Genomic DNA, 57,671 nt, shown 5'->3' with positions numbered 1-57,671 from the left:
GTCGCAGCAACTGATGCTGTAAAAAGGAATCTGAACCGAAATGCGCAACACTCGGTACAGGCCACGCTTGCAAGCGTGACGGCCATGGCCAAAGGTAAGAGCGGCATAAGGGAAGCCTTGACATATTGGGTAACATTGAGCCCAGCCGAGTATTTCATGAAGGGCAGCCGTGATAACGAAACTGCGAGTTCCATAAACACGTAGATGGCCATCATAAGATGAAGTCCTCCATCGGCCTTGAAGGTTGCCCACGCTATGGGCACAAGCATCATCTTTGGCGTGTACGTAAGGAGCGAGTAATATTTCAGTTTTCCCGTAGCTTGGTTGGCGGCATGGAGCCCCAGTGTCATTTGGTCTACGACAAAGGCCAGCATGAGCGTACGGCAAAAGGTTGTGGTATAGGGTGGCACCACCTTGAGCCAAAAGGCAAGGATGTCAGGCAACTCTATCATGACGGGTATGGAAATGATCATCATCAGCGCTGTCGAGAACTTGCTTTCCTTTCCTGCGAGACTCAACATCTTCTCGCGATCGTGACTTCCCTCTGCTTTCATGATCTGCGGATTCATAGCGTTAAGGATGGATGTGGACACAAATCGTACCGCTCCATTGACCTGCGTTCCTATACCAAATGCAGCGTTGATGGTTGTTCCGAAAAACTTATTGAACACCACCGTGAGACCTTGCGATTGGCAAATGCCAGCCACCATGCCATAAGTAGTCCATCCTGCGAATCCCAAGAGCTGTCGGATAATGGCCTTGTCGTAGTTCTTCTTTCCCAAACGATAATGACTCTCCTCATATTTGAAGTAGTCGTAGACGATGTATGCCAACAAGTTGAAGGTGATGACGCTTGTCATTCCGATGGCGTAGAACACCAGTTTGTCGAGCCCAATGAAGGCAAGGCTTAGTGCCAGCACGAGTTTCAGCACACCATCGATCACCTCAATTACAGATATATACACAATGTTCTCGTGTGCGATGAGTAAGGCTTTGAACGGCGAAGTCATCACAGTGGCAAAGAGCATGAACACCATAGTGACGTACACCGCGCCAGCCGCTTGCATGCGCAGAGGGTCAATGTTGAGGAAATGGTTGATAAGCAAGTTTTCCAACGGAAGCAATATGAGGCAAATAGCCACTCCAAACATTAAGTGTATGAGCAGGCTGTTGGCAAAGACCTTGCGCACTTGCTCGTTGTCAGCAGCACCTTGGTGGTACGACAAGTAGCGCTGAGTGGTTACCACAAGCGAATTGGTTAGGTAGCCTAATATGCTCACGACACCTCCCACCACCGAATAGATTCCATAGTCGCTGATGTTGAGCGCGTCGAGAACAAGGCGCGTAGAATAGAGGGAAAGGCAGATGTTGACAACCGACTTTCCATATTGTACTATAGTATTAACGATAATACGCTTAGAGGCTTCCATACATGTATTTGCAGGAGGTTAGCTTATTCCTTATCTGTTTGCTTCGTTTTCTTGGGAAGGAGCACTTCTTTCGTGCAAAAGCAAATGAGGGCAAACGTTATTAAGAACAACATTCCGATGACGAAGAACATACGCTTGGGCCCTGTGGCCTTGACGGGCACGGCCGCACCCTTGAGCAAGGTGAATGCGGGCGTGTTCTCGCGCAGTTTGGCGCGGGCTGCCTGCAACTGTGCTTGCAGCGATGTGTAGGTGTTGTATTTCAGTTGCATATCGTTCTCCAAGTCTTCAGTTTTCGACTTGTAGCTTTGTAGAATTACGTCCATGTTGGCGTCTGCGTACGCACCGTATGTTTGGCGCACACGCTCATAGTCGACCTTGGCATCAGCTGTCAATTTGGCATAATACTCCACATCGTTACGCGCCTTTTTGGTGCGGTAGGCTGTGATGAATTCCTGCAAACGTTGCCTCACCGAGTCGGCAATGGTCTTACAAATGAGCGGGTCTTGTGCTTCCGTACTGATGGTAATCACATCGTTCTTCTTGTCTACGCTGATAGCAATGCTCTTTCGGATGGCACCCATGATGGCGTCATCGTTTTTCGACAGTTGGTAAGGGTTGAAGGCCTCGTTGGCGACACCTTTCGTCCCTTGCTCATCGCTTGTCTTAGGCAGCAGGTTCTTCAGTTTGGCCACTGCCACTGTCCACCAGGGGTACTGGGTAAAATATCGCTTGTAGGCGTATAGTGTAGTATCGATGGCTCCGTCGGCGCTTTTCACGCGTATGTCAAACAGGTTGTACACGAATCCGTTGTCGTCCATCAGGTCGGGATAGAGACTCGGATAGATGGCATCTGTAGAGTTGCGATCGCCCAAGTCGATTCCGAAGTTCGAAGCCAAAGCGCCCAAAGTCCCCCCAGACGTAGGTATGTTCATTTCTGGGGCCAACACAGTGCTGGTGGTATAGGTTCTTGGTACACAGACGATGATGAGAGCTGATACGACAAAGGTTATGGGCCAAGCGATGAAGAACCATTTCTTTCGCTTGACGATGCTTGCCCACACCTCACGCAGGTCGATAACCTCTTCCTTGTTTTGTTCGTTATTCATGATGCGATAAGTCTTACTTGCTCATATTGGCGATGGTTGCGATCATGGCGGCGATCGATGCGATGCCAGTACCCATGCTCATGGTCTCGGCCACGCTCATCTTGCGGCTGATGCGACTGGGCACCACAATCTCGCAACCGGCCTCGATCTTGGCCCCTTGCGAGAGTTTGCCCACCATGCCGTTCATATAGATTACGTAGGCGCCGCTCTTACGTGCGTTCTGTGCGAATCCGCCAGCGGCGTTGATGTAATACTTGGCGCTCTTTCCGCGCTCGTAGGCCACAGTGTTGGGGTACATCACCGCTCCGTTCACCTTCACCGTAGCCGTGTATTGCGGCAGGATGAGGCGGTCGCCCTCGCGCAGCACGATATTGGCGTCGCTATTGGGGTTGGCCAAGGCTCGGTCGAGCTCAATACCCACGGGGAAGGTGTTGGGCACCTGGAATTTCTTCAACTGCGTGCTGTTCGACTGCTGCGCCACCTGCTGCACGCTTCCGCCGTTGTTGCTACTGGCAGCCAGTTCGAGGAGCTGCTGCTGCAACTGCTCTTGTTGCATCTTGAAGGCAGCCTCCATGCGGGCGCGTTCAGCCTCGTTGGGTCGGCGCTCCAGTCGGGCGCCCTTCACGTAAGCCATGTCGGTTATGCCTCCCGCTGCCTTCAGCAGGTCGGTGAGTCGCATGTTGCGCTTGCTGAGCGTATAGGTGCCAGCAAACATCACCTCTCCGTCGACCGTCACGCTCTGCTGCTTCGAGTAGGCAGGGCTCTTGCGCACATACACCTCGTCGTAAGGCATGAGCGTAAAGCCAGGCTCGCCATCGATCACGAAGCCATCCTTCAGCGCAAACGAGTAGTTCTTGGCAATAATACTATCGGTGGTCAGGGCCTTGGGGTTGCTCACGCGGCGCGCCACATCCACCTTCACCGTCGAAGCCGTCTCAAGCAGTCCACCGGCTTGGAGCACAAAGTCCTCCAGCGTCTCGTTGTCGGCATATTTGTAAACGCCAGGGTATTGCACCTCGCCCCGGATGGTGATGGTGCGCTCCGAAAGTGTCTCTGTCTTGCTGGGTATGAAGAGCACATCGTTCTCCTGCAACGGCAGGTCGGCCACACGCCCGTCCATAATGCCGGCCACATCAACGCTCACCACCTTCAGTGTGCGATCGGGATTCATGCGGTGCATCACGGCGCGTGCGGTGAACGCCTCCTCGGTGAGACCCTCAGCGTGCTCTATGAGCGTGCGCACGCTATTGACGCTCTCACCCATTTGGTACATGCCGGGGCGGAACACCGCACCTTTGATCTCCACGGTATTCTCGTAGCGGGGCAATATGGAGTCGACGCTCACGCTATCACCGTCGGCTATGCGGAAACTGCTCATGTCGAACTCATCGACGTTGAACACCGCATACTCGCGACCAGTCTTGCGGTTCACGCGCACGCTTTTCGTGTAGGCGTCGCCAGCAAAGCCTCCCGCATATTTCAGGAGACTCTCAAGGCTCTCGCTCTTCTTCATCTCGTAGAACATGGGGCGCTTCACCTTACCCACGATGTTCACCAGGCAGTCGTAGGCGCCCACCGAGATCACATCACCGTCGTGCAACCTCACGTTGCCCGTCATCTTGCCGTTGAGGATGTAGTCGTAGATGTCGCACACGCTGATGAGGCGATTGTTGCGATAGATGTGTATGTTGCGCAGCGTTCCCAGATCGCTCGTGCCGCCCGCCATGTAGAGGGCGTGAAACACGGTTGCGAAGGCCGAGAGCGTGTAGGTGCCCGGCGCCTTCACCTCACCCATGATATTCACGGTGATGGTTCGCGTCTGTCCGAGCGACAGGTTGATGCGGCTGCTGCGATAGCGTGCGCCGAGCGTGTTGCGTATGCGGTTCTTGGCCTGGCTTACAGTCAGTCCGCTCACGTCGATGGGTCCGAAGCCTTCGATCACGATCTGGCCATCGGGCGTCACGGTGCAGTTGAATGTCTTTTGCGAGGCGCCGTACACATCCACCGACACGGCATCGCCTGGCCCGAGCACATAGCTCTGCGGTGTGGCGATGTTCATCGAGGGTTCGAAGGTCAGGTCCTTATTATTGAATATGTCGCGTCCAAACACGCGCTTCTTGCCTTTCTCTTGCTGCTCCAGCAGTTGGTTGAGCCATGCTATGGAGTCTTGGTGCGTCATGTTGCCCAGCTCGGCCTGCATCAGCATGAAGTCCTGGTCATCCTCGTTATATTCGTTCTGCCATTTGTTTATGCCCTGTATGCGCTGCGTGGTGTTGGCCTCACGCTCTATGTTCTCCTCGTGGGTGCGCTGGCGCAGTTCGTCGCGCTTCTTGCCGTTGTTGGTGCGCATGCGGCTATCGCCCTCGTCGGCCTTAGCCATACCGAGGCCCGCCTGCTTGGCCTGCCGCTGGTATTTGCGTTGCACACGCCTAATCTGGTTAATGTCCACACCGCTCTGCATCAGCTTCACTACGATCTGCTTGTCTGATGTGCCTTTCTCCATTTCGCGCTGCACCATCTCAGCCACTTGGCTGTCGGTCATGTTGCTTTGCGCCCTCATGCCTACGGGGCACAGAGCCACGATGAATATGAAAATGATGAGTTTCTTCATCCTTCTGATTTGATTACTCGTTTGTTTGAATGGTTACACCTATATTATTATAGTAACTCCTTTTTTCCCGTTTTATTGTGAACGGAGGCCCTGCAAAGTTACAATAAAAATAAGATACGACAAAACAAATGGCGACGTAACTCGGTCGCACTCGCAAAAGCGTATGGAGGTAGCACTGCGAGAGAGGGGGTGTCAACAATTCGCAACAATCTTTCTGAAGGCTTTTTGATACGAAAACCGAAAAAGCACAAAAAGTGGAAAATAAATGCAAAGAAAGTATAATAAACCCGCACTGGCATACGTTATCATCATAACTAATACGAACAAACAACTATGATGACCAATCCCTCCACCGAATATCCTCAAACGATATCGCTGCTTAGCGAAGAAGACTATGTAGAGGACGGCATGACCGAAGCCGGACGCGACTTGAAACGCTGCGCCGACTTCTTCGTTGCGCTCTTCTGCCTCATTGTCTTCGCCCCACTCTTCCTCATCTGCTACATTGCGGTGAGGCGCGAGGATGATGGTCCGGCCATCTACAAGCAGGAGCGCATTGGGCGCTACGGGCTTCCCTTCTATATCTATAAGTTTCGCAGCATGAAGCTGAACGCCGAGAACGATGGGCCGCAGCTCACCGCCAGCGAGGACGACAACCGCCTGACAAAGGTGGGACGCTTCCTCCGCAGCCATCACCTCGATGAGCTGCCTCAGCTCTACAACGTGCTCATCGGCGACATGGCTTTCATCGGCCCACGCCCCGAGCGCAAATTCTACATCGACCAAATCATGCAGCGCGACCCACGCTACCAGAACCTCTACCAGATTCGCCCGGGCGTGACATCCTACGCCACGCTCTACAATGGCTACTGCGACACCATCGAGAAGATGCTCCGACGTCTCGACCTCGATCTCTATTACCTGAAGCATCGCAGTTGGTGGTTCGACGCCAAGATTCTCTTCATGACCTTCATCAACATCGTGTTTGGAAAGAAATTCTAACGTTGTTTAACGACATGAACCAGCGCAACCACTCCATCGACATTCTGAAGTTTGTCTGCGCAACGCTGATTGTTTGCTTGCACACATACAGTAAATGGCATGACGATTTCATACCTTTGACGAGGTGTGCCGTACCATGCTTTTTAATGATTTCAGGCTTTCTATTATATTCCGAGAAGGGAATAGGTCGTGAGCGACTGGTGCGCACCATTAAGCACATTTTTCACATCATCGTTTGGTCAACCTTGTTGTTTGCCGTCGTCACCGAGAGCAGGGCAATAGCAAAAGATGGTGTTTTGATTCCCTCTGGGAAGGATTGGCTCTATTGCTTTGCGCTCAATGAAAATCCGTTCGGTTACCACCTGTGGTACCTGCAAGCTTACTTATATGTTCTGCCCCTTATGCTCATTGTGGACAAATACAAACTATGGAAGTTGATGCTTTGTGCCACGCCTCTTTTGCTATTGGGAAACACGGTGTTGGGCGCATACGGCCAACTCGTTTTTCAGCAAGACTTTCCGGTAGAGTACATGCGTAATTTCCTATTCACAGGCATTCCCTACTTCATGGTTGGCGTCTTCCTGAAGATGCATATCCATAAGCTCCTCACGGTTAATCGGCTTCTCTACCTTGGCGGCATCATTCTTTTTTCCATAACCACCGTCATGGAGAAAGTCATGATACTGCGTTTGGAATACACGCCCGACAATGAGAATTACATCAGCACCACACTTCTTGCCGTTTGTTTGTTCCTGTTTGTGGCATCGTTTCAGAACACCAAAGAATCCACGATTTCAAGTATTGGCGAAAAGGATTCTCTCTACATTTACATATTTCATCCTCTGATCATCCTTATTTTAGCAAAGCTCTCTTCAAAGATGCCAGAGGCCTTCCAAACTTTTTACCTATGGACGGCTCCCCTGTTCGTGCTCATTCTTACAACAATCGCATCGATTGCTTTACGGAAAACGAAACTGCTTTAACCCCAAAAGGTTGTTAGACGGCAATTCTTGTTCGTTTTTGTTTCGAGCAGGTTGCGACAGGGGCGTTGAAGGCATAGCCGACTATGCCGAGACGCGACGGAAGCAAGATGCCAAAAGAACCGCTGACAAGAGTTGAAAAGAAACCGTAGCTTCCCAATTGTCTTCCCAACTCGGTCTAACGCCTGATTAGGAATTACCCCCAAAATCGAACAATGCTACATAGAGGATAAGGCTATTATTTGCTCTAACAGGAGGTTAAAACTTGCGGAAATGCAACCTGAGCATCTTGCCTCGCAGCACCATACGCTTGCCTGACAGGCGCTCCACGAAGAAGTGTTCGGCCAACTCGTTGACTCCCAGAGGGCGCAACACGTCGACGTTGGTGAGCAACGTGTCGTTCACATTGCGATCGTTCACCCTTCCATCGGAGAGCAACAGCGAGTCGGCCCGGTGCTCAAAGCGGAACATGTAACCGTAGGAAGGTGCCTGATGCGTATCGAGCATGGTGAGGAACTTGCCCTGCACACCCCAAAACACCTTACTGCTGGTCATATCGACCTGCACGCCGTTGGCCAACGTGTCCACTTGCGACAGTTGCCAATAGCCATCGAGGTCACCATTGTCTGAGGTCTCTATGAAGTCGCTACACGAGGTTGCAGCCATGGTCATCGCCAGGCAGGTGGCAAGAAAGAGAAAGGTCTTTTTCATAAGTTGAATACTCCTGATTTGGAAACAGTCAGTTGGAAACCGGCGTTGGAGCCGAGAATGTGGCCAAAATCCATGCCATAGCCGCCACGCACCTGCCAGCCCTTGGGCAACTGGTAGCCGGCCTCAACGAGGAAGCTCACGTTGTGGTGCTTCTTGGTGTAAGGCGTCACGTAGGTGCCAAGGCCCTCTTGGTAGGTGGCCAGCACGCGGTAGTCGAGGCGCGGCGTGGGCTGTCCGTCGAAGCCGAGGTGGAAAGCCATGAAGCGGTTGTCGGTAAAGGCTATGCTTCCATCCTCGTTGTAGATGGGCGAACGGTAGAGCGGATTGCCGATGGCCTGGCCCCAATGTTGCCAACCGGTGTAGATATAATGGTTGTAAAAGTCGTCACGGCCACCCAAGTGGTCGTTGCGGCCTACGGTATGGTCGTGGTAAACCGGACCGCTCTGGTACTTGGTGTAAAGATATTCGAACACCACGCTACGCAGCCACGTGCCATATTTCAGGTTGAGCTCGGCGCCCAACATCCAGTCTTTGAAGTCGTAAAGGAAGAAACGCGTCTTCTTCTTGGTGTTCCATTCGTCGCCCTCGCCATAACCGTCGTAGTCGAGCTGGAACATCGACGAGAGATCCTCATAGTACTTGTCGGCATAAAGGTGCCACGCCACCCGCTCGCCATCATAATTGAAACGAACGAGCCAACTACCCAACACGTTGCCTTCCTTGTTGCGATACACCGTTCCCTCGCTCGGCTTGTCGCCGCCTGCCGGCACAAAGGCATGCCAAAAGCTACTAATGCCCTTGTCGTTTTCAATGACGCGCATGCCGCCACTGCCGTCGGGCACATAGGCCGTTCCGCCAAAGAGGGTGGCTTGCTCCAGTCCCAACTCGAGCGACCAGGGAATGAAACGGTCCTCGCTGCCTATCTTCAGGTAGCCCGCCTTGCTGTGGTAGAGCACATGGTCGGCATATTTGCTTTGCTTATTGGTGAACGAATGTTGCCAACTGTCGTCGGTCATCATGCCGTAAGCGATGTGGCCTTTCACCTGAAGCCAACGGCCCAAGGCCGGAATGGTCCAATAGCGTGGCAAGGCCAGTCGCACCTGGGGCACCGGACGCGCGTTGATTCCCAACGTCTGCGACCCACTGCTCAGCCTATTGTTCTTCAACTCCATGGGCTCCTCCTTGGCTCCGATGGTCAGTGTGCCATGAAGCCAACGGCCCTCAACAAACGCCTGCTGCACCACCACGTTGCTGGTGTAATGAAGCGGGGCGGCCACATCGAGGCCATACCCCACGCCCCAACGGCGCGACGAGTCGTTGAGCAGCGGGCGAATGGCCGTGGCGCGCACATAGCCATTGGTCTCGTCGAGCGACGACAGGCCATGTTTATTGGCGTTGAGCCACAAGGGCGTCTTGTCTTTCGAGAACGAGCCTTGTGTCTCCACTCGGTACCGAATGCCCTCACCCAAGTCCAACTTGCCAGGGTGGGCATCGTATTGCCAAGCATACTGGGCCATCATAGGTGTGGTGGCCAACAGCGACACAAGCGCAAGGATCGTATGTTTCATCTTCACCTGTTTTCGGGGTTAGGGTGGATAGCCGAGGCTCCACCTTATTATTTTATAATATGCAAAGATACATGTTTTTCATGAGGCAAACGGCCTCACGGTCCACAAAATGACAAACAGAGTAGGGATTTTCCCTCACGATGTAGGGAAAAACCTTTTGATGCCCCAGATTATTGACGTATTTTTGCAACGTGAAAAGATGATTGAACATCATCGAACATGTTGAACAATAAAATGTCAGAGATATGAAAAAGTTCATGTTAACGCTTGTTGCACTGATCACAATGACAGTCCAAGCATCAGCAATGAGTTATGAGCAAGCCCGCGACCAGGCTCTCTTTCTCACCGACAAGATGGCATACGAGCTCAATCTCACTGACGACCAATATGAAGCCGCCTATGAGATCAACCTCGATTACCTGATGGGCATCAACGACCACCGCGATCTCTTTGGCAACTATTGGACCCAGCGCAACCTCGACTTTAGCTATATCCTGCTCGATTGGCAATACCGCGCATTTGTGAACGCTACCTATTTCTATCGCCCGCTCTATTGGGACGCAGGTTATTGGCACTTCCGCATCTACGCTCGCTACCCACATCGCGACTACTTCTACTTCGGACGCCCAACGTTCTACGTAAGCTATCGCGGCGGACACAGTTGGAGAATGAACGGCGGAGCCAGTTGGTACCACGGTCGTTCCTGGGGAGGTCCGAGACCCGATGGTGGTCACCGCGTAGGAATGCGCGACGGATTTGACCGCGGCGACTATGGAAGAGGCATGCAGTTGGCCGACAGAAACAACACACGCCAGTTTGGAAACGGCAACCGCACACAAGTGCAGCAGAGCGGGAACCACCGCACCTTCGGCAACGGCCAGCGCTATAACGGCGCACCCCAGCGCACCTTCGGAGGTTCTTCGCGCCAAAGCAGCACACGCACCACGGTGACACAGCCCAACAACGGGCAGCGCACCTTTGGTCGGAGCAACACAACAACGGTGCCCAACCGCACCTTCTCGCCCAGCAATGGCGCATCGCGCTCATTTGGAAACAGCAACCGCCAGGCTGCCCCCAGCAACAGCTTCAGGAGCAGCGGCATCAAGCAGTCGACTCCCACGCGCAGCTTCACCGCTCCCAGTAAGTCGAGCAGCCCCTCAAGGAGCTTTGGTGGCGGAAACAACAACGGTGGCAGCCGCTCTACCGGTGGCCACTTTGGAAGAAGATAAGAAAAGCGTTAATAACAACAAATCAGGCATGATAATCTGAATTAAGGAAAAAATAGCGTCAGGATAACTAAAACTAGAGAGTAATAAGAAAGGCGAAGGGCTGTTTACCACACGGTGAACAGCCCTTTCATTATTCCCAATCGGTCATTAAGGCCGAAACAGGAGAAATAGCAGGATGCTATGGTTACAGGGTTAGCTTGCGCACTTCGGCGTTGGCCATTTTCTCGATCTCGTTCATCGGCTTGTCGTAGTAAACGCTCTGGATAGCCTTGTTCATGATGCCATGGCCTACGGCAAGCACGGTCTTTCCGGGGTAAGTATCGCGCAGCCAAGCCATGAAAGCCTGCGCGCGCTGCTTCATGTGGTCGAGCGTTTCCACGTCATCGGGCCACGGCCGCCCCTTCAAACTGGGTATGAACTTACCCGTAAAGCCACCCCAGTCGCGCTCGCGGAGCAAGGGGGTGGTAACCACCTGCTGTCCATGGGGCTCGGCAATGATGGTGCATGTTTCCACGGCGCGCCACAGGTCGCTGGCCACAAACGCGTCGATGGCCACGTCTTTCATCTTGTCGCGCACCTCACGCGCCTGCTCCCGACCCGTCTCATTGAGCTGGCCATTGGTTTGTCCTTGCATAATTTGCGCCTTGTTGTCGACGGTCTCGCCGTGGCGCACCAGATACAATGTAGTCATTTGCTGATTTCGTTTTTAACCCCAATCGGTCATTGGCTTGTTACACTTAACACTGACAAGCGCCAAAAAGAACCCGTAACATCTTAGTTTCCTTTCCTTTGCGTTCTAACGAGCAATTGGGGGTTAATCATATTTCACATTCAGAATGTTGAAAAACTCACCGCCAAACGAGCGTTGGTAGCAACTTTTTATTACCTTTGCCACATGAAAGTATTCCAAAGCAGCATTTTCAGAGCTCTCTGCGCCATTGTCGTGGGAGCCCTTCTCGTGAAGTATCGCGAGCAGACGGTGACATGGATTACCATCGCCATCGGAGTTATCTTCTTCGTTTCGGGCGTCATCAGCACCGTGGCCTACCTGTCGGCAAAGCGTCAGGCCACGAAGGAGGGTGTGGAAATCTACGACGCCAAGGGCAACCGCCTCACACGTCCTGTGCCGCCGTTCCCCATCGTGGGCATCGGTTCGATCATCCTGGGCGCATGGCTCGCCCTGTTTCCCAACTCGTTTGTCAACGGCCTGATGTTTGTTTTGGCGGGCATGCTCATCCTGGGCGCGCTCAACTTGTTTTTCAACCTGGCTGCCGCCACGCGGTTCTCGTCGATCGGTTGCCTGTGGTGGGTGCTGCCCGTGGCCATCTTCCTTGTGGGCATCACGGCGCTCGTGAAGCCCAGCACCATAGCCTCCGCACCGCTGTTCATCATCGGTTGGGGCATGATGGCCTACGGCATGGTCGACCTGGTGAACACCATCAAGATTCATCGCTGCCGCAAGGCGTTCGAGAAAGCGCAGCAAGGCAACGACGAGGCCGACGTCGTAACCATTGAGGAGATTACCGACGAGCCCGAAGAGAAGTAGCCGCTACTCCTCTGGAACGAGCGTCTTGATGTAGTTGGTGAGCATGCCGATGCCCTTCACGTTCTCGCCTCCCTGTGGGATGATGACGTCGGCGAAGCGCTTGGTGGGCTCAATAAACTGCTCGTGCATGGGCTTGAGCACCTCCAGATAGCGGTCGACCACCATCGACACCGTGCGGCCGCGCTCCACAATGTCGCGTTGGATATTGCGGATGAGTCGCTCATCAGAGTCGCAGTCCACAAAAATCTTCAGGTCCATCATGTCGCGCAAGCGCTTGTTGATCAGCGTCATGATGCCCTCGATGATAATGACGGGCTTCGGCTCCACATGCACCGTTTCGGGCAAGCGGTTGCAGAGTAAGTACGAATAGGTGGGTTGCTCCACGGCGTTTCCGTGGCGCAACTCATTCACTTGCTTGATCAGCAGTTTCCAATCGAATGCGTCGGGATGGTCGAAGTTGATGGCTTTGCGATCCTCGTCGGTCATCTCGGTGGTGTCGTTGTAATAGCTGTCGAGCGGCACAACGGCCACGTAATGGGGCGGCAGGGCCTCAACTATTTTTCTTACGACAGTGGTTTTACCCGAACCGGTGCCACCTGCAATACCAATAATGGTTACATTATTTTCCATTTCTTATACGTTTTCTGAGTTTATAGGGCGTTGGGGCGTCAGGGATTCAGAGTCCCAAGTCGTCGAATAGGTTCTTGTAATATGCGGCCTTGCGCTCGAGCTGCATGGGGTAGGCGCGGCTCGAGCTGGGTTGGCGATACAGGCTCACCGTTCGCCCATCGAAAAGGAAGTCACGATGCTCGCCCATCTGCATTTTGCGGATATCTATGCCGTAGTGGCTGGCAAAGAGCTGGGTGGCCAACTGGCCCGCCGTAACCACTCCTTGGCAGTGGGGCAAGGCCCTCAAGAGACCGTCGAGGTCGGCGCGCTCCACCACCTCCAGGTCTTTGTCGGAGGCCGTTCCGGTGGTGCGCCGAATGCGGTTGCACGTGTCGTAGATGGCTATGCCCACCTCGGCCAAGAACCTCTTGAGCTCTGCCAGGCGATAGGTCTTGTGGGCCTCGTCCACGAAATGCAGTTTGTCGCCGAAGAAACACAGTCCCACGATGCGCCACATGTCGTTGGTGTAATTGGGGTAATACCAATCCATGCACCACCGTTTGGGGGCCGGCGGAAACGTGCCCAACATGAGCAAGCGGGCGTTGGCGGGCAGAAAAGGCTCAAAGGGATGGATCTCCACAGGAGCCTCATCCCTAAGCTGTGTTGTTTTTTCCGTTTGCACCATTGTCATGTTCCATGAGGTTACGTGTTTGCCTTGGATTCGCCTAACAGCAAATCGGTCGGCTTACTGCTTGGCCTTGTCCTTCGCCTCGCGCTCTTGCCTCTCGAGCTCACACTCGGCAATGTTTTGCTTCTCGGCCTCGGTGAAATCGGGCAACAGGCAATCGCCAGCGTCCTTGGTGGCCACACCTTGCTCCTTCATCAGGTAGATGGCGGTGGGCAGGTGGTCTGAATAGCCATCGAGCCACACACCGCCTGCGGTGGTGCGCTTTGTGCCGCCCTTATATTTGCCCTCGGTTTGGAAGAGGTAGGGCATGCGCTGGATCTCACACTTCCAGTATTTGAGCGTGCTGCCGTCGCGGTGTCCCTTCTTGTTGAGCAGGTTGGGCGAAAGGATGATCTGGTCGAAGAGGTTCCACGCGCCCTGATACATCAGCGTTCCCTGGCCTTGCTTGACGAGCACATTGTACCACGGGTTGAACATGTCGTTCTTTCCCACCTTTTCTATGTCTTCCTTGGCCGACAGGGCCTCGTACATACTCTTGTTGGTGGGGTCGTCGTTCATGTCGCCCATCACGATCACCTTGCAGTTGGGATTCTTCTTTTGGATGCGCTCTTTCAGCGCTTTTATCTGGGCTCCACCCACCTCACGCGAGTAGGAACCACCGAAACGGCTGGGCAGGTGGGCCACAATGACCACCACATGCTCGCCAGCCAGCAAACCGCTCACGGCCAGATAGCCGCGGGTGCGGAACTTGGCGTCTTGCTTCTCGGTGGGAACGTAGGGATAGAGCTTCACGTCTTTCACGGTGAACAGGCTGGGCTGGTAAATCAGGGCGCAGTCGATGCCGCGATGGTCAGGACCTTCCACATGGCAGAACTGGTAGTTGCGTGCTTTCAGGGCGGGCTGGGCACAGAGGTCGATGAGCACCTTGTTGTTCTCCACCTCACTCAAGCCGATGACCGCACAACCCACGCCGGGCAGCGTGGTGGTGGCCATATCGCTCAGGGCATGCGACATGTTATGGAGCTTATGACTGTATTTCAGGCCGTTCCAATGGTAGGATCCATTGGGAAGGAATTGGTAATCGTTCTTGCCTACATCGTGACACGTGTCGAACAAGTTTTCCTGATTGTAGAAGCCTACGGCGTAAACCGAGAACTTCTTTTGCGCTGACACGGTAAGGCACAATGCCAACACGGCCAACAATGCAAAAAAATGTCTTTTCATCTGTGTTTCTATTTTTTCTGCAAATATCGGAATTTATATTCAAACACGTGCCTGATTTACTGAAAAATTGCGGGCGGGCCGACCAAAATTCATCCGATTATACGATATGGTGCAAATCCGTAATTTCATACATTCACATCATGATGCATGAATTTGCATTTCCAATGGCGGGTCGGCAGGGCGCATCCCCCACCCTGCCATCCCATGTTCTCACGTACCCAAGCGCACCGAAAATAGCCAACAATCTATAGCCAAAACTACACACTTCTTTTTCACGACGGAAAGACGGGGCGCAAATATGCGATTCTCAGTGCATTTTTGTAACCACCTAACAATCAACACGTTACATTCATGGTTCCACTTTTAACCCTCCACATTCAACTTTCCGCCTTGCGGTTAGGCATGTTTCGCACCACGGAACATGCCTAAACGAGCCTCGAAAGACGCCTAAACGCAAGACGATACATGCCAAACCGCAACGCGATCAGGCATCTTTCGCAACCCCTTGGCTCAGAGAAGAGGGGACGAGGACGTAAAAACGGCTTGCCAGCGCGCTATTTCGGCCAAAATCGTCGACAAACTTTTTAACCAAATAACCTAACAAGCCTATCCGCTTCGCACCACCCCACACGGTAAGATTTTCTCAGATGGCAACAGAAAATTCATAAAAAAACTTTTGTATTCGGAATATATTTCGTTACTTTGCACCTTATATAATTAAACCATTAAAATCATATCCTTCAACTATGCAGAAAAAGCTTCTTTTCGCGCTGGTAGCTATGGGTATGGCGCATCAGGCCTGGGGTCAGTCAGACTCTATCGGCCAGCCTCCCATTTCCATCGGCGAGCAGGCTTTCACCTTCACCGAAGCACAGCTTGGCGAGGACGAGAACGTGACGCAGAGCGTGTCGCTCATCTCTTCCAACACCAACGCCTACGCCAGTCAGGTGGGCTACAGGTGGAGCCCTGTCAGATTCAAGTACAGGGCCTACAACGCCAAGTACAATTCGATCTACATCAACGGAAACCCCGTAAACGACATTGAGCGCGGCGAGTTCAGATACTCTTTCGTAGGCGGTTTGAACAACCAGACACGCAACGTGGAGTCGGCGTTGCCCTTCGAGAACAACAACTTCTCCATGACAGGACTGGGAGGCAGCAACAACTACAACTTCCGCCCGTCGGCCATGCCCGTCGGCCAACGTGTGTCGCTGGCCGCAGCCAACCGCAACTACACGGCGCGAGCCATGTACTCGTACAACTCGGGCCTCAACAACAATGGTTGGGCGTGGTCGGCATCGCTCACCTACCGCTGGGCCAACCGCGGATATGTGGAGGGAACGTTCTACAACTCGCTGTCGTATTACTTCGGCGTGGAGAAGGTGTTCAACAACCAGCACTCGCTCTCGCTCGTAACATGGGGCAACCCCACGGAGCGCGCCGCCCAAAGCGCATCGACCGATGAGATGTACTGGCTGGCCAACAACTACAACTACAACCCCAACTGGGGTTACCAGAACGGCAAGCGACGCAACAGCCGCATCGTCAACGACTTCGCACCTGCCGCCCTGCTCACATGGGACTTCAAGCTCGACGACCAGACGAAACTTACCACGTCGCTCCTCGGCAAATACTCCATGTATAGCAGCACACGCCTCAACTACAACAACGCCACCAACCCCGCACCCGACTACTACAGCCTCATGCCGAGCTATTTCTACGACGTTTGGGGTGGATCGGGCTCATCCAGCGCTTCCGACCTGGAGGCTTGGCAAACGGCGGTCAACTATTTCAAGGCCTCGAAGGCTCATCGCCAAATCAACTGGGACAAGCTCTACTATGCCAACAAGATGGCCTCTGCACAGGGCGCCGACGCCATGTATTACCAGCAGGCTTACCACGACGACCAGCTCGCGCTGACGCTCTCGTCGATCCTCCACAAGGACCTGACGAACCATAGCTTCTTAGACGCTGGCGTAAACCTGAGCACCAACAAGGGCATGCACTACCAGACCATGGAGGACTTGCTGGGCGCCACACAGTTCCACAACACCAACTACTACGTGGTGGGCACCTACGACATCAACGACCCGCGCGCCCTCTACGATGTGCGCGACGGCAACAAGCTGGTGCGCGAGGGCGACCGCTTCGGCTACGACTACAACATCTTCGTGAACCGCGCACAGGCTTGGGCGGGCTATCAGACGGAGATTAAGTGGGCGCGACTCTTCGCAAGCGGCCGAATTGGCGGCACAACGCTGCAGCGCGAAGGAAACATGCAGAACGGACTGGCCATCAACAACTCGCTGGGAAAGAGCGGAACGGCTTACTTCCTCGACGGTGGAGCCAAGGCCGGAGCCAACCTGCGCCTCTGCCAGGGCAACACGCTCTCGCTCGGTGTGGGCTATGAGTGGAAGGCGCCCGACGCCCGTGTGGCATTCGCCTCACCGCAAATCAACAACGACTTCGTAAAGGACCTCACCAACGAGAAGATCTTCTCGGCTGAGCTGGGCTACCAGTTCCAGAACAACTGGTTGCGCGCCAACGTGCAGGGATACTTCAGCCGACTGGCCGACGTCACCGAGTATAGCATGTACTACTACGACAGCAGCAACTCGTTCTCATACGTCTCGCTCTCGGGAATCAACAAGCAATACTACGGTGTGGAGTTGGGGCTCGACTTCAAGCTGACCTCTTCGTTCAACATCAACGCACTGGCCACCATCAGCGAGGCTAAGTATGCCAACAACGCAAAGGCCACCTACATGCTCTCAAACGATGGCAAGTATTACAACGACATCGTGGTCAACAAGAACATGCGCGAGGGCGGAACGCCCCTCTCGGCCTACTCGGTAGACCTGTCATACCACTCACGTGGATGGTTCATCGACCTCATTGGCAACTACTACGACCGCATCTACCTCTATTACACGCCTGTGACACGCTACTACAAGAACCTTCCCACGCTGAAGGATGAGAGCGGAAACATCATCATGGACGCCAACAACGAGACCATGCACGACGTAAGCAAGGCGCCCGACCAGGCCAAGGGACACGGCGGATTCATGCTCGACGCTTCGATCGGTAAGAGCATCTACGTGGGTAAGAACTCGCTGAGCATCAACCTGACGCTCACCAACGTGCTCAACAACCGCAAGATCGTTACTGGCGGTATGGAACAGAACCGACAGACCTACGACGAGAGCGGAGAGGCCATCCGCACCTACAACTTCATGAACAGCCCGAAGAAGTTCTACACGAACGGCATCAACGGCATGATCATCGTCACCTATAAATTCTAAAGAAAGGAGAACGACATGAAAATGAAAGCAACTTACTTTTTCCTCCTCGCCCTCGTGTGCAGCCTGTTCACGGCTTGCATGGACGGCGACTGGGATGAGCCCAACTTCAACGGCGGAGCTCCTTTCGGCAACAACAGCATTGAGGAGCACAACGTGATCAGCATCAGCGAGCTCATCAAAAAATATCCCAATGTGTTTGCCAGCACCGACCAAAACGCCAAGATTGAGGAGGATATCCAAATCAAGGGACGCATCACTGGCAACGACCTCGGTGGAAACATCTATAAGCAGGTAACCCTGCAAGACAACACAGGCGCCATCATCATCGCCATCAACGAGGGCGGCCTCAATGGCTACCTCGCAGAGGGCACTGAGATACTCGTCGACCTGAAAGACCTCTACATCGGAGGATACCGCAAGCAGCCTGAGCTGGGAGCGCCCTACAACGGAAACAGCATCGGACGTATGTCGAAAGACATCTGGGCGCAGCATTTCAAGATTGTAGGAGCCTGCGACACAACGGTCATCAAGGCGGTCGACTTCAACGACATCAAGGACGACATGAACAACAACTGCGCCAAGCTCGTTACGCTGAAGGGCGTCACTTTCAAGAACGCCGACGGAAAGAACACGTTCACCACGGGCACTGCCCAAGGCAACGCGGTCAACCAGCAGTTCAACGAGTATGGAACAAACGTTGTGGTGCGCACCAGCACCTACGCCGACTTTGCCGCCATGGCGCTGCCCTACGACAGCATCAACAAGAAACCCGCCACCTGCAACATCACAGGTATTGCCACACGCTACAACGCCACATGGCAAATTCTTATCCGCAAGACCAGCGACATACAGGTCATCAAATAGTTTACGATATATTGTATCATAGAATTCATTAAAAAGAAACAAATAAAATGAAAGCGATATTCAAATCCGTCATGGCTCTTATGGCCATCTGCGCATTCACGGCTTGCTCGGACGTGCCCATGCCTTACAGCGATCCCAGTGAGGAAAACGGTGGCGAAGAGAACACCGGCGTGTACCTCGACGAGAGCTTCGAAAGCAATTTCGGAAAGTTCTCGGTAAGCAACGTGAAGGGAACACCATGGGTCATCGACTACAAAACGGCCAAGGCCACAGGCTACGACAACGCCGCACAGAAGACCACAGAGTCGGAGTCGTACCTCGTGTCGGCACCCATCGACCTGACAAGCAGCAACGGAGCGCACCTCCAGTTTGAGTATATCCTGCGCTATGTCAACGCCAGCCAGAACGCCAACAAGGTGCTCATCACCGACAACTACACCGGCGATCCCACCACAACGGCATGGACCGACATGACCGGCACGCTCACCGAGGGTACCGATTGGCTCACATTCGTCACCTACGACAGGAACCTCCCCGAGGCGTTTATCGGAAAGAACAACGTTGTGATCGCCCTGATGTACTCATGCAAGACTTCCTCTTCGACCATCGAGGTGAAGAACCTCAAGCTCCTGGAGGGAACGGCCCAGAACGCCGGCGGCGACACGCCAAAGCCCAACACTGACCTCAACACCGAGGCTACGGCATGGACCGTGGCCGAAGCACTCCAGAAGATCAGCGAGAACGGTGGCGAGGCCCTCAGCGGTGAGGCTTACGTGAAGGGTGTTATCTCATCTATCGACTTCTACAACGAGACCTATAAGAGCCTCTCTTACTACATCTCAGACGACGGCAGCGCAAACAACACCCTGCAGATCTACTCTGGCAAGGGCATCGATGGCGCCGACTTCAACTCGAAGAACGACCTGAAGGTGGGTCAAAAAGTTGTGGTAAAGGGTATCCTGAAGGCTTTCAACGGCAAGAACGAAATGGACAAGAACAACCGTCTCATCTCGGTTAGCGGTGGTGGCGAAACACCCGCAGTAACGGGCCTGACAGCCACCTTCGCCACAGGCAACGATGGCTTCAGCGTCAAGAACGTATCGCTCAGCGAGGGACTCACAGAGGTGTGGAAGTTCGATGCCGCCAACAAGTGCATGAAGGCCAACGGTTACGCCAACAAGAAGAACAATCCCGCACAGAGCATGCTCGTGTCGCCAGCCTTCAGCCTTGAGGGACTGACCACCGCAACGCTGACTTTCAAACAGGCCGCCAAGTACATGAAAAACGCAGCCGATGAGCTCCAGGTGCTCGCCTCAACCGATGGCACCAACTGGACCAAGCTCAACATGTCGGCCATGCCCGACGGATCCAACTGGGATTTCATCAGCACCACATGCGACCTGAGCGCATTCGCCGGAAAGGCCACGGTCTACATCGCATTCCAATATACCAGCACCACAGAAGCAGCTCCCGAGTGGAGAGTGAACAATGTGGTGGTAAAGTAAGACCAACGGCATAAAAACATACGCAAATCTTTGGCGGGTTGCAGAATTCTTCGTAATTTTGCACCCGCTAATTGTATATAGCGCATTAATCATAATTACAACAATAAACAAAATGAAAAAAGGTATTCACCCAGAAAACTATCGCCCCGTCGTGTTCAAGGACATGTCCAACGGCGATATGTTCCTTACAAAGTCTACTTGCAAGACGAATGATACAGTAGAGTTTGAAGGCGAGACTTACCCCGTGGTAAAGGTTGAAATTTCAAGCTCTTCTCACCCGTTCTATACTGGTAAGAACAAGCTTGTCGACACTGCCGGTCGCGTTGACCGCTTCATGAACCGTTACGGTAAGTTGAAGAAGTAATACTCGACATACAATTACACGGTATAAAGCAATAAAAAGTGCGGTCGAACGTAGTTGCATATGCGTTCTGCCGCACTTTTTTCTTTCCTTACGCCCTGTAACATCATAGGACACAAAACATGAAACATTATCGTCTTGTAGCGTTATCGCTATTCGCCATCGCCCTGACTTGCTTCTCTTGTCAGGAAGACGACAACCTGCCCAGCCAGAAACCGGGCACACAGACTGGCGTAAACACCAACGCCAACGCCACCAATGTAAACCCAAACTACGGACGTTTGGAGTTTCCACGTCTGAAAACAGGAGGAAACAACCTTGTGCTGGTGCACTCCGTAGACAACTATGGCGTGAACTTCGCCGTGGAATGGGACTGCGACAAGAAGGCGCAACGATGGACTTGCTACCAGCTCAACTCCATCAACAGCGTGAAGAACTGGAGCCGCGACAACTGGAAAAAGACCGAATGGGGAGGCGACCCGTTCCAAGAGGACACCACCATACCACAGCAATACCGCACCACACTGGCCGACTACAGATCGTCGGGCTACGACCGCGGACACATCTGCCCATCGGCCGACCGCCTCAACTCAAAGGAGGCCAACGAGCAGACCTATTACCTCAGCAACATCCAGCCGCAGGTAAACGGGTTTAACACGGGAGTGTGGCTGACCATGGAGGGCGCGCTGCGCAACACCTGGAACACCAACAACTACCGCGACGTGCTCTACATCTGCAAGGGCGGAACCATCGACAAGAGCAGCCAGATAGCTGGCTACACCTCGAAGAGCAAGCTCATCGTGCCCAAATACTACTTCACGGCTATCCTCTCGGTAAAGAACGGAAAGTACCACGCACTCGGACTGTGGTTTGAGCACAAGTCGAACGAAGACACCAAGCTCCGCAACTACGCCGTAACCATCGACCGATTGGAGAAGCTTACCGGCATCGATTTCTTCTGCAACCTGCCCGACGCCATCGAGAACGAGGTGGAAGCGAAGATCGACCTCAAATGGTGGGGCTTGTAAAAGGCCATTCGCTCGCCCACTCCACATAGGGCAAGAACCAACACAAACAAAGGAGGCAAACACCTGTCGATGGTGTTTGCCTCCTTTGTTTGTGTTGGCCCAATGTCTGACAGGCAAGAGCCGACGGCTTGTCTAAGAGCAGGCAATGCCATATATGGCTAAAGCCAATGACTCGTCTGACAGGAGCCAACCGTATGTTTGAAAAGGTCCGAAGCGTGGGATTAGCGCATTACGAGCTTCAGCTTCACGGCCTTGCAACCATCGCTCGTGGGCTGTGCCGCCTTGGCGTTGCTGTCGCCCTTGTAGCGCTCAAACCAGAAGTCGTCGACCTCACCGCCATCGGCAGCCCAGAGGTAGCCTGTAAAGGTGCGGTTGTCGAGGTTCAGGTCGTCATAATCGATGGTCATCACATAGTCGCTCGTTGTGCCATCGCTATGCTTCTCCTTGTAAGTAAGGTAAATAGTGCCGTTGTTGGGATCGATGTACCATGTGAAATTGCGGGTGAAAGGCTCATCGGCGATATACTGCTTGCCCCACTTGTCGTAGTAGATTTCATAGTCATATTGTGTTCCCGTACCACTGATGCTCTGGCGGTTATACTGCTTAAACTCGATGTCGGTGCTGTAGAGGATGCTGTCGATGGCCACACCGGCCGAGTCTATTTGGTAAGCCATCAGCTCGCCTCGCCACTGTCCGGCCAGCGTCTGCGCCATGCTCACACAGAAATCCTCATCGTCGTCTTCATCCGGACGGTTGTTGGGGCGATAATCGCCACCATAGTCGTAATCGCCATACCAGTAAGGATCATCATCGCCACAGCTGGTCAGCACCATGGGCAACGCCAGCAACATAGCCACCCATATCATCTTCATTGTTTTCATATTGCGCATCTTGATTTAGTTGTTGTTAATTCGGTTCGTTACATTCCTAACTGGCTCTGCGATCGCTACTCACTCCTGGGTTTTGAAAACCCTCATGGGCTTGGCGTCGCCCGAGGCAGCACGCACTCCGGGTGCGGGCTTGGCGTAATAGCCTGTCCAACAGCCGTAATCGTAGTCGTTCCAGTTGGGCGATGAGGTGTGGTTCATGCGGAACTTGACTTTCGTGTCACCATAATAGATGGTTCCGTCGAAGTAGTTGTCGTCGAGACGGTAGTTGGCGATCTCAACGTACGTGTCTTCCTCCATGAGGTGGATGCGGATAACACCACCGCGCACCTTCCACTCGGTGTGGTTGGCCACGTAGCGCCAAGGGGCATCGCCAGCGTAGTGATCTATCCAATAACCCGTTCCCGAACTGTATCGGTAGGGATCCTGCACAAAGCAGAGTTCCGTGTAAGTGGCGTCGTAGGTGTATCCATCGTAAACGGAGCTCACATACATGTTACCCCTCCACGTGCCTTCGAGCGTGTAAGCTATGTCGTAATCCTCGTCGCACGAGGTGAGCGTCAGCGCCATCATGGCCACCAAGGCCATCGTCATGAGAGTAGAAAGCTTTTTCATAATCGAATCGTTTTAAGTTTCCTTAATGTTATATGCTGCAAAAATAGTTAATCCCCATGGCATTTGCAAGCCATAACCTCCTATTCTTTCGGGGGAAATCCCTATTCGTTAAGGGGGAAAACACGACCGCAACGTTGCTTCAGGCAGCGCCAACCCATTGAAACCTTGTTCACATGTGCCACTATTTTGGCCTAAATATCATTAAATCTTGAAAAAACAACCCTCCATTCGGGGCTATCTCCTCCTATTTTAGTAAATTTGCATACAGAACATAAAACGGAATAATACAACATAACAAACCAAAGGATATAAAAAATGAGAACTGTTTACGAGTTTTCGGTCAAAGACCGCAAGGGTAACAACGTGTCGCTCCGCGAGTATGCCAACGAGGTGCTCCTCATCGTCAACACGGCCACAAAGTGCGGTTTCACCCCCACCTACACTGAGTTGGAAGCACTCTACGAGAAATATCATTCACAAGGCTTCGAGATTCTCGACTTCCCCTGCAACCAGTTTGGGCAGCAGGCTCCAGGAACCGACGAGTCGATCCACCAGTTCTGCAAGCTCACCTACGGCACCGAATTCTCACGTTTCAAGAAGGTCAAGGTCAACGGCGACGACGCAGACCCCCTGTTCAAGTTCCTCAAGGAGCAGAAGGGATTCGCTGGCTTCGACATGACCAACGAGATTGCACCGGTACTCGTGGATCTGCTCGACAAGGCCGACCCCAACTGGCGCGAGACACCAGACATCAAGTGGAACTTCACCAAATTCCTCGTCAACAAGAAGGGACAAGTGGTGAAGCGCTATGAGCCCACAGAGAAAATAGAAAACATTGCCAAGGACGTGGAAGAACTCCTGGCATAACCATAAACACTCATCAACACTACCATGGAACACACAAAGTGCCTCATCATCGGAAGCGGACCCGCTGGTTACACAGCAGCCATCTATGCCGGACGCGCCAACCTCAGCCCCATCGAGTACTGCGGCATACAAACGGGCGGACAGCTCACGCAGACTACCATCGTGGAGAACTTCCCCGGATACCCTGAGGGCGTCGACGCCAACCAAATGATGATGGAAATCAGGCAGCAGGCCGAACGCTTCGGAGCCGACATCCGCGACGGCATCATCACCGATGTGGACCTCACCAAGCGCCCCTATGTGGTCACTACCGACCGTGGCGAGCAGGTGGAGGCCGACACCATCATCATCGCAACTGGCGCATCGGCCAAGTATTTAGGCCTGGACGACGAGAAGAAATACAACGGACAGGGCGTTTCGGCCTGTGCCACCTGCGACGGATTCTTCTATCGCAAGAAGGTCGTGGCTGTAGTGGGCGGTGGCGACACAGCCTGCGAGGAAGCCAACTATCTGGCTGGCCTATGCCAAAAGGTCTATATGATTGTGCGCAAACCTTTCCTGCGCGCCTCCGACATCATGCGCAAACGCGTGGAGGAGAACCCCAAGATCGAGATTCTCTACGAAACCAACACACTGGGCCTTTATGGCGAGAATGGTGTGGAGGGCGCTCATCTTGTGTGGCGTAAGGGTGAGGCCGATGAGAAGCGCTACGACCTGCCCATCGACGGTTTCTTCCTGGCCATCGGCCACAAGCCCAACACCGACATTTTCCGTGGCAAGCTCGACATGGACGAGGTGGGCTACATCAAGACGCAAGGCGCATCACCCCGCACCAGCGTGGAGGGCGTGTTTGCGGCAGGCGACTGCGCCGACCCCTCATACCGACAGGCCATAGTGGCCGCCGCTTCGGGCTGCAAGGCTGCCCTTGAGGCTCAGTGGTTTCTCAATCGATAACCCTTAGCCTGCTCTTACGTAAGCAACGGTAGCGAAACGCTTATCCGAAGGCTAACGCCGTAAGACACCAACATTGTAAGAAACATACCAACCATAAAAGAGGCGACAACTTATCGGGGCATCACCCCGACTATTGTCGCCTCTTTCATAGAATCTCGCCAACATCCCATCCCACCGGTTTCAATCTGCCAACACATAAGGGAAGCTTCGTTCCACACATGCTTTATGAAGAAAGGAATGGCGCACAACACATGCGCAACATTCCACTCCTTGCCCTGATTTATAAGGGGCGATAACGCAATCGGTGTCGGATTTATCGCTATTAAACTATAGATTGCTAATCGATTACCCGTTTATTGTTTTTTTATTCGATGCCCCCGACAGCAACCATAAACCGACAAAGGTCAGCGCTCCGTTGAGCATCAACAGCTCATAGCCAAACTGATAGCCGGTAGTGCGAGCCACAACATCGTTCAAGACATAGCAAACGATGGGTGAGGCAACGGCAACATAAGGCACCACCCGGTCGTTGACGCTTCGTTTTGTGAGCAGTCCGTAGGCAAAAAGTCCCAACAACGGACCGTAGGTATACGAGCAAAGAATGTAGATGGCGTCGATAACACTGGTGGAATTCACCACGCGGAAGGCTAAGATAAACAGAGCAAACACCACGGCTATGCCCAGGTGGGCGCGCTTGCGAAGGCACTCATCGTCCTTGCGTCCGCGAATATCCACGCAATAACTGGTGGTCAACGAGGTGAGCGCTGAGTCAGCACTACTGAACGATGCGGCTACAATGCCCACCGTAAAGAGCACCACCACCACTGAGCCCAACCGCCCCGTGGCAGCAAACATGGGAAGCAGTTCGTCGCCTGCCTGCGGCAACGCCACACCCTGACGCTGCGCCAGCAGCATAAGCAACACACCAAGGCACATAAACAACAGGTTGGCCGGCACAAAGGCAAAACCATAGGTACACATGTCTTTCTGAGCATCGCGCAAGGTCTTGCAGGTCAGGTTCTTCTGCATCATGTCCTGATCGAGGCCCGTCATCACTATCACGATGAACACACCACTAAGGAATTGCTTCCAGAAGTTTTGCTTCGACACCCAGTCGTCGAATACAAACATCCGCGAATGGCTATCGGCAGCTACAGCCGAGAGCGCCTCAGGCAACGTCATGTCCAAAGCGCCCACCACATGAACGATGATGAGCGCCAAGGCACCAAACATGCAAAGGGTCTGGAAGGTATCGGTCCACACGAGTGTTTTCACGCCGCCACGACGGGTGTAAAACCAGATTAGCGCCACCATGACCACCACTGTCAGGGGAAAGGGAACGCCATATGCGTCGAGCACAAACCGTTGTAGGATGATGCATACCACATAAAACCGGACGGCGGCGCCCGTCATCTTCGACACGAGAAAGAACCAAGCGCCTGTCTTATACGACCGAAGGCCCAAGCGTTGGCCCAAGTAAGTGTAGATGGTGGTGAGGTTCAGCTTGTAATAAACGGGCAGCAACAGGAAGGCCACGGCAAAATATCCAAGGATAAAACCCAAGCAAGTCTGCACGTAGGTCATCTGAATGTTCATCACCATACCGGGAACCGACACAAAGGTGACGCCCGAAATCGATGCGCCCACCATGCCAAACGCCACCATATACCAAGGCGAACGGCGATTGGCCCGATAGAAAGTGTCGTTGCTCGACCGACGGGCCGTAAGCCGACTCATGACGAACAACGCACAGAAATAAAGTATGACGGTAATCAATATGTCCATAACAAATGCTATTTTACACTCCCCACGCGCTCACTCCTGTCGCTCCATGCCGCGCAATACACCCACAGCCTCGGCCACAGAGGGGATGTTCTTCACCTGGATAAGGCGGTGACCACGCACGTCCCTGAACTGGCAACGGCGCGGATTGGCCATGACATACTTGATGATTCGGCCGAAAGCCTTGCTCTGATAGAACGGACTGTCTTGCTGAGAGACAAACTGCAGGTTCATCACACCTTGCCGGAGCGCTATCTTTTCGCATCCAAGGCGCTTGCCTATGCGACGTAGCGTTACCACCTGCATCAGCTCCTCACCCTCGTGAGGCACCGGTCCGAAGCGGTCTATCAGGCGCTGGCGATAGGCGTCGAGCGCCTCATCGCGGTCGATATTGTCGAGTTCGCGGTAAAGCAACATACGCTCGGCGCTTCCAGGAACATAGGTTTCGGGGAAATACATCTCCAAATCGCTGTCGACAGCACAGTCTTCCACAAACTCATCGCCTGAGATTTCCTTTCCTTGGGCAATGTCTTGCGCATAAAGATCGGCAAACTCATCGTTCTTCAACTCGGTCACAGCCTGGTTAAGAATCTTCTGATAGGTCTCATATCCCAGGTCTTCCATGAAGCCACTCTGCTCCGCTCCCAGGAGGTTCCCGGCTCCTCGGATGTCAAGGTCCTGCATGGCCAAGTTGAAGCCGCTGCCCAATTCCGAGAAGGTTTCCAAGGCCTCCAAGCGGCGACGGGCCTCAGGGGTAAGCACGCTACGCGGCGGCGCCATGAGGTAACAGAACGCCTTGCGGTTGCTTCGGCCCACACGGCCACGCATCTGATGGAGGTCCGACAGTCCGAAATGGTGAGCGTCGTTGATGATAATGGTGTTGGCATTGGATATGTCGATACCATTCTCCACGATGGTGGTGGAGAGCAGCACATCGTAATCGTAATTGATGAACCCCATAATGATCTCCTCCAGCTTCTCCGGAGGCATCTGACCGTGGCCTATCGCCACACGGGCATCGGGCACATACTTATGGATTATCTCCTCGATATGTTGCAAGCCGGCAATGCGATCGCTCACGAAATACACCTGTCCGTTGCGGCTCATCTCGAAGCTGATGGCGTCGGCGATGACACTTCCCTCAAAGGTGCACAATTCCGTATGGATAGGATAACGGTTGGGAGGCGGCGTACGGATGATGCTCATGTCGCGTGCGCCCATCAGCGAGAACTGCAATGTGCGTGGGATGGGCGTAGCCGACATGGTCAAGGTATCGACGTTGGTCTTCAGCTTACGCAGTTTCTCCTTGGTCGATACGCCAAACTTCTGCTCCTCGTCGATGATGAGCAGTCCCAGGTCGTGCCACGCAACGGTCTTTCCCAGCAACTTATGCGTTCCCACCAAGATATCGACCTTTCCACTCTCAAGGTCGGCCAGCACCTGCTTGGTTTGCTTAGCCGAACGGGCACGGGACAGGTAATCGATCCTGACAGGGAAGTCCTTGAGGCGCGACCGGAACGTTTGGTAGTGTTGATAGGCCAACACCGTCGTTGGCACCAGCACAGCCACCTGCTTCGAGTCGCACGCCGCCTTGAATGCCGCACGCACGGCAATCTCGGTCTTTCCAAATCCCACGTCGCCACACACGAGGCGATCCATGGGTTGGGCGCGCTCCATATCGGCCTTCACCTCTTGCGTGGTGCGCAACTGGTCGGGCGTGTCCTCATACAGGAAACTGGCTTCCAGTTCATGCTGCATGAAGTTGTCGGGCGAGAAAGCGTACCCTTTCTCGTGGCGTCGCTTTGCGTAAAGCCTAATGAGGTCGCGGGCAATGTCCTTGATTTTCTTCTTCGTCTTCTCCTTCAGACGCTCCCAGGCACCTGTGCCCAGCGTGCTCAAGCGGGGCGGTTCGCCCGTGTCGCTACGTCGATACTTAGAAATCTTATAGAGCGAATGGATGGACACGTCCACCTTGTCGTTGTTCTGATAGATGATACGGATAACCTCTTGATAGGTGCCATCGGGCGTAGGCACACGTACCAAGCCACCAAACTTACCGATACCCAAGTCCACATGCACGATGTAATCACCAGGCTCCATCTCCTGCAACTCCTTCATGGTCAGGGCCATCTTACCTGCCCGTGCGCTGTCCGACTTGAGATTGTACTTATGGAAACGGTCGAAGATTTGGTGATCGGTAAAGAAACAAGCCCGCAGATCGCTGTCGGCGAATCCCTCGTGCACCGTTTTGCTCACAGGAATGAAGGTAATCGCCGTCCGCTGAGCGTTCGAATGCGAGCGTTCAAGGTCGGATCCCGTCTCATCGAAGATATCTTTCAGTCGCTGTTGTTGCTTGGCGCTGTCGGCCAAGATGTAGATCTTATACCCCTGCAACAGGTAGTCTTCGAGAGCTTTGCGCAGCAAGTCGAAGTTCTTATGGAACAGAGGTTGCGGCGTGGTATGGAACGTCAGGCGGATGCTTTCGCCTGTGGACACGGCACCCATGAGGTCCTGTGGACTCTGGTTGGCTACCGATGGCCCAAAGAACACGTGCTGGAAGCGAGCGGCATTGCGCATGAAACGCGCAGACGTACAGAGGTTCATATCGCGCGTCATGTCGCATTGTATCTGCGCTTGCTCCATCTCCGTGGCTCCCTCCAGACGCTCGGTGAGTGCCTGCGAGGAGAATCCTTCATTGTAAATGCGCTCCACAGTGTCGCGAACAAACGTCAGGTCTTTCATCACCAACAAGGCGTCGTCAGGCAAAAACTCCAGGAAGGGCACCTTCTCAGTGGTCAACGATGCCAACTCGGGCACGATTTCCACCTCCGTCTTGCGGTCTTTCGACAACTGATCTTCCACGGTAAACGTGCGTATGGTGTCCACCTCGTCGCCAAAGAAGTCGATACGGAAAGGCAACTCGCTGGAGAACGAATACACGTCGAGGATGCTACCACGCATGGCAAACTGCCCCGGTTCGTACACATAGTCGACCTCCTTGAATCCCAGGTCGCGCAAACGATGCGCCAGATCGGTGATCTCAATGGTTTGGTTGGCCTTCAGCGACACACGGCGCTCATCGAGATGGGTTTGCGAAACCACCAGTTCGGCAATGGCTTCTGGGTAAGTAACAATCAACAGGGGTTTCCTATCGCCCGTCTTTTTCTCATCGGTCGATGTGACATGTGCTGCCACCTTGGCCAGCACCTCAGTGCGCAGGATGCCGTTGGCGGCGTCGCGCTGACCATATTTCACGGCACGCCGATAGCTCGAAGGAAAGAAAAGGGGTTCGTAGGGCAACGCCTCCGAAACGCCATTTGACTTCGGAGAGCCTGCCACCTCCATCGAACTCATGGTCGAAACCGCCTTGGCGCCATCTTCAGAAGCCTGCTTTCCACCAGCCAGCGATGGTTTTGGGGCCTCCTCGGCGGCTTTCGTCCCACCACCCGATGCACCTTGTTTGGCCACCATAGGCATGGCGCCAGGCACCGTCTGGTCGTTGAGGTCATTAAAAAAATAGCCAGCTTCATCAGCGTCGGACAAGACAAACACGGTGTCGCGACGCAAACGCTTGGCCACAGCACCAAAGAAAATGGGGGCGGCAGAGGCCAATAGTCCCTGCAGGAAAACGTCTCTCACCGATTTGTTTTCCAGGGACTTGAGCATGGCACCCGCCTGAGGCAGGGTGCCATATAGTTTCAGAATGTCTTGTAAGTTCAATTCTTTATCTTTGGATATTTACGGAACCATCCGTCGAGCCTGAGCCTCATGACACCGAAGAGCGCCTCGCTGAAGATGCCACCGCTCATCTTGCTCGTTCCTTCCTTGCGGTTGACGAAGACCACCGAGACCTCCTTGATCTTGAATCCGATGCGGTAGGCGGTGTATTTCATCTCAATCTGGAAGGCGTATCCCTTGAATCGGATCTTGTCGAACTCAAGAGTCTGGAGCACGCGACGGCGATAGCAGACAAATCCTGCCGTGGTGTCGTTCACGCTGATGCCTGTGACGAAGCGCACATACTTAGAAGCAAAATAGCTCATCAGCACGCGTCCCATGGGCCAATTGACCACATTCACACCCGTGATGTAGCGCGATCCCACCGACACATCAGCGCCCTCGTCGTGGCAAGCGGCGTAAAGGCGCGGCAGGTCGTTAGGATTGTGACTGAAATCGGCGTCCATCTCGAAGATGTACTCATAGTCGCGCTCCAACGCCCACTTAAATCCGGCAATATAGGCGGTGCCGAGCCCCAGCTTTCCGGTGCGCTCCACGAGGAACAACCGATCGGCAAACTCGTCGCGCATCAACCGTTTCACGATGTCGGCGGTGCCATCAGGACTGCCGTCATCGATGACGAGGATGTGGAAACACTTCTCCAACGAGAATACCGCACGGACAATCTTTTCCATGTTCTCTTTCTCGTTGTATGTAGGAATGATAACTATCGAATCACTTGTATGCATAGCAATTGGTTAGGTTTTACTTGTTAGGATGCACGTCGACAGACGTTCCTTTCTTGCAAAAGTATAAAATTAAGAAGGAAGCGCCAAGGATTTAGCATGGAAAATAGGGCTTTTTACCACTTTTTACCATCCATTGGCAACCGCGATATTACTGGTCGCGGTTTTCCACATAGCCTTGGTACTCGGGCGTCAGGCCGTCCATGATAGCCTGATAGCACGTATCCTCCATTTCCTTCTCAAACTCACGGCCCTGTCCTTTCTGCTCAATGGGCTTGTGGATGGTGAGCGTCAGCGGGTGCCACTCCACCCAATGCCAGTCGCGCATGCGTGGCATGACATCGAAGGAACCATTGATGGTCAGTGGGCAAACAGGCAGTTGCAACTCGTCGGCCAGCATAAATGCGCCACGACGGAACTTGCCCATGTGGCCCGTGAACGACCGTGCGCCTTCGGGAAAGACCACCAACGACATGCCGTCGCGCAACACCTTGCGCGCCTCATCGTACGTAGCCTTGATCTTCGACACGCCACTACGGTCCACGAAGATGTGGTGGGCATACTGGCAAGCCATCCCAACGAAGGGCACCTTACGCAGCGACCGCTTCATCATCCACTTGAAGTTGCGGTTGAGGAATCCATAAATCAGGAAAATGTCGAACGCTCCCTGATGGTTGGCAACAAAGACATACGACTGACCTTTGCGCAGGTTCTCGCGCCCTTCCACCTTCACGGGCAGGAACAGTAGGGCCACAATGAAGCGCGACCAGCACTTACCGGGATAATAGCCCCAGAAGTGACCGTTGCCCAAGAGGCAGCCGACAACCGTTACCAAGGCCGTCAAAATCGATGCCAACAGGAATAGTGGCAACACGACACAAAGCTGATAAAGACGATAAATGTACTTCATTATTTTGTTTTATGTAAGGTAATCACTACTATTTCAGGCGAGATGCCAAATCGGAATGGCACCAATCCCCCGAGTCCCGACGACACAAAGAGTTGGCTTTCGCCCCGCTCGTAATGGCCATAGTCCTCAGCGTAGACCCAACGTGTGGGGCGCCATCCGAAGACCGACATCTGTCCGCCATGCGTATGGCCGCTGAGCGTGAGCGCCACCCGCTTCGTAGGCACGATGGTTGCATCCCATGCGGCCGGGTTATGCTGCAACATGATGGTGAAAGCCTGCCGCCCCACCCCATGCATGGTCTTTTCAAAATTGGCGCTGTCGGGGTCGCCATAGTTTTGTTCGCCAGCTATGACGATGGAATCTTGCCCCCGTCGCAAGACAGCATGCTCGTTGAGCAGCACGCGCCAACCACATCTCCGTTGCTGGGCGATGGTCTCCGCTCGGTTGGCCGCTTCCACAGCGGGCGAAGCATGCACATACTTGCTATAGTCGTGGTTGCCCAACACCGACATCACACCATCGCGTGCCTTCAGCGAAGCCAGCAACCCGCTCACGGGATAGAGCTCCTGCGGCTGTGCGTTTTGCAAGTCGCCGGTAAACACGATGAGGTCGGGGCGCTGCGCATTGATGCTATCGAGATCGCGCTTCAGCAAGCCCACGTTGCGCGCTTCGAGCGTTCCCACATGGGCATCGGTAAACTGCACGATGCGGTATCCCTCGAAAGCGTCCGGCAGATTGTTGAAATAGAGGTCGACGCGCCTCACCTCCAGCTTGTCGATTCCTACCTCAAAGCCATAGGCCAGCACATACCAGTTGCCCAGGATGAGCACCATAGCCAACAGGTTTCCCCAGTTGCGGTGGCCTCCCGTCAGTCGGCAGCACACAAATCCCACCCCTGAGCACAAGGCGAAAAGCACCTTAGGCACCACCACGAGCCCCATGAGAACCATGAAGACGTTGACCCAAATGAGGTCGTCGGGCACGAAGTTGCGTATGGTGGCCAGCGCCACTGCATAGCCCAAGAGCAGCACACCCGGCATCCACCACAACGCCCGCATCCACCACCGACAGTTGGGATGTCGCCGACGATAGTGCCAATCGATGTAGAGATCCGACAGCACAATGGACAATACGATAGGTATGATGATTCTTGCTATCATAACAGGTGGCGCAATCTATGCGCTACGTTGGGAGTTTTTCTATTGTATGGTTAAACGATATATTGCGTGCGACGGGATGTTATCTATAATATAAGGTGATGGCTCGTCTGCTATGTCCACCCGCTTTGTCATCCTCGCTTCAGCAAACTGCCACTGAGGAAGCGTCGCATCAGTTCGACGGGCACTCCTCGGCGACGCGCATAGTCGCGTAGTTGGTCCTCGCCAATCTTCCCCAAGTCGAAGTATCGCGCCTTGGGATGTGCGAACATGAACCCCGACACCGAGGCGTGGGGCTGCATCATGCCAGTCTCCGTGAGGTGGATGCCTATCTGCTTCATGCCGATGAGGTCTGAGAGCAGGAAGTTGACGCTTGTGTCGGGCAGCGAGGGATAGCCCACGGCAGGGCGTATGCCTTGGTAACGCTCGGCGTGAAGGTCGTCCATCGACAGGTTCTCCTCGGGCGCATAGCCCCAGTAATGTCGCCTTACCTGCAAGTGCATGAGTTCGGCTGTGGCCTCAGCAAGTCGGTCGGCGAGCACTTGCGAGAGCATGCGCTGGTAAACATCATCGCTCCCTTCGCGCTCCATACTGGGCTCCACGGTAGTGGCAAAGGCCCCCACCCTGTCAGCCTTGCCCGACGACAAGGGCCTCACAAAGTCGGCCAGGCAGAGGTCGGGCTGCCCATCGGCGCATGCGTGTTGCTGCCTGAGCAAGGGGATGCGCACGCCTCCCATCACCAAGTCGTCGCCATCGCCATTGGCTTCCATGACGTCGAACACCGCCAGGGTGTGGTATCGTCCCTCCCAACTGTCGAGCACTCGGTTGGCGTCGTCCACGATCCACTCCTTCTCACTTTCGGGCTTTCCATTGAGGCTCCACGCATGGAAGAAGTAGATCCAGTTGATATAGGGCCTGACCTCATGGATGTCGTAGGTCAACCTCACGCGTTCTCCTTTCCCTCCCCACTTTCAGGGAGTCGGAATCGGATGGCTTCGCCATGATACTGGCTGTCGAAGGCGCCCTCGTCGAGCAGCACATGTCCGTTGCAAAGGGTCTTCGCGACGCGCCAATCGTAGCGCTGCCCCAGCATAGGGCTCCATCCACACTTGCTCTGTATCACCTCTTCTGTCACCGTCCATGGGTCGTGTGGCCTGACGATGGCTATGTCGGCCTTGTATCCTGGGCGCAGGAATCCACGCTTGCTGACCTCAAACAGTCGGGCGGGATTGTGGCACATGAGCTTCACCAATTGGGTGAGGGTGAGCACCCCCTCGTCGACCAGCGCCAACATTGTTACCAACGAGAACTGCACCATGGGCATTCCCGATGCGGCCTTTGCGCATCCGCCCTGCTTGTCCTTGAGCTGGTGGGGCGCATGGTCGGTTCCGATGGTGGTGATACGCCCATCGACGAGCGCCTTTCGGAGCGCCTCGCGGTCCTCGGGGCGCTTGATGGCGGGGTTGCACTTGATGAGCGCTCCCTTCTCCTGATAGTCGAGATGCGAGAACCAAAGGTGGGCTATGACGGCCTCGGCCGTTATCTGGGGCAATGGCCTTGTGGGCTCATCGCTTGCGGGTTCAAACAGCTGGAGCTCCTTTTCGGTACTGACGTGGGCCACATGGAGGCGCGTACCAAACTGGCGCGCCAGGTTGACGGCGAGCGCCGAGCTCTCGTAACAAGCCTCCTCGGAGCGTATGAGCGGGTGCAGCATGATGGGTGGGTCGTCGCCATAGGCCTCTTTCATGCGCTTCATGTTCTCGTTGATGAGCGTCGAATCCTCACAATGCGTCATCACGGGCAGGCCCAAGGCGGCACAGGTCTTGAACACCTCGATGAGCGACCCGAGCTTATCCACCAGCATGCCTCCCGTGGAGGCGCCCATAAACAGCTTGATGCCTGGCAGCCGGGTCTTGTCGAGTTTGGAGTAATCGGCCACGTTATCGCTCGTGGCGCCATAGTGGAAAGCGTAGTTGACGTGGCTTTCCTCGTGCCCGCGCCGCATCTTGTCGTCCCACGCCCCTTGCGTGGTGGTTTGCGGAACGGTGTTGGGCATATCGAAGAACGACGTCACACCGCCATAGGCGGCCGCCCTCGACTCACACTCGATGTCGGCCTTGTCGGTCAGTCCGGGCTCACGGAAGTGCACATGACTGTCGATCACGCCGGGCAACACAAAACACCCCGTGGCATCCAATCGGTTGTCGAAGATGCCACGGGGTGTTTCCTTTCCTTTCACGACCTCCACGATGCGGTCGTCCTCAATGATTACGGAGCCTTCGAATATCTCGCCTTCGTTGACGATCTGGCCTCCACCAATGATAGTTCTCATTGCTATATGGGTTTGTGCGAGCCTTTCGGCGCTATTGGCCCGAGGCGCTTCTAAACCTCGCGCCCGCTTGGCTCGCCTTGAATAATCATTCCGTTTGAGCAGCAGCCTCGCCCCATTATTGTTTCGGGGCGGCCATTTGCGCGGGCGTAGGCCCGTCCTGAGGTGGCGCCACCTGCTGCATGGGCGCCTGTGCCGGCACATCCTTCATGCCGTTCATGATGTTCTGGTTTTCCTGCGCGGCTTGGTAATACTCCTTCACCTGCGGGTCGTTCTTGAACTTATCCGTGGCCTTGCTCATGATGTCCTCGATCCAAGCGTCGAGCATGGGCACCTCATAGCGGTTGATGCATGTGTTGATAAACACGTAGGGACCCAGCACGTTGTCGAAGTTCTCGGTGATAAACGAGGTGACGAGCTTGTCCATCTTCGCGTTGATCTCGGCGTCCTCACGCGCCAATCGGGCGTTAACCACCTCCATGTCGCTACCGTTCATGATGGCCTGGTCGTGCTTATGCACCAGCTCAACGCTTTGGTTGGTGAGCTGCGTGAACTTGCTTCTGAAATCCGACAACTTCTCGTTGAGCGGTGTTCCGGTGACGCTCTCCTGTGTGTTGTCGATCTTCACCTGTATGTCGCCGCTCTCGAGCACCACGGGCAGTCCGCTTGTCTCGTTGAGGAAGATGGTTCCCACGCGCACCGAGTCGATGGATCCCTCAAACTGGAACTGTCCATGCACAACGTCGCACGAGTCGAGGTTTTTCAGGGTGGTGTCCTTAAACACCTTCAGGTACAACTTCTGCCCATCGAGCGTTGATACATTCGACGTTCCGTTGATGTTGAAGGTGCTGGCGCAAGAGGTGAAAGCCATCAGACTGGCAATGGCATATAAGACTTTATTCATATAACGGTTCTGTTCAAGCAACACAAAGATACGATGTATTTAGGAAGGTTGGAAATAAATTATAGCAATTTAAACGTATCACCTACTCTTTTATGTTTTTTTTGGAAAGTTCATGGTCGAGCCTGTGCATGGTGTACACCTCGAGCACTGCGGCGATGAGCAGCAACACCACCCACTTATTGTAGACGTAAGTGAGGTAGTCGAGATAATTGCCAAACAGGGGCTTGAAGAATCCCCACGCCGTATCGACCATGAGTATGCCCGACACCACAAAGAGGATGTCGGCCAAGCTCTGTATGTGTTTGAGGCGTCGGATGGAGAGCTCCTTGCCCTCGTAAGCCTGCATCATCTGCATGAGGGCGAACATGAAGGCTCCCAGGAGGAACACCCAGCAGACTATTTGCTGCTGCCACATAAACACGAAGCATCCTGCGCCAATGACCATGAGCGCACCGCCTACAAGAAAAACAAGTGATTGGATTTTACTGAGCTGTTTCATCGTAATCGTTGGTTTCGGCCGACTCGTCAACGCCGGGCTGGCGGTCGGTGCTGAGCACAAAGATGTCCTCGTCGTCGGCTTTCATGAAGTATCGCTCGCGCGCAATCTTCTCTATTTCCTTGTGGTTGCGCTGCACGGCGCGCAACCGCCTGACGATGGCTTCGTTCTTTTGGTTGTAGGCCTTAATCTCGTCCTTCAACTCGCTGATCTGAAGGTCGTACTTAAACCTACGCATCAAGCTGTTGTCGTCGATAAAACCGACGACAGCCACTCCCACCACAATCGTGATAAGGTACTTGTAGCGCGACAGGATGTTCAAAACGAAGTTGATCTTGCTGCTCATTCTCTTTGGTATAAGTCGATGCAAAGTTAATGCAAATCAACGGAAAAAGCAAAAGAAATCTTTTTTTTGTTTTGCCCTTCTCGCAATTTACACTAACTTTGCAAAGAGAAATCACCATATTACACATGACTGACAACTACATTGTTTCGGCGCGCAAGTACCGCCCGATGACGTTCTCGTCGGTGGTGGGACAAGAGGCCCTGACCACCACGCTCAAGAACGCCGTGAAGAGCGGAAAGCTGGCCCACGCCTACCTGTTCTGCGGACCGCGAGGAGTGGGCAAGACCACCTGCGCCCGCATCTTCGCCAAGGCCATCAACTGCTCATCGCCCACCGCCGACGGCGAGGCTTGCAACGAGTGTGAAAACTGCAAGGCGTTCAACGAGGGGCGCTCGATGAACATCTTTGAGCTCGACGCAGCCAGCAACAACTCGGTGGAAAACATCAAGACGCTGATGGAGCAGACCCTTATTCCGCCCCAGGTAGGCAAGTACAAGGTGTTTATCATCGACGAGGTGCACATGCTCTCCACAGCGGCCTTCAACGCTTTTCTGAAGACCCTGGAGGAGCCACCCCAGCACGTCATATTCATTCTCGCCACCACCGAGAAGCACAAGATTCTGCCCACCATCCTCTCGCGCTGCCAGATTTACGACTTTGAGCGCATGACGGTGCCCCGCATCATCGACCACCTGAAGATGGTGGCGGCGAAAGAGGGCATCAGCTACGAGGAGGAGGCGCTCAACGTGATTGCCGAGAAGGCCGACGGCGGCATGCGCGACGCACTGTCGATCTTCGACCAGGTGAACAGTTTCTGCCAAGGCAATATTACCTACGAGAAGGTGCTCGAGGACCTCAACGTGCTCGACGCCGACAACTATTTCCGCATCATCGACCTGTCGCTTGAAAACAAGGTGAGCGATATCATGGTGCTGCTCGACAGCATCATTGCCAAGGGTTTCGACGCAGGCAACCTCATCAACGGACTGGCCTCGCACGTGCGCAGCGTGATGATGGCGCGCGACGCCCAAACGCTGCCCCTCCTGGAGACCAGCGAACGCCAACGCCAGCGCTACCAGGAGCAGGCCAAGAAGTGCCCGCTGCCCTTCCTCTTCAAGGCGTTGAAGATCATGAACGAGTGTGACGTGAACTACCGACAGAGCAGCAACAAGCGCTTGCTGGTGGAGCTGACGCTCATTCGTGTGGCGCAGATCACGCAGCCCGACGACGATGACGCGGCGGGGGCGGGGCGCAGCCCTAAGCGTTTGAAATCCCTGTTTAAGAACCTCATGAACACCCAACCCAAAACGGCAGCGCAGGTGGCCGGGGCTGGGAAGACCCTTGCAAGGGCGGCCCAGCAAAAAGCCGCCCGCTCTACCGATGTGCCCAAGACTGAACCCGTAGCGGCCGAGGCTCCCAAGGCGGCGCCAGCGCCAACAGCCCATATCGCAGGACCGCTGGGCAACGTGCGACTCAACATCAAGGGACCGGGCAACATTACCTTCAACGACCTGAGAAGCAAACCCAAGGCACCCGACTACCTAAAGACGTTTACGCCCGACGATGGCAAGGAAACCAAGGAACAGCAGTCGGCACAGGCCGGCCAGCCGTTTACCGAGGAGCAACTCTGCATGGAGTGGACGCTGATGTGCAACCGCATGCCGCAACGACTGGTGGGATTGGCGGCCCGACTGAAGAACATCACGCCCCACATTACCTCCTACCCCAACATCGAAGCGGTTATCGACAACGAGATATTGCTGCAACAGGTGAACGAGATTCGGGGCAACATACGCGCCACCATGCGCAAGACGTTGCACAACGGCAACATCGAACTGACGTTGCGCCTGGCCGAGCCTTCGGAGATGAAGCGGGTGTATACCAAGCGCGAGTTGTTCGACCATCTTCGGCAGAACAACCCGGCCATCGAGAAACTGAGGGCCGCGCTCAGTTTGGAGCTGGCATAAGTCACCACTCGAACCACATAACACGACCTACCACGCCACCGCACTTTTCCTCATCCTGGAAAGGTGCGGTGGTGTGGTTTCGGAGCCATGGGAAAGCCCCAAAATCCCCAACAATCTATAGTGAGAACTACACGTTTCTTTTCCACGAAAGAAATATTTGGCCAAAATACGCCATTCTCAGCGCATTCGCATAACGTTCTGACAGTCAACACGTTGTGCTCGCAATTCAATTTTTCACGCTCCACGCCCCACATTACGTCTCACCGTTTGGCATGTTTCGCACCACGATACCTACCTAACGGCAATGCGAAACATGGTCTTTTGGAATGCGAAACATGGCTTTCCGCAACGCCTTTAGGCATGTTTCGCAACGTCGTGGCTCAGAACAGCCACCTCAATCGCATAAAAACGCAGTTTTCGCACGCTATTTCACACCGAAAAGCGTGCACAGATTTTTCAGAACTTTCTGAACATTTTGGCCTGTCGCACCTCGCGGCAACAACAAAAAAAACCGACCATCGAACAGCGCGAGGGGTGCTCGCCTGCCGATCATCGGTTTTCGGAAGTGTTTTATCAAGTATTTAAGAATTATATAAGTTGTAAGCCCATGTCGGCACATTCGCGACGCATCTCGTCGGGCCAAATGCTGGCCTGTATCTCGCCGATGTGGGCTTTGTGGAGCAGCACCATGCACAAGCGGCTCTGGCCGATGCCACCACCAATGCTCAGGGGCAGCTTGTCGCCCAACAGTTGCTGGTGGAAATAGAGCTTCTCTCGCGCTTCCTCGCCTTCGAGCTTCAGCTGGCGCAGCAGGGCTTCCTTGTCGACACGGATACCCATGGAGCTCAACTCGATGGAGCGTCCCAGCACGGGGTACCATATCAGGATATCGCCATTGAGACCCTCGCGGCCATTCTCGGCCACCGTCGACCAGTCGTCGTAGTCGGGGGCGCGGCCATCGTGCTTCTTACCGTCGCTCAGACGGCAACCGATGCCCTCTACAAACACGGCGCCATACTTCTCGCAGATGGCATCCTCGCGCTCCTTCGGCGAGAGGTCGGGGTACATGTCGAGCAGCTCCTGACTGTGGACGAAATGAATGTCGCGCGGCAGGAAGGGCTTCACCTGCGGGAACGTCTCACACGTGAGGTACTCCGTGCGCAGAATGGCGGCGTAGATGCGGCGCACCACATTCTCCAAAAAAGCGAGCGTGCGGTCGCCCTCGGTGATGACAGCCTCCCAGTCCCACTGGTCCACATAGAGCGAGTGGAGATTGTCGAGCTCCTCATCGGCGCGAATGGCGTTCATGTCGGTGTAGATGCCGTAGCCCGGCTCCACCTTGTATTCAGCCAGTGTCAGGCGCTTCCATTTGGCCAGCGAGTGAACCACCTCAGCGCGGGCCTCACCCATGTCCTTGATGGGGAAGGTAACGGGGCGCTCCACACCATTGAGATCGTCGTTGATACCCAGACCCTGCAACACAAAGAGGGGGGCGGTAACACGGCGCAGACGCAACTCCGTGGAGAGATTTTGCTGAAAGAATTCCTTGATCTGCTTAATGCCCAACTCGGTTTGGCATGTGCCCAAAAGGGCTTGGTAAACCTGGGGCTTTATCACTTTGCTCATGGCTGTTATGCTGTCTTTTTACGTTCCTTAGATGGAATAATCACACTAATTCATATGCAAAGGTAATCATTTGCCGTTAATATGCAAGAATTTATCTGCCTATTTTCTGCAAAATGACAGATTTTTTATTATTCTTGTAGCGTTTTGCAATAATTATGCAATACATCACAGTATTGGGGATAGGAGTTTTAACTATATTTTCATTCTTATTTAAGGGGAAATGGTTATCTTTGCACGCAAATTCAGCTAACAACAAACATCACTCATGAAACGACTATCTACTTTAGCTTTGTCGCTGATGGCGGCATGCATGCCCGCATTGGCCGACAACACCACCCAGTCGGTGAGCCAAGTTACCAGTGCCGTGACGCTCGACAAGGATGTGGACTACCACGTCACATCGGCCACGCCGTTCACCACCACGGGTAGCATCAACCTCACCAACACCGACCACGCCGTCATAATTCTCGACGCCCTGAAGCCATCGCTCGCGCTCAACCAACTGGCCTTCATCACCATCAACGGTGAGCAAGCCGTAAACGGCAAGAACTGCCAGGTGAAGATCTACAACCGCGGAGCCATCATCATGCCCTACGGAGCCGACTTTAAGCCGCTCACCGTGTACACGGAGCCCAACTTCAAAGGTGAGAGCTGCAACAATTTCAACACCGGAAACTCGGGCGGATTCATGCAGACGCTCAGCAAGGACCAACTCAACAACCGCATCAAGAGCTTCCGACTGAAACGCGGATACATGGTGACCTTCGCGCTCAAAGAGGGCGGACGCGGATACAGCCGCTGCTTCGTGGCCGACAAGGCCGACATCGAGGTAAACCTGCCCGCGCTCATGCGAAACCGCATCTCTTCGTACCGATTGTTTAAGTGGAACGATGTGTCGAAGGCCGGACTGGCCAACGATACGCGCGGGGAGTCGAACGACGCGCTCAACACGCAATGGTGCTATAGCTTCGGTCTTGGCGAAAACACGGGCATAGACCGCGAGTGTGTGCCCCACCACATCTATGAGGACTGGCCCAATGCGGCAGCGTGCGGCAGCGTAAACTACGCAACCTCGTCGCCCAACATGAAGACCAACAACGAGCCGCGCAACACGGCCGACGACCGCCCGCAGACACTCGACGAGATTCTGAACAACTGGGAGTCGCTCATGCGCACCGGCCAACGCCTCTGCACACCGTCGTCGTGGGACGGAAGCTCTGGCTTCAACCAGCAATTCCTCGACTCTATCGACGCACGCGGATGGCGCTGCGACATCCTCGACATACACGCTTATTGGGCTACGGGATCGTTCTACTCGCTCAACGGACTGTACCAAAACGCACGCCGCCCCATTTGGGTTACCGAGTGGTGCTGGGGTGCCTCTTGGAACAATAACGGTGCCTTTGCCAACGGCGTGACCGAGGCGCAGAACGCCGACAACGTGATGAACATCTGCAACCTCATGAACAGCTGGGACTACGTGGAGCGTTACGCCTATTGGAACAGCGAGCACGACCCGTCGAGAATCTACAAGAACGGAGCGCTGACCGAGTGTGGCAAGCGCTACGCCGCCATGAACCCCGGACTGGGCTACAACAGCAAGGTGGCCACCTACGTGCCCAGCAACCCGCGCACATACAGCCCCTACAACCTCGAGCTGTCGTTCCGCCCCGACAAGAGCATCGCTACGCTCACATGGGGAGAGAAGAACGGTGAACTCAACGACTCAATGTGGATTGAGCGCAAGGTGGGAACCGACCGAAACGCCGTATTCGAGTACTATAAGAACGTCGACCTCACAGAGGATGCTTCAAGCTACACCTTCCGCGACACCGTCACCACATCGGGCTACTACACGTACAGAGTGGCCATCCGCACTTTCAACAACCGCCTGCTCTACACCAACGAGGTGACCAACAGCATCGACGGAACAACATCGGTGGGCAAGGATGAGCAGCACGGAGCGCTGCAGTATGGCACGGTAACGACGGGTTCGTCGAAGGAGGGATACCTCTATTTCGACAACACCTTCGATGAGCAGCCTGCCATTGTGTTTGGTAGCCTCAGCAATCGCACGAGCAGCATGATGCCTATGGAGCGTGTGTCGAACGTGTACACCACAAAGACGGCCACGGACGAGCGCGTGTATTCGTTCTTCCGCTACAGCGTCTACCCCTTCAACCAGACGAAGAGCACAAGCATGAAGACCGACTTCTACAACGACTATACCGACTACACCTCTTATATAGTGGCCAAGGTTGGAACGGGAAAGATTGGCAACCTTAGCTATGAGGCTGGCATATCGAACAACTGCTCGGCCGACGACACGGTGAGCGTGGCCTTCACCGAGGCCTTCGCCGAAGCTCCCGTGGTGCTCGCAACGCCCATCATGGCCATCTCATCCACTGAGCGATACCCGGTGTTGCCGCGTGTGTTCGACGTAACAGCCAAAGGTTGCAAGGTGGTGTTGCAGCGTCAGCAGGCGCTCATCGACAAGAAAGAGCTCAGGCGCACGCTGAAATTCTCATACGTGGCCATCGAGAAGGGCCAGACAAACGATGGGAATGGCAAGCTCATCACCGTGAAAGACACCACCATGAGCTTCAACTCGAAGGTTACGCTGAAGGATGTGTCGTTTGGCGAGAAGCTTGAGGAGGCCACCTTCCTCGTGCAGATGCAAACGCTCAACACTCCGGCACTTGCCGTGCTCCGCACACGTCCAGTAAGCCTCTACCAAGACGCCGACTCGGTGGGTACACGCGTACGCTTGCAGATCGACGACACCAGCAAGGCCAAAGCGCCCACAAACAAAGCTCCCTGGGAGGAGCGCATCGGATGGGTTGCCATCAGCAAAGACAGCAAGTTTGTTACGGCCATCAAGGGCGTTACCGACAACAAGGACTACGACACACGGCGCGTGGTTTACACCATCAACGGTGTGATGACCGGAAAAGACCTCAACCAACTGCCGGCTGGCATCTACATCGTCAAGGAGAACGGGGTGACACGCAAGGTAATGAAGAAGTAAGGAAACTTTCACAACTCCCAAATAGCAAAGGCTTGACCACGTGTCGAGCCTTTGCCTTTTAACCCAAAACGTTTGCCTATTCATTCTATCACGGACATGAACATCGAGAAACAGAAAGAAATCATCAAGCGACAAGACGGACTGTCGAACACGCTCGGCATGGAATTCATATCAACCCCCGAGCCCGATACGCTCATCGGACGCATGAAAGTGGACAAGCTCAACCGACAGGTGTTTGGCTTTCTATCGGGCGGAGCATCGCTGGCGCTGGCCGAGAATGTAGCCGGCGTGGCCTCCATGGCCCTCTGTCCGGAGCGCATCAGCGTGGGAATCAATGTCAGCGGAAGCCACGTGAGGGCTGTCAGGGAAGGCGATGTGGTGACGGCTTACGCCAAACTGAAGCACAAGGGGCGAACCATCCATGAGTGGCAGGTGGACATCAAGAACGGAAAGGACGAGTTGGTGTCGACCGTGCATGTAACCAACTATGTGGTGCAGGCATCGCAAAAGCAAGGGCTCGAGAAGGGGCTGATGAACGACTAATCGCTCACCGTCAGCAAAAAAGCATGGGGCAACAAACGAAAAAGCATGGCCGCACATAGTATGCTGCCATGCTTTTTCGTATGTAAAAAGGCGGCATCGGCCTACATTCGGAAGGCCAATGGGCGCAATGGTTCCAATAATGGCTTGGAATGGAGGCGAAAACTTATCCCTCGCGGAAGAAATCGAGGGCTTCGCGAATCTCCTCGTCGGTGGCTGTTTGGTTGATCAGCACATCGCCAATGGCGTCGAGCAAGGTGAAATTGATGACACCCGACATGTTCTTCTTGTCGTGGCGCATCAGCGCAATGAGCTCGTCGTAGTCGTCGCAACTGATGTTGAACGACCCGTAATTGTCGCGGATGAAACGCACCGTCTGCCGCATCTGCTCCGAGGGGAAGCCTGTCTTGACCACCGAAAGGAACAGCTCGCAAATCAAGCCATAGGCCACCGCGTAGCCGTGGAGGATGGGGGCCTCTCCCTCAGCGTGGTGCTTCAGGGAGAAACTCTCGAAGGCGTGGCCAAACGTGTGGCCATAGTTGAGGGCCTTGCGAAGGCCTTTCTCGTTCGGATCGCGACTCACGACCTTCTCCTTGACCTTCACCGAGGCGGCCACCAAGGCCTGCAACTGGTCGTAATCGGGGTTCGACAGGTCAAACTGCAGCAAGTCGGCCCAGGTCTTCTCGTTAGAGATCAAACCGTGTTTCAGCATCTCAGCATAGCCCGAACGCAGGTTCTTGTCGTCGAGCGTGCGAAGGAAACGGGTGTCGAGAAGCACAAACTTAGAGTCGTTGAACACACCCACCTCATTCTTCAGGCCGTTGAAATTGATGCCGGTCTTGCCTCCCACCGACGCGTCGACCATCGACAGCAGGGTCGTGGGAATATTGATGAAGTCGATGCCACGCTTGAACGTCGACGCAGCAAAGCCTCCCAGGTCGGTCACCATGCCACCACCCAGGTTGATCAAGCAACTGTGGCGATCGGCACCGCCATCGTCAAGACCCTGCCAAACATGAGCCAACGACTCCAAATTCTTATGCACATCCGTAGAGCCAATGGTGATAACCTTCGCTCCTTTCAGGCAAAAGAAGTTATTCACAAGGGGAAGACACTGCTCGTGTGTAACCTCATCGGTAAGCACAAAAAGGCGATCGTGCTCACACTCGGAGATGGCAATGGCCAACTCCGTTTCCAAATTCCGGGATATAATGACTCTCTGCTCCATACGCATACTATGTGTTACTCCAATAAATTATGTTTTAGGCTCCCACAATGATGATCATCTGCTTCTGTTAACATTGTGTTCTGCTCCCACAAATATAATGATAATAACATAGGAATGACATCATTAAGCCCCACAAATTAAGACTTTTTAAGCCACCGAACCACCATTTTGCGCACATCAACCAAGTAGTGTGCAAACAATTTGTGGCCCTTGAGAAAAAATATTTGGTGTCGGTTTTAAACTTATTCTTCTTCTTTACGTCTACTTAAATAGAACAAAGACCAACAGGGTTTGGAACTGAAACCAACAACATTTTAAACGAATACTAACAAAGATAGCCGCAAACGCTATCACCACAAATAAAAAATGATATGAGAAAAGGTTTCCTCTTAGCCGTGCTATTGCTCGTTACGACAATGGCGTTTGCCCAAAAAAGAGAGATTTCGGGATTCTTGGTCGACAGCGAGTCGAAAGAACCCCTCGCATTTGCCACCGTGAAACTGCTCAAGATGGACTCCACGTTTGTAGAAGGTGCCTTGTCGAACGACAGCGGTAAGTTTGTCATTCAGGCGCCAGCCAATGAGAAATACTTGCTCAAGGTGACAAGCGTAGGCTATCTTTCCACCATCAAACGCATACAGATGCAAGACGACCACAACCTCAACATGGGGCGCTTGCAGGTGGAGGCCAATGCCACCACGCTCAAGGAGGCATTGGTGAAGGCGCAGGCCCTGAAAGTAACCGTGAAGGAAGACACCTTCATCTATAATAGCGCGGCTTACCGCACGCCCGAAGGTTCGACCATCGAGGAACTCGTAAAACGACTGCCGGGAGCCAAAGTCGACGACGACGGAAAGATCACCATCAACGGCAAGGAGGTGAAAAAAATATTGGTGGACGGTAAGGAATTTATGACGGGCGACACAAAGACGGCCATGAAGAACATTCCTACATCCATCATCAGCAAGGTGAAAGCCTACGACCAGAAGAGCGACCTGGCACGTGTCACAGGCATTGACGACGGAGACGAGCAGACGGTGCTCGACTTCGGAACGAAGCCGGGAAGCAACAAGGGACTCATTTCGAACGTCGACGTGGGCGTGGGAACAAAGGACCGATACGCCGCACGACTCTTCGGAGGATACTTTAAGAGCGACTTGCGCGTGTTTGGAATGGGAAATGCCAACAACGTCAACGACATGGGGTTTGGCGGACGAGGCGGTGGCTTCGGACGAGGACGAAGCGGACTCAACGCCTCGAAGATGCTGGGAGCCAACTTCAACTATGAGAAGAAAGACACGCTCAAGCTCAGCGGAAGCGTAAGATGGAACCACAGCGACGGAGATGCCTACAGTAAGACGGCGTCGGAAAACTTCGTAAGCACCGTGGGATCGTTCTCTAACAGCATCAACCAGAGCTATTCGAGAAGCAATAGTTGGAACGCACAGTTCCGCGTGGAATGGACTCCTGACAGCATGACCAACATCATGTTCCGACCAACCATGAGCTATAGCACAAGCGATGGTCTGTCGGCAAGCCGATCGGCATCGTTCAACGACGACCCATACAACTATGTCGTCGATCCGCTTGACGAGGCCTCGCTCAAAGACATGAGCGCCGACAGCCTCGTGGTGAACTCCAACCAACGCTCGTCAATGAGCTATAGCAAGAACAAGAGCTTCGGAGGAATGCTGCAGTTCAACCGCCGACTCAACAGCAAAGGCCGCAACATGACCCTGAGAGCAGACGCCAACTACAGCGACTCGCATTCCAACAGTCTGTCGATGAACAACGTGCATCTCTACCAACTGAAGGACATCTACGGAAACGACTCCACCTATCAGACCAATCGTTACACGCTCACGCCCAGCAAAAACTGGAACTACACCCTGCAAGCCACCTATAGCGAACCGTTGTGGAAGGGCGCATTCCTGCAGCTGCGCTACCGTTTCAACTACAGCTACAGCAAGAGCGACCGAAACACATACGACTTCTCAAACCTCGGAGAGGACTTTTTCGACGGACTGTTGGCGGGCTACCGCCTTTGGGACAACTACCTGAACCGACTCGACAAGCCCTACACCGACTACCTCGACACCGACCTGAGCCGATTCTCGGAGTACAAGAACTATACGCATAGCATCGAACTGATGCTCCGAATGATACAAACCAAGTGGCAATTGAACGCAGGTGTGCTGGCCCAACCGCAGAAATCGCATTACGTGCAAGACTATCTGGGCGTAAGCGCCGACACCACACGCAGCGTGTTCAACATCTCGCCGACCTTCGATTTCCGCTATCGCTTCAACAAAGTGAGCAACCTTCGATTCAACTATCGCGCCTCAACATCGCAGCCAAGCATCTCCGACATGCTCGATATCTACGACGACTCTGATCCGCTCAACATCTCTACGGGTAACCCCGGACTGAAACCGTCGTTCACGCAGCGTATGTCGCTCTATTATAACAGCTATTTCCAAAAAACGAAACAGTCGGTTATGGCCAACGTGGGATTCTCTACCACCAACAATTCCATCAGCCGCCGCATCACCTACAACGAGCAGACGGGTGGACGCATCACACGTCCTGAAAACATAAACGGCAACTGGAACATCAACTCAGCATTGATGTTCAACACGCCGCTCGACTCTGCCGGCAACTGGAACGTGAACACCTTCACCGACTTTAGCTTCAGCAATCAAGTGGGGTATGTATCGCTCCGCCGCGACCAAAGCTCGCAGAAGAACACCACAAAGGACATGAACCTCAACGAGCGACTGTCGGCCAGCTATCGCAACGACTGGCTCGAGGTGGAGTTCGATGGCTCGCTGGGCTATCGCCACGCACGCAACGAACTACAAGCTACGGCAAACCTCGACACGTGGCAGTTCGCATACGGACTCAACTTCAACATCAGGGCACCGTGGGGTACGACCATCGCCACCGACCTTCACATGAACAGCCGACGCGGTTATAGCGACGCGTCGCTCAACACCAATGAGTTCGTGTGGAATGCGCAGATCTCCCAGAGCTTCCTCAAAGGCAAACCGCTCACCATCATGCTCCAGTTCTACGACATTCTGCACAACCAAAGCAACTTCTCACGTTCGCTCAGCGCAAGCCAAAGAACCGATACTGAGTATAATTCCATCAACAGCTACGCCATGCTGCACGTCAACTATCGCCTCAATCTCTTCGGTGGAAAGGAAGCCCGCCAAGGCATGAGAGGTCCCGGTGATGGTCCTGGCCGTGACCGACCTGGAAGAGGCGGATTCCGTCCCGGCCCGCCTCCCGGAGGCGGATTCGGCGGACCGAGATAATTCAAACGCCAATTGCCCAAGCCAAAAGCATCCATCCAAGACGCGCCAAGGCAAGTATGCAAGAGCCGTAAAAGCCAAAGCGAGACTCGCAAACATCATAAACATCACTTCATAAAACCCAAAAGTGCCGGCATGGTTCATACCACGTCGGCACTTTTCAGTATTTATTCGTCAACATCAGACGCTCGTTGCCCTAACAATCGCGCCTTGTTGAATTATCCATTACTCGTCATCGTCCCAATCTTCGTCGTCATCGAAGCCAAACATGGCGGGCTCCACAAACGCGTCGATGGCCCTTCGCTCTTTCTTGGTGGGTCGTCCGGTACCACGTGCACGGTCGACAAACCCACTGATTCGGCTCATCTCGAGCAACTCGTACTGCTTTGGGTCGGTGACATTCTCGTAGACTTGCGGTACCAGTTTGGCTCCCACACGCTGCTCGATGCAGGCCAACACCTTAAAAGAATAGGTGATGGGCGGCTTCTTCACGCTTACCACGTCGCCCGCTTTGATCAGGTGACTGGGTTTCACGTTGCTTCCCGCGATGGTGACGCGACTGTTCTTGATGGCGTCGGCGGCCACCGATCGCGTCTTGAAGATGCGCACGGCCCACAACCATTTGTCGATACGTGCGCTTTCGCTCACTTTAGGGAGTCGTTCCTGTTTCATCACTTTCGGTTGTTTATTTTCTCTTTCCCAGCTTGTTAAACTGGTTCATGGTGTTGCCGATGCCCTGCAACACAAAACTCTTGATGATCTCCACCGACATGTCGATGGCAGGTTGCAAGAGCTTCATGTCCTCGTCTGAGTAATGTCCGAGCACCCAATCGACCTGTCCGCCACGCGGAAAGTCGTTGCCGATGCCCAGTCGGAGCCTCGCGTAATCTTGTCCGATGAGCTGAATGATGTGCCCCAAGCCGTTATGTCCGCCATTGCTTCCACTGGCCTTCAGTCGAAATTCGCCCAACGGCAACGCCACATCGTCGCTGACGACCAAGAGCCGTTGCTGGTCGATATTCTCCTTATTGAGCCAATAGCGCACCGCGTTTCCGCTGAGGTTCATGAAGGTCGTCGGCTTCAGAAGGAACACTTTCCGTCCCTTGATCGACGTCTCGGCCACATAACCATAACGCTTGTCCTCAAAACAAATATTGGACGCCTTTGCGAAAGCGTCCAATACCATAAATCCTGTATTGTGGCGGGTTCCGGCGTACTCGTCGCCAGGGTTTCCCAACCCACAAATTAAGTATTTGTCCATCTAAAGAAAAACAGAGTTCTGTCTTATCTTAAATATTACTCGGCGGCGTCGTCGGCAGCGGCAGCAGCGGCGGCAGCAGCCATAGCGTTACGTGTCATCTTGATAGAGCAGACAACAACGTCCTTGCTTGTAGCGAGCTCCAGGCCCTCGAATGAGAGCTCACCCACCTTGATGCTCTTACCGATGCGCAGAGCGGTAACGTCAACGTCGAGGTGCTCAGGAATCTGCTGATAAGGAGCGGTAACATCTATCTTGCGGATAGAGAGGTTCAGACGGCCACCGTCACGAACACCCTGGGCCAGACCGTTGAGCTTAACGGGAATACCGATGGTGATGGGCTTCTGATCGTTCACCTCATAGAAGTCAACGTGCAGAGGAGCGTCTGTCACGGGGTGGAACTGGATCTCCTTCATGATAGCTGTGTGCTTCTCGCCCTCGATGTCGAGGCAGATCACATAGATGTGAGGAGTATAGATGAGCTTGCGGAGCTCTGTGAAAGCGATGGTGAAGGCCAGAGCCTCGGGCTTGCCATCAACTTTCTTCTCACCATAAAGGTTACAAGGAACATAGCCTTCCTTACGGAGGGCCTTAGAAGCTTTCTTACCAAGGTCAACGCGCTTCTTACCTGTTACACTAATCTCTTTCATAATTGTGTTACTCTAAATTAAATTGTGAATTAATTCGCCATCACACTGGACTGTAAAAGACCTGCGCTTATGCTGCGATATGCGGCCCGCGCCCGCCTTTGCCAATCTGAAAAGCGGTGCAAAGTTACTACTTTTTATTTTAATGTGCAAAGTTTCTCTAAAAAAACAAAGTTTTATGTATCTCACGCTTGCATATATATAGTTTTTTAAGTACTTTTGCATCAATAAGTGTAATTTAGAAGAACGTAAAGGGTAAGAGCAATGATCAATCGTGAACTCATTCGCATTAAGATAGTCCAGTTAACCTACGCATACTATCAAAACGGAAATAGAAATATGGACAACGCCGAGAAGGAGCTGTTGTTCAGTTTGTCAAAGGCTTACGATCTTTATAACTTCCTTCTCGAACTGATTGTGGCCGTCACGCGCGAGGAGCGCCATCGCTATGATGTGATGAACCAGCGCGCAGAGCGCGAGGGTGCGGAGCCGCCATCTAATAAGTTCGTCAACAACCAATTTGCCACACAACTCGAAGAGAACAACATGCTCAACGAATTCATCGAGGTGAAGAAATTGACATGGAAGAACGACATCGAGTTTGTGCGCAAGCTTTGCAATCAGATTGAGCAAAGCCAGGTATACCAAGACTACATGGCCGACGCCGACGACTCATACGAGGCCGACCGCGAGGTGTGGCGCAAGCTTTACAAGCAGCTTGTGCAAGACAACCCCGACATCGACACGCTCCTTGAGGAGAAGAGCCTCTACTGGAACGACGACAAGGAGGTTATCGACACCTTCGTGCTGAAGACCATCAAGCGCTTCGACCCGGCAAGGGGCTGCAAGCAGGAGCTGTTGCCCGAGTATAAGGACGAGGAGGACAAGGAGTTTGCTCGCAAGCTTTTCAGGGCCACCATCCTCAACGCCGACACCTACCAGCACTACATGAGCGACGCCTCTCGCAACTGGGACTTCGCGCGCCTGGCCTACATGGACGTGGTGATCATGCAGATTGCCATCGCCGAGATGCTCACCTTCCCCGGCATTCCCGCACAGGTCACCATCAACGAGTTTGTGGAACTGGCCAAGCTCTACAGCACCCCGCGCAGCAGCAGCTACGTCAACGGCATGCTCGACTCCATCGCCCGCTACCTTATTTCTACGGGCAAGATGATGAAGGAGATGCCCGAGCCGCGCAACCGCCAGCAGGACCGTCAGGCCAACGGCGACGGCGCTTCCACCGGCCGCGTGCGCTTTGTGCATCGCCCGAAGACCAACGAGGAGCCGAAGGCACCCGAGGCTGCCGGCACTGACAGCGCAACAACCGACCCCGCTGACGCCAATGAGGCCCACAACGCCAACGGCGCAGCACAAGACTAAAGCATAATAATTAAAAAAGAAGTAAATAAACAATGAGTACACTGGTATTGGCTGCACAGGCAGCACAACAAGGCGGTGGCATGGGTGGCATGCTCATCATGATGGTTGCCATCTTCGCCATCATGTGGTTTTTCATGATTCGCCCCCAGCAAAAGCGCCAAAAGAAGATTCGCGAGTTCCAAAACGCCTTGCAAAAAGGCACTAAGGTCGTGCTCGGTGGTGGCATCTACGGCACCGTGAAGACCATCGACCCGGCCAAGAACACGGTCGAAGTGGAAGTGGCACATAATGTTGTCCTCACCGTGGACAAGGGTTACGTCTTCGCCGACGTCGCCCAGCAGCAACCCAATGCATAAGCTGCAGCGAACATTTCAAGTGGTCAGGAGCTCCCTGTTCAGTTGGATGAACAAGGAGTTTCTGATTTTTCTGTTCTTTCTCGTGCTGAGTGGCATCTTCTGGCTGATGATGACGCTCAATGAGACCTATGAGAAAGAGCTGCCAGTGGCCGTGCGCCTCACCGGCGCCCCTGGCAACGTGGTCATGACATCGGAGATGAGCGACACCGTGCGTGTCACCGTGCGCGACAAGGGCTTCATGATCCTCTCCTACATGTCGAGCAACAAGCTCAAGCCTATCACCCTCAATTTCAACGCCTACGCAAACAAGCAGAGCGGACACGGACAAGTACCCTTGTCGGATGTGCAGCGGCTTGTGAGGCAGCAATTGTTCTCGTCGTCGACCATCACGTCGATCAAGGCCGACGCGCTCACTTTCAACTTCAACTATGGCGAGCGCAAAACCGTTGGCGTAAAGCTCATCGGCAACATCGTACCGACGAGAAACTATTACCTCTCCCACGTGCAACTCACGCCAGAGAAGGTAACCATCTTCGCCTCAAGGAGCAAGCTCGATAGCATCAAGGAGGTGCAGACGGAATACGTGAACATCACCAACTTCGACGACACCGTGCGCCAAATGGTGAGAATCAAAAAGATACCGGGAGTCAAGGTGGTGCCCGAGAAGGTGAAGATGACCCTCTTGGTCGACATCCTCACCGAGGAGAGCATTAACGTGCCCATCACCACCATCAACAAGCCCGGCGACCTCACCATCCGCACCTTCCCCAACCACGTGAAGGTAACGTTCTCGGTGGGTTCCCGACTGTTCCGCCGCGTCAAGGCGTCCGATTTCCAAGTGGTCATCGATTACAACGAGGTGGCAGCCCATCCTTCCGACAAGTGCAAGCTCCACCTACGCGCCAAGCCGTCGATAGTAAGCAATGCGCGACTGGATATGACGCAAGTGGATTATCTCATCGAGCAACAATGATACGCACAGCCATCACCGGAGGCATAGGCAGCGGCAAGAGCCACGTATGCCGATTGTTGGCCCAGCGCGGCATCAGGGTTTACGACTGCGACGCGGCCGCCAAGCGACTCATGCGCGACGACGCACAGCTCCGTCAGCAGCTCACCGAGCTCGTAGGTCCGCGCGTATATATAAATAAGGTATTGCAGAAGCTGGTGCTCGCCCAATTCCTATTGGCATCCGAGGCCAACAAGCAGGCGGTGAACGCCGTGGTGCACCCCGCCGTGGCGCGCGACTTCCTTGAAAGCGACTACCCTTGGCTGGAAAGCGCCATCCTTTTCGAAAGCGGGTTCGACCAGCGCATACGCTTCAACCGCATCGTCTGCGTCACGGCCCCCACCGAAGTGCGCGTGGAGCGCATCATGAAACGCGATAACATCAGTAGGGAGAAAGCCCTCGAATGGATAGGTTGCCAAATGTCGCAAGACGAGATGGTACGCCGATCCAACTTCGTGATCAACAACGATGGGCTCACAGACCTTGACGATCAAATAGAACTATTACTCAATCACAAATAACAGACAATAAACAATGGAAACAATTCTTTCAATCGCCGGCAAGCCAGGCCTCTACAAGCTGGTTAGCCGCGGTAAAGCAACCCTGATAGTGGAGACCATCGACGAGAAGCATCTCCGCATGCCTGCCTTCGCCACCGACCGCGTGACGAGCCTTGGCGACATTGCCATGTACACCGACGCAGACGACATCGCCCTTTGGGAGGTGCTCACCAAGGTGGGCGAGAAGGAAGGTCTAAAGGAGGCTTCGCTCAACTATAAGAAGTGCTCAAGCAAGGAGTTGCGCGATTACTTCGCTGAGGTGCTGCCCAACTTCGACCAAGACCGTGTGCACGACAGCGATATCAAGAAGTTGCTGCAGTGGTACAACATCCTCGTGAAGAACGGTTACACCGACTTCAAGGCCGTGCTCGCTCCCACAGAGGGCGACAATGTGGACGACCGCCAAGAGCAGGAAAACGCATAAGGCCCACAAGCCTCAACCCACTACAAGGCTGCTTTCCCCCAACGGGAAGGCAGCCTTTTTTAGTTTCCACCAGCCACGTCGGGTAGAAAATCATATAAGAAACAAGAGCTGAAAACAACCAACAAACTATAGTCAAAACTACATTGTTTTTTCCTTCGAGCCAATCTTTGGGCGCAAATACGCGATTCTCACGCGTTTTTGCATTGTTTTTGTAACACTCTGAAAGCCAACTCCTTACAGCCACAAGGGACCGTCCAACCTACCACCTTCGACCGCCAACGTTACGAAAGATGTCTAATCGAGTTGCGAAAGATGCCTTTTCGAGACTCGAAACATGGCTAATCGAGCTGCGAAAGACCATCTTTCGCAGCTCGATTAGGCACCTTTCGCAACGGCTGCTCTCAGACGAGCCATCACCACAACTACCTAACGATACCCTCGGCAGCCATTTTACGCCCAACTCACCCATAAAAACCACAACCCCGTTCTCTATTTCGACAGAAATAGGCGACAAACTTTTTAGCCAAAAACGCTGACAATTCCTACTGTTGCGACGCCTATGCAAGATCCTAATGTGGCAATCGGAAAAGCATTGGCAGGCAATCGGAAACGAACCAACAAGCAGAAAGCGACGCACCAGCAGACAGATGTCAGCACACAAATAGAACATTTCGGCGAGACGGAAGGATAGGAATCGACGAAAGAATGTTGTGAATATTCACACCCCTCACACCATCCCGAAACCCCTTCAACTCACCATGGGAAGAACCTCCAGCCACGACAGATTGTCGCACATGAACGCCAGAATGGCAGAAAACCACAAACGGCACAATCGTTGCAGTAAGGTGAGTGTAATCGAAAACAAATAAAATAAACAAATAACATAGGAGAATATGATTATGTATACACGCAACAACTGGCTTCCCGAAGTCTTCAACGACTTCCTTAACACCGAACACATGCCTCGCACCAACGCCACCGCTCCGGCCATCAACGTGCTTGAGGACAACGACAAGTACACGGTGGAGCTTGCCGCGCCAGGCATGAACAAGGACGATTTCGACGTGAACATCAATCAGGACGGCGACCTCACCATCAAGATGGAGAAGCACCAAGGCGAGGATGCTCCCAAGGGCCACTATCTCCGTCGCGAGTTTGCCTATTCCAAATACGAGCAGACGCTCATCCTTCCCGACGACGTGAATAAACAAGACATCTCGGCTCGTGTGGCCGACGGTGTGCTCACCATCACCCTGCCCAAGATCAAGGTGGAGGAGAACAAGGTGGCTCGTAGCATCGAGATTGGCTAACGCTTTGGCGCACAACCGTTTCGAAGCCGCATAGAAGAAAGATGAATAAGAGTAGTTTGATAGATTTATAATTGTGTGATTGTTAGTTTTGAGCCTCGGATATTCGTATATCCGAGGCTTTTTGCTACCTTTGCAAGCGATAGGCGGCCCACGGCCATCAAGAAGCAAACCTTCTGGCCGCTCGCCGTCCCTATCGTTACAACCAAACAAACACAGTAATGATGAACAACCTTACATTGTTGGCCCTCGTTCCTTCGAACGTATGGCTGCAGGCGTTGCTGCTTGTGGCCGGTGTGGCAGTAGTATTATGGGGCGCCGACAGGCTCACCGACGGTTCTGTGGCATTGGCCGAACGCATGGGCATCCCCCAGATTGTGATTGGCCTCACCGTAGTGGCCATGGGCACATCGATGCCCGAGTTTTTCGTGAGCCTGATGTCGGCCATCAACGGCACCCCCGACCTGGCCGTAGGCAATGTGGTGGGAAGCAATATTTTCAACACATTGCTCATCGTAGGCGTAGCGGCCATGGTGGCTCCCATCACCATTCTCCACACCACGGTTCGCAAAGACATACCATTCGCCATGGTGGCCTCCACCCTACTGCTGATGATGTGCTTAGACAGCGAAATCGGCCGTATCGACGCATTGGTGCTGTTCGTTTTATTCATCGTTTTCATGGTATTCACCGTTCGCGGCGCGCACCAGCCGAAGCCCACCGACGACGCTCCAGCCAACGCCGAAGCCGAAGCGAAACCCGCCATGAGTCCGTTGAAGGCCTGCCTGCTCATGCTGTTGGGCCTCGTCTGCCTGGTGTTGGGCAGCAACGTGTTTGTGGGCAACGCTTCAGCCATCGCCCATAGCCTGGGCGTGAGCGACGCCGTGATCGGCCTCACCATCGTGGCCGGTGGCACCTCACTGCCCGAGTTGGCCACGAGCACCGTGGCAGCCTATCGTGGCAACAGCGGCATAGCCATTGGCAACGTGCTGGGCAGCAACGTGTTTAATATCCTCATGATTCTCGGCATCACGGGCCTCATCTCGCCCATGGCCATCCAGGGCATCACCACCGTCGACCTCACCATGATGGTTGTGTCGATCATGATGCTGTGGCTCTTCTCGTTCACCAAGTACCGCGTGGAGCGATGGGAGGGCGCCGCGCTCGCCATCGTGTTCATAGGCTACATGGCGCATCTCATCAGCGCAGCCGTGGCATAAGGCGTGCAAGTGCGGAGAACCCCACTTGCGACGCCAATAACAACAACATAGGCGAGTTCCATCTCATCCAGGCGCACATCTCCCATCAGCACAGCGCAGATGCGCCAGCCATGAGGTGGAACCGTTCGGCGTTATGCTGTTCCGATGATGGAGACTGCTCTGAGAAGGGAAGGGTAAGAAAAAAGAAAGCATCATCGTTGCCATACTGAGCCTACCGAGGGTGTTAAACCCAAATCGGTCATTAGACCGAAACAGGCGAATGGTTAGGATCCTATGGATTCTTTTCAACTCTTGTCAGCGTTTCTTTCGGCATCTTGCTTCCAGTCG

48 protein-coding genes (1 of these 48 running past the window's edge) are annotated in these 57,671 nt (G+C 53.9%); 22 read left to right on the top strand and 26 right to left on the bottom strand.

Annotated elements, in window-relative coordinates; genetic code table 11:
- The 3 genes in view from KM934_RS00240 to KM934_RS00230 are tightly spaced (at most 23 nt apart) and all read right to left on the bottom strand, a layout consistent with a single transcriptional unit that may run on beyond the window.
- Positions 1-1,430, bottom strand: partial view of a lipopolysaccharide biosynthesis protein gene (locus tag KM934_RS00240; RefSeq protein WP_215758540.1) — the 5' portion only. It extends 85 nt beyond the left edge of the window; 1,430 of the gene's 1,515 nt are visible here — the first part of the coding sequence; the start codon lies at positions 1,428-1,430; its stop codon lies off the left edge, out of view.
- Between the two features lie 23 nt (positions 1,431-1,453).
- Positions 1,454-2,536 carry a GumC domain-containing protein gene (locus KM934_RS00235; RefSeq protein ID WP_252344818.1) on the bottom strand — a complete coding sequence of 361 codons (1,083 nt, stop codon included), beginning with the start codon at positions 2,534-2,536 and terminating at the stop codon, positions 1,454-1,456.
- A 13-nt stretch (positions 2,537-2,549) separates the two neighbouring features.
- Complete coding sequence (locus KM934_RS00230) at positions 2,550-5,147, bottom strand: SLBB domain-containing protein (RefSeq protein WP_215758539.1); 2,598 nt, start codon at positions 5,145-5,147, stop codon at positions 2,550-2,552.
- 408 nt (positions 5,148-5,555) lie between these two features.
- Between KM934_RS00230 and KM934_RS00225 the strand changes: the two genes are divergently transcribed.
- Positions 5,556-6,149 (top strand): sugar transferase, encoded by a 594-nt coding sequence (locus KM934_RS00225; protein ID WP_394369472.1) that lies wholly within the window; start codon positions 5,556-5,558, stop codon positions 6,147-6,149.
- A 14-nt stretch (positions 6,150-6,163) separates the two neighbouring features.
- Positions 6,164-7,132: an acyltransferase family protein gene (locus tag KM934_RS00220; protein ID WP_215758537.1), complete on the top strand. Its 969-nt coding sequence runs from the start codon at positions 6,164-6,166 to the stop codon at positions 7,130-7,132.
- A gap of 255 nt (positions 7,133-7,387) precedes the next feature.
- Here the strand turns inward: KM934_RS00220 and KM934_RS00215 are convergent, their stop codons facing one another.
- Both KM934_RS00215 and KM934_RS00210 read right to left on the bottom strand, forming a co-directional pair.
- Positions 7,388-7,840 carry a lipocalin-like domain-containing protein gene (locus KM934_RS00215; protein WP_215758536.1) on the bottom strand — a complete coding sequence of 151 codons (453 nt, stop codon included), beginning with the start codon at positions 7,838-7,840 and terminating at the stop codon, positions 7,388-7,390.
- The gene (locus tag KM934_RS00210) at positions 7,837-9,408 is read right to left on the bottom strand and encodes a capsule assembly Wzi family protein (protein ID WP_215758534.1); all 1,572 of its coding nucleotides are present in this window, start codon (positions 9,406-9,408) and stop codon (positions 7,837-7,839) included. Before KM934_RS00210 ends, KM934_RS00215 begins: the two co-directional genes overlap by 4 nt.
- Before the next feature lie 245 nt (positions 9,409-9,653).
- On the opposite strand from KM934_RS00210, the gene KM934_RS00205 reads away from it, so the two are divergent.
- Positions 9,654-10,637, top strand: a complete 984-nt coding sequence (locus tag KM934_RS00205; protein WP_215758532.1) for a hypothetical protein — start codon at positions 9,654-9,656, stop codon at positions 10,635-10,637.
- Between the two features lie 184 nt (positions 10,638-10,821).
- Here KM934_RS00205 and KM934_RS00200 read toward each other — a convergent pair whose 3' ends face one another.
- Positions 10,822-11,328, bottom strand: coding sequence for a histidine phosphatase family protein (locus KM934_RS00200; protein WP_215758531.1), 507 nt, complete (start codon positions 11,326-11,328; stop codon positions 10,822-10,824).
- Between the two features lie 204 nt (positions 11,329-11,532).
- On the opposite strand from KM934_RS00200, the gene KM934_RS00195 reads away from it, so the two are divergent.
- Complete coding sequence (locus tag KM934_RS00195; RefSeq protein ID WP_215758530.1) at positions 11,533-12,183, top strand: DUF308 domain-containing protein; 651 nt, start codon at positions 11,533-11,535, stop codon at positions 12,181-12,183.
- A gap of 3 nt (positions 12,184-12,186) precedes the next feature.
- On the opposite strand, the gene udk is transcribed toward KM934_RS00195, so the two are convergent.
- From udk to KM934_RS00180, 3 genes are read right to left on the bottom strand one after another with little or no spacing between them, the layout of a single operon-like run.
- Positions 12,187-12,813 carry a uridine kinase gene (udk, locus tag KM934_RS00190; RefSeq protein WP_215758528.1) on the bottom strand — a complete coding sequence of 209 codons (627 nt, stop codon included), beginning with the start codon at positions 12,811-12,813 and terminating at the stop codon, positions 12,187-12,189.
- A 46-nt stretch (positions 12,814-12,859) separates the two neighbouring features.
- A complete protein-coding gene (locus KM934_RS00185) occupies positions 12,860-13,483 on the bottom strand; it encodes a uracil-DNA glycosylase family protein (RefSeq protein ID WP_252344817.1) in 624 nt (207 codons plus the stop codon).
- A 54-nt stretch (positions 13,484-13,537) separates the two neighbouring features.
- Positions 13,538-14,704, bottom strand: coding sequence for an endonuclease/exonuclease/phosphatase family protein (locus KM934_RS00180; protein WP_215758526.1), 1,167 nt, complete (start codon positions 14,702-14,704; stop codon positions 13,538-13,540).
- A 746-nt stretch (positions 14,705-15,450) separates the two neighbouring features.
- On the opposite strand from KM934_RS00180, the gene KM934_RS00175 reads away from it, so the two are divergent.
- The 5 genes from KM934_RS00175 to KM934_RS00155 all read left to right on the top strand — a co-directional run bounded on the left by KM934_RS00175 (position 15,451) and on the right by KM934_RS00155 (position 21,764).
- On the top strand, positions 15,451-18,006 hold the full coding sequence (locus KM934_RS00175) for a TonB-dependent receptor (protein WP_215758525.1): 2,556 nt from the start codon (positions 15,451-15,453) through the stop codon (positions 18,004-18,006).
- Positions 18,007-18,021: 15 nt separating this feature from the next.
- Positions 18,022-18,870 carry a DUF5689 domain-containing protein gene (locus KM934_RS00170; protein WP_215758524.1) on the top strand — a complete coding sequence of 283 codons (849 nt, stop codon included), beginning with the start codon at positions 18,022-18,024 and terminating at the stop codon, positions 18,868-18,870.
- 47 nt (positions 18,871-18,917) lie between these two features.
- Positions 18,918-20,375: a choice-of-anchor J domain-containing protein gene (locus tag KM934_RS00165; protein WP_215758522.1), complete on the top strand. Its 1,458-nt coding sequence runs from the start codon at positions 18,918-18,920 to the stop codon at positions 20,373-20,375.
- Positions 20,376-20,487: 112 nt separating this feature from the next.
- Positions 20,488-20,739 (top strand): type B 50S ribosomal protein L31, encoded by a 252-nt coding sequence (locus KM934_RS00160; RefSeq protein WP_215758521.1) that lies wholly within the window; start codon positions 20,488-20,490, stop codon positions 20,737-20,739.
- Positions 20,740-20,858: 119 nt separating this feature from the next.
- On the top strand, positions 20,859-21,764 hold the full coding sequence (locus tag KM934_RS00155) for a DNA/RNA non-specific endonuclease (protein ID WP_215758519.1): 906 nt from the start codon (positions 20,859-20,861) through the stop codon (positions 21,762-21,764).
- A gap of 221 nt (positions 21,765-21,985) precedes the next feature.
- Here KM934_RS00155 and KM934_RS00150 read toward each other — a convergent pair whose 3' ends face one another.
- A complete protein-coding gene (locus KM934_RS00150) occupies positions 21,986-22,645 on the bottom strand; it encodes a hypothetical protein (protein ID WP_215758518.1) in 660 nt (219 codons plus the stop codon).
- Positions 22,646-22,714: 69 nt separating this feature from the next.
- Complete coding sequence (locus KM934_RS00145; protein WP_252344816.1) at positions 22,715-23,266, bottom strand: hepatitis A virus cellular receptor 1; 552 nt, start codon at positions 23,264-23,266, stop codon at positions 22,715-22,717.
- 315 nt (positions 23,267-23,581) lie between these two features.
- Between KM934_RS00145 and KM934_RS00140 the strand changes: the two genes are divergently transcribed.
- On the top strand, positions 23,582-24,133 hold the full coding sequence (locus KM934_RS00140) for a glutathione peroxidase (protein ID WP_215758517.1): 552 nt from the start codon (positions 23,582-23,584) through the stop codon (positions 24,131-24,133).
- Between the two features lie 24 nt (positions 24,134-24,157).
- On the top strand, positions 24,158-25,087 hold the full coding sequence (gene trxB / locus KM934_RS00135; protein ID WP_215758516.1) for a thioredoxin-disulfide reductase: 930 nt from the start codon (positions 24,158-24,160) through the stop codon (positions 25,085-25,087).
- Between the two features lie 345 nt (positions 25,088-25,432).
- Here trxB and KM934_RS00130 read toward each other — a convergent pair whose 3' ends face one another.
- The 10 genes from KM934_RS00130 to KM934_RS00085 form a co-directional block, all read right to left on the bottom strand.
- Entirely contained in the window at positions 25,433-26,872 is a 1,440-nt protein-coding gene (locus tag KM934_RS00130) for a sodium:solute symporter (protein ID WP_215758514.1), read from the bottom strand.
- 30 nt (positions 26,873-26,902) lie between these two features.
- A complete protein-coding gene (gene mfd, locus KM934_RS00125) occupies positions 26,903-30,589 on the bottom strand; it encodes a transcription-repair coupling factor (RefSeq protein WP_252344815.1) in 3,687 nt (1,228 codons plus the stop codon).
- Complete coding sequence (locus KM934_RS00120; RefSeq protein ID WP_215758512.1) at positions 30,586-31,335, bottom strand: polyprenol monophosphomannose synthase; 750 nt, start codon at positions 31,333-31,335, stop codon at positions 30,586-30,588. Before KM934_RS00120 ends, mfd begins: the two co-directional genes overlap by 4 nt.
- 148 nt (positions 31,336-31,483) lie before the next feature.
- Positions 31,484-32,242, bottom strand: coding sequence for a lysophospholipid acyltransferase family protein (locus tag KM934_RS00115; protein ID WP_215758511.1), 759 nt, complete (start codon positions 32,240-32,242; stop codon positions 31,484-31,486).
- Positions 32,242-33,402: a metallophosphoesterase gene (locus tag KM934_RS00110; RefSeq protein ID WP_215758510.1), complete on the bottom strand. Its 1,161-nt coding sequence runs from the start codon at positions 33,400-33,402 to the stop codon at positions 32,242-32,244. The genes KM934_RS00115 and KM934_RS00110 overlap by 1 nt, the downstream gene beginning before the upstream one ends.
- Before the next feature lie 128 nt (positions 33,403-33,530).
- Positions 33,531-34,346 carry a vitamin B12 dependent-methionine synthase activation domain-containing protein gene (locus KM934_RS00105; protein ID WP_215758508.1) on the bottom strand — a complete coding sequence of 272 codons (816 nt, stop codon included), beginning with the start codon at positions 34,344-34,346 and terminating at the stop codon, positions 33,531-33,533.
- On the bottom strand, positions 34,343-35,731 hold the full coding sequence (locus tag KM934_RS00100) for a dihydroorotase (RefSeq protein ID WP_215758507.1): 1,389 nt from the start codon (positions 35,729-35,731) through the stop codon (positions 34,343-34,345). Before KM934_RS00100 ends, KM934_RS00105 begins: the two co-directional genes overlap by 4 nt.
- A 115-nt stretch (positions 35,732-35,846) precedes the next feature.
- Complete coding sequence (locus KM934_RS00095; protein WP_215758506.1) at positions 35,847-36,632, bottom strand: DUF4369 domain-containing protein; 786 nt, start codon at positions 36,630-36,632, stop codon at positions 35,847-35,849.
- A gap of 82 nt (positions 36,633-36,714) precedes the next feature.
- Positions 36,715-37,131, bottom strand: coding sequence for a hypothetical protein (locus KM934_RS00090; RefSeq protein WP_215758505.1), 417 nt, complete (start codon positions 37,129-37,131; stop codon positions 36,715-36,717).
- Positions 37,115-37,474 carry an FtsB family cell division protein gene (locus tag KM934_RS00085; RefSeq protein WP_215758504.1) on the bottom strand — a complete coding sequence of 120 codons (360 nt, stop codon included), beginning with the start codon at positions 37,472-37,474 and terminating at the stop codon, positions 37,115-37,117. The genes KM934_RS00090 and KM934_RS00085 overlap by 17 nt, the downstream gene beginning before the upstream one ends.
- Positions 37,475-37,599: 125 nt before the next feature.
- Between KM934_RS00085 and KM934_RS00080 the strand changes: the two genes are divergently transcribed.
- Positions 37,600-39,441 (top strand): DNA polymerase III subunit gamma/tau, encoded by a 1,842-nt coding sequence (locus tag KM934_RS00080; protein WP_215758503.1) that lies wholly within the window; start codon positions 37,600-37,602, stop codon positions 39,439-39,441.
- A gap of 588 nt (positions 39,442-40,029) precedes the next feature.
- Here KM934_RS00080 and asnA read toward each other — a convergent pair.
- On the bottom strand, positions 40,030-41,067 hold the full coding sequence (gene asnA / locus KM934_RS00075; protein ID WP_215758502.1) for an aspartate--ammonia ligase: 1,038 nt from the start codon (positions 41,065-41,067) through the stop codon (positions 40,030-40,032).
- 265 nt (positions 41,068-41,332) lie between these two features.
- Here asnA and KM934_RS00070 point away from each other — a divergent pair, with 265 nt between their 5' ends.
- Entirely contained in the window at positions 41,333-44,095 is a 2,763-nt protein-coding gene (locus tag KM934_RS00070) for a glycosyl hydrolase (RefSeq protein WP_215758500.1), read from the top strand.
- A gap of 96 nt (positions 44,096-44,191) precedes the next feature.
- On the top strand, positions 44,192-44,638 hold the full coding sequence (locus tag KM934_RS00065; RefSeq protein ID WP_215758499.1) for a PaaI family thioesterase: 447 nt from the start codon (positions 44,192-44,194) through the stop codon (positions 44,636-44,638).
- A 163-nt stretch (positions 44,639-44,801) separates the two neighbouring features.
- Here KM934_RS00065 and aroB read toward each other — a convergent pair whose 3' ends face one another.
- Positions 44,802-45,863, bottom strand: a complete 1,062-nt coding sequence (gene aroB / locus KM934_RS00060; RefSeq protein WP_215758498.1) for a 3-dehydroquinate synthase — start codon at positions 45,861-45,863, stop codon at positions 44,802-44,804.
- 371 nt (positions 45,864-46,234) lie between these two features.
- Between aroB and KM934_RS00055 the strand changes: the two genes are divergently transcribed.
- The gene (locus KM934_RS00055) at positions 46,235-49,183 is read left to right on the top strand and encodes an outer membrane beta-barrel protein (protein ID WP_215758497.1); all 2,949 of its coding nucleotides are present in this window, start codon (positions 46,235-46,237) and stop codon (positions 49,181-49,183) included.
- Between the two features lie 222 nt (positions 49,184-49,405).
- On the opposite strand, the gene KM934_RS00050 is transcribed toward KM934_RS00055, so the two are convergent.
- Genes KM934_RS00050 through KM934_RS00040 form a run of 3 tightly spaced genes read right to left on the bottom strand, consistent with a single transcriptional unit; the run spans position 49,406 to position 51,088 of the window.
- Positions 49,406-49,828 (bottom strand): RNA-binding S4 domain-containing protein, encoded by a 423-nt coding sequence (locus KM934_RS00050; RefSeq protein ID WP_215758649.1) that lies wholly within the window; start codon positions 49,826-49,828, stop codon positions 49,406-49,408.
- 37 nt (positions 49,829-49,865) lie between these two features.
- Positions 49,866-50,441, bottom strand: a complete 576-nt coding sequence (gene pth, locus KM934_RS00045; protein ID WP_215758496.1) for an aminoacyl-tRNA hydrolase — start codon at positions 50,439-50,441, stop codon at positions 49,866-49,868.
- 35 nt (positions 50,442-50,476) lie between these two features.
- A complete protein-coding gene (locus KM934_RS00040) occupies positions 50,477-51,088 on the bottom strand; it encodes a 50S ribosomal protein L25/general stress protein Ctc (RefSeq protein ID WP_215758495.1) in 612 nt (203 codons plus the stop codon).
- Positions 51,089-51,349: 261 nt separating this feature from the next.
- Between KM934_RS00040 and nusB the strand changes: the two genes are divergently transcribed.
- The 7 genes from nusB to KM934_RS00005 all read left to right on the top strand — a co-directional run bounded on the left by nusB (position 51,350) and on the right by KM934_RS00005 (position 57,344).
- Positions 51,350-52,468, top strand: coding sequence for a transcription antitermination factor NusB (nusB, locus tag KM934_RS00035; protein WP_215758494.1), 1,119 nt, complete (start codon positions 51,350-51,352; stop codon positions 52,466-52,468).
- A gap of 32 nt (positions 52,469-52,500) precedes the next feature.
- Positions 52,501-52,824 carry a preprotein translocase subunit YajC gene (gene yajC / locus KM934_RS00030; RefSeq protein ID WP_215758493.1) on the top strand — a complete coding sequence of 108 codons (324 nt, stop codon included), beginning with the start codon at positions 52,501-52,503 and terminating at the stop codon, positions 52,822-52,824.
- A gap of 46 nt (positions 52,825-52,870) precedes the next feature.
- Positions 52,871-53,797 (top strand): CdaR family protein, encoded by a 927-nt coding sequence (locus tag KM934_RS00025; protein ID WP_309437964.1) that lies wholly within the window; start codon positions 52,871-52,873, stop codon positions 53,795-53,797.
- On the top strand, positions 53,797-54,354 hold the full coding sequence (coaE, locus tag KM934_RS00020) for a dephospho-CoA kinase (RefSeq protein WP_215758647.1): 558 nt from the start codon (positions 53,797-53,799) through the stop codon (positions 54,352-54,354). The genes KM934_RS00025 and coaE overlap by 1 nt, the downstream gene beginning before the upstream one ends.
- Before the next feature lie 13 nt (positions 54,355-54,367).
- On the top strand, positions 54,368-54,817 hold the full coding sequence (locus tag KM934_RS00015; RefSeq protein WP_215758491.1) for a DUF5606 family protein: 450 nt from the start codon (positions 54,368-54,370) through the stop codon (positions 54,815-54,817).
- 893 nt (positions 54,818-55,710) lie between these two features.
- On the top strand, positions 55,711-56,127 hold the full coding sequence (locus KM934_RS00010; RefSeq protein WP_394369469.1) for an Hsp20/alpha crystallin family protein: 417 nt from the start codon (positions 55,711-55,713) through the stop codon (positions 56,125-56,127).
- A gap of 221 nt (positions 56,128-56,348) precedes the next feature.
- Entirely contained in the window at positions 56,349-57,344 is a 996-nt protein-coding gene (locus KM934_RS00005; protein ID WP_215758644.1) for a calcium/sodium antiporter, read from the top strand.
- Positions 57,345-57,671: the final 327 nt, after the last annotated feature.

This window comes from Hallella faecis, assembly GCF_018789675.1.
GTDB lineage: Bacteria > Bacteroidota > Bacteroidia > Bacteroidales > Bacteroidaceae > Prevotella > Prevotella faecis.
The sequence above is the reverse complement of the archived record's forward strand: the minus strand, read 5'-3'. Positions and strand labels throughout refer to the sequence as shown.

Bases quoted from the DNA above. Each gene is read 5' to 3' on its own strand.
- KM934_RS00220 (WP_215758537.1), top strand. From the start codon at position 6,164: ATGAACCAGCGCAACCACTCCATCGACATTCTGAAGTTTGTCTGCGCA.
- KM934_RS00225 (WP_394369472.1), top strand. From the start codon at position 5,556: ATGACCGAAGCCGGACGCGACTTGAAACGCTGCGCCGACTTCTTCGTT.
- KM934_RS00085 (WP_215758504.1), bottom strand. From the start codon at position 37,474: ATGAGCAGCAAGATCAACTTCGTTTTGAACATCCTGTCGCGCTACAAG.
- KM934_RS00005 (WP_215758644.1), top strand. From the start codon at position 56,349: ATGAACAACCTTACATTGTTGGCCCTCGTTCCTTCGAACGTATGGCTG.
- KM934_RS00200 (WP_215758531.1), bottom strand. From the start codon at position 11,328: ATGACTACATTGTATCTGGTGCGCCACGGCGAGACCGTCGACAACAAG.
- KM934_RS00130 (WP_215758514.1), bottom strand. From the start codon at position 26,872: ATGGACATATTGATTACCGTCATACTTTATTTCTGTGCGTTGTTCGTC.
- KM934_RS00110 (WP_215758510.1), bottom strand. From the start codon at position 33,402: ATGATAGCAAGAATCATCATACCTATCGTATTGTCCATTGTGCTGTCG.
- KM934_RS00170 (WP_215758524.1), top strand. From the start codon at position 18,022: ATGAAAATGAAAGCAACTTACTTTTTCCTCCTCGCCCTCGTGTGCAGC.
- KM934_RS00065 (WP_215758499.1), top strand. From the start codon at position 44,192: ATGAACATCGAGAAACAGAAAGAAATCATCAAGCGACAAGACGGACTG.
- KM934_RS00040 (WP_215758495.1), bottom strand. From the start codon at position 51,088: ATGAAAGAGATTAGTGTAACAGGTAAGAAGCGCGTTGACCTTGGTAAG.
- KM934_RS00165 (WP_215758522.1), top strand. From the start codon at position 18,918: ATGAAAGCGATATTCAAATCCGTCATGGCTCTTATGGCCATCTGCGCA.
- KM934_RS00215 (WP_215758536.1), bottom strand. From the start codon at position 7,840: ATGAAAAAGACCTTTCTCTTTCTTGCCACCTGCCTGGCGATGACCATG.
- KM934_RS00070 (WP_215758500.1), top strand. From the start codon at position 41,333: ATGAAACGACTATCTACTTTAGCTTTGTCGCTGATGGCGGCATGCATG.
- aroB (WP_215758498.1), bottom strand. From the start codon at position 45,863: ATGGAGCAGAGAGTCATTATATCCCGGAATTTGGAAACGGAGTTGGCC.
- KM934_RS00210 (WP_215758534.1), bottom strand. From the start codon at position 9,408: ATGAAACATACGATCCTTGCGCTTGTGTCGCTGTTGGCCACCACACCT.
- KM934_RS00230 (WP_215758539.1), bottom strand. From the start codon at position 5,147: ATGAAGAAACTCATCATTTTCATATTCATCGTGGCTCTGTGCCCCGTA.
- KM934_RS00205 (WP_215758532.1), top strand. From the start codon at position 9,654: ATGAAAAAGTTCATGTTAACGCTTGTTGCACTGATCACAATGACAGTC.
- KM934_RS00180 (WP_215758526.1), bottom strand. From the start codon at position 14,704: ATGAAAAGACATTTTTTTGCATTGTTGGCCGTGTTGGCATTGTGCCTT.
- KM934_RS00080 (WP_215758503.1), top strand. From the start codon at position 37,600: ATGACTGACAACTACATTGTTTCGGCGCGCAAGTACCGCCCGATGACG.
- KM934_RS00095 (WP_215758506.1), bottom strand. From the start codon at position 36,632: ATGAATAAAGTCTTATATGCCATTGCCAGTCTGATGGCTTTCACCTCT.
- KM934_RS00155 (WP_215758519.1), top strand. From the start codon at position 20,859: ATGAAACATTATCGTCTTGTAGCGTTATCGCTATTCGCCATCGCCCTG.
- KM934_RS00025 (WP_309437964.1), top strand. From the start codon at position 52,871: ATGAACAAGGAGTTTCTGATTTTTCTGTTCTTTCTCGTGCTGAGTGGC.
- KM934_RS00055 (WP_215758497.1), top strand. From the start codon at position 46,235: ATGAGAAAAGGTTTCCTCTTAGCCGTGCTATTGCTCGTTACGACAATG.
- pth (WP_215758496.1), bottom strand. From the start codon at position 50,441: ATGGACAAATACTTAATTTGTGGGTTGGGAAACCCTGGCGACGAGTAC.
- KM934_RS00185 (WP_252344817.1), bottom strand. From the start codon at position 13,483: ATGACAATGGTGCAAACGGAAAAAACAACACAGCTTAGGGATGAGGCT.
- asnA (WP_215758502.1), bottom strand. From the start codon at position 41,067: ATGAGCAAAGTGATAAAGCCCCAGGTTTACCAAGCCCTTTTGGGCACA.
- nusB (WP_215758494.1), top strand. From the start codon at position 51,350: ATGATCAATCGTGAACTCATTCGCATTAAGATAGTCCAGTTAACCTAC.
- KM934_RS00235 (WP_252344818.1), bottom strand. From the start codon at position 2,536: ATGAATAACGAACAAAACAAGGAAGAGGTTATCGACCTGCGTGAGGTG.
- KM934_RS00015 (WP_215758491.1), top strand. From the start codon at position 54,368: ATGGAAACAATTCTTTCAATCGCCGGCAAGCCAGGCCTCTACAAGCTG.
- KM934_RS00120 (WP_215758512.1), bottom strand. From the start codon at position 31,335: ATGCATACAAGTGATTCGATAGTTATCATTCCTACATACAACGAGAAA.
- trxB (WP_215758516.1), top strand. From the start codon at position 24,158: ATGGAACACACAAAGTGCCTCATCATCGGAAGCGGACCCGCTGGTTAC.
- KM934_RS00140 (WP_215758517.1), top strand. From the start codon at position 23,582: ATGAGAACTGTTTACGAGTTTTCGGTCAAAGACCGCAAGGGTAACAAC.
- udk (WP_215758528.1), bottom strand. From the start codon at position 12,813: ATGGAAAATAATGTAACCATTATTGGTATTGCAGGTGGCACCGGTTCG.
- KM934_RS00100 (WP_215758507.1), bottom strand. From the start codon at position 35,731: ATGAGAACTATCATTGGTGGAGGCCAGATCGTCAACGAAGGCGAGATA.
- KM934_RS00150 (WP_215758518.1), bottom strand. From the start codon at position 22,645: ATGAAAACAATGAAGATGATATGGGTGGCTATGTTGCTGGCGTTGCCC.
- KM934_RS00115 (WP_215758511.1), bottom strand. From the start codon at position 32,242: ATGAAGTACATTTATCGTCTTTATCAGCTTTGTGTCGTGTTGCCACTA.
- KM934_RS00010 (WP_394369469.1), top strand. From the start codon at position 55,711: ATGATTATGTATACACGCAACAACTGGCTTCCCGAAGTCTTCAACGAC.
- yajC (WP_215758493.1), top strand. From the start codon at position 52,501: ATGAGTACACTGGTATTGGCTGCACAGGCAGCACAACAAGGCGGTGGC.
- KM934_RS00195 (WP_215758530.1), top strand. From the start codon at position 11,533: ATGAAAGTATTCCAAAGCAGCATTTTCAGAGCTCTCTGCGCCATTGTC.
- KM934_RS00090 (WP_215758505.1), bottom strand. From the start codon at position 37,131: ATGAAACAGCTCAGTAAAATCCAATCACTTGTTTTTCTTGTAGGCGGT.
- KM934_RS00145 (WP_252344816.1), bottom strand. From the start codon at position 23,266: ATGAAAAAGCTTTCTACTCTCATGACGATGGCCTTGGTGGCCATGATG.
- KM934_RS00160 (WP_215758521.1), top strand. From the start codon at position 20,488: ATGAAAAAAGGTATTCACCCAGAAAACTATCGCCCCGTCGTGTTCAAG.
- KM934_RS00175 (WP_215758525.1), top strand. From the start codon at position 15,451: ATGCAGAAAAAGCTTCTTTTCGCGCTGGTAGCTATGGGTATGGCGCAT.